The sequence below is a fragment of the Solimonas fluminis genome, assembly GCF_002930645.1.
Taxonomy (GTDB): Bacteria; Pseudomonadota; Gammaproteobacteria; order Nevskiales; family Nevskiaceae; genus Solimonas_A; species Solimonas_A fluminis.
Map to the genome: position 1 here is coordinate 1 of NZ_PSNW01000008.1, position 54,934 is coordinate 54,934.

Annotated in this window: 54 protein-coding genes, 5 tRNA genes and 1 pseudogene (1 of these 60 cut by a window edge); 44 read left to right on the forward strand and 16 right to left on the reverse strand. The window is 68.1% G+C overall.

Translation table 11 applies throughout. The features are described 5' to 3' along the window. Positions 1 to 450: pseudogene (locus tag C3942_RS14380) on the reverse strand (porin family protein); the annotation flags it as partial. A 226-nt stretch (positions 451 to 676) separates the two neighbouring features. On the opposite strand from C3942_RS14380, the gene C3942_RS14385 reads away from it, so the two are divergent. Further along, complete coding sequence (locus C3942_RS14385) at positions 677 to 1,990, forward strand: Ig-like domain-containing protein (protein ID WP_114409752.1); 1,314 nt, start codon at positions 677 to 679, stop codon at positions 1,988 to 1,990. A gap of 793 nt (positions 1,991 to 2,783) precedes the next feature. Here the strand turns inward: C3942_RS14385 and C3942_RS22865 are convergent. The 5 genes from C3942_RS22865 to C3942_RS14410 all read right to left on the reverse strand — a co-directional run bounded on the left by C3942_RS22865 (position 2,784) and on the right by C3942_RS14410 (position 7,834). Continuing rightward, on the reverse strand, positions 2,784 to 4,577 hold the full coding sequence (locus C3942_RS22865; protein ID WP_207766103.1) for a thrombospondin type 3 repeat-containing protein: 1,794 nt from the start codon (positions 4,575 to 4,577) through the stop codon (positions 2,784 to 2,786). Positions 4,578 to 4,749: 172 nt separating this feature from the next. Then, entirely contained in the window at positions 4,750 to 5,643 is an 894-nt protein-coding gene (locus tag C3942_RS14395; protein ID WP_104231060.1) for a carbon-nitrogen hydrolase family protein, read from the reverse strand. Beyond that, a complete protein-coding gene (locus C3942_RS14400; RefSeq protein WP_243393608.1) occupies positions 5,640 to 6,242 on the reverse strand; it encodes a GNAT family N-acetyltransferase in 603 nt (200 codons plus the stop codon). The genes C3942_RS14395 and C3942_RS14400 overlap by 4 nt, the downstream gene beginning before the upstream one ends. Beyond that, positions 6,239 to 6,643 carry a ketosteroid isomerase-related protein gene (locus tag C3942_RS14405; RefSeq protein ID WP_104231061.1) on the reverse strand — a complete coding sequence of 135 codons (405 nt, stop codon included), beginning with the start codon at positions 6,641 to 6,643 and terminating at the stop codon, positions 6,239 to 6,241. Before C3942_RS14405 ends, C3942_RS14400 begins: the two co-directional genes overlap by 4 nt. A gap of 54 nt (positions 6,644 to 6,697) precedes the next feature. Beyond that, positions 6,698 to 7,834, reverse strand: coding sequence for an acyl-CoA dehydrogenase family protein (locus C3942_RS14410; protein WP_104231062.1), 1,137 nt, complete (start codon positions 7,832 to 7,834; stop codon positions 6,698 to 6,700). Positions 7,835 to 7,954: 120 nt separating this feature from the next. Here C3942_RS14410 and C3942_RS14415 point away from each other — a divergent pair, with 120 nt between their 5' ends. Then, the gene (locus C3942_RS14415; protein ID WP_104231063.1) at positions 7,955 to 9,640 is read left to right on the forward strand and encodes an AMP-binding protein; all 1,686 of its coding nucleotides are present in this window, start codon (positions 7,955 to 7,957) and stop codon (positions 9,638 to 9,640) included. A 170-nt stretch (positions 9,641 to 9,810) separates the two neighbouring features. Here C3942_RS14415 and C3942_RS14420 read toward each other — a convergent pair whose 3' ends face one another. Both C3942_RS14420 and folD read right to left on the reverse strand, forming a co-directional pair. Further along, positions 9,811 to 10,908 (reverse strand): NADH:flavin oxidoreductase, encoded by a 1,098-nt coding sequence (locus tag C3942_RS14420; protein ID WP_104231064.1) that lies wholly within the window; start codon positions 10,906 to 10,908, stop codon positions 9,811 to 9,813. Positions 10,909 to 10,910: 2 nt separating this feature from the next. Then, on the reverse strand, positions 10,911 to 11,765 hold the full coding sequence (gene folD / locus C3942_RS14425; protein WP_104231065.1) for a bifunctional methylenetetrahydrofolate dehydrogenase/methenyltetrahydrofolate cyclohydrolase FolD: 855 nt from the start codon (positions 11,763 to 11,765) through the stop codon (positions 10,911 to 10,913). 340 nt (positions 11,766 to 12,105) lie between these two features. Here folD and ccmA point away from each other — a divergent pair, with 340 nt between their 5' ends. From ccmA to queC, 34 genes are all read left to right on the forward strand, one after another. Continuing rightward, the gene (gene ccmA / locus C3942_RS14430) at positions 12,106 to 12,708 is read left to right on the forward strand and encodes a heme ABC exporter ATP-binding protein CcmA (RefSeq protein ID WP_104231066.1); all 603 of its coding nucleotides are present in this window, start codon (positions 12,106 to 12,108) and stop codon (positions 12,706 to 12,708) included. After that, the gene (gene ccmB, locus C3942_RS14435) at positions 12,705 to 13,370 is read left to right on the forward strand and encodes a heme exporter protein CcmB (protein WP_104231067.1); all 666 of its coding nucleotides are present in this window, start codon (positions 12,705 to 12,707) and stop codon (positions 13,368 to 13,370) included. Before ccmA ends, ccmB begins: the two co-directional genes overlap by 4 nt. Continuing rightward, positions 13,367 to 14,116 carry a heme ABC transporter permease CcmC gene (gene ccmC, locus C3942_RS14440; protein ID WP_104231068.1) on the forward strand — a complete coding sequence of 250 codons (750 nt, stop codon included), beginning with the start codon at positions 13,367 to 13,369 and terminating at the stop codon, positions 14,114 to 14,116. Before ccmB ends, ccmC begins: the two co-directional genes overlap by 4 nt. Continuing rightward, complete coding sequence (ccmD, locus tag C3942_RS14445) at positions 14,109 to 14,252, forward strand: heme exporter protein CcmD (protein ID WP_243393609.1); 144 nt, start codon at positions 14,109 to 14,111, stop codon at positions 14,250 to 14,252. Before ccmC ends, ccmD begins: the two co-directional genes overlap by 8 nt. Further along, positions 14,249 to 14,710: a cytochrome c maturation protein CcmE gene (gene ccmE / locus C3942_RS14450; protein ID WP_104231070.1), complete on the forward strand. Its 462-nt coding sequence runs from the start codon at positions 14,249 to 14,251 to the stop codon at positions 14,708 to 14,710. Before ccmD ends, ccmE begins: the two co-directional genes overlap by 4 nt. Then, positions 14,707 to 16,680 carry a heme lyase CcmF/NrfE family subunit gene (locus C3942_RS14455; RefSeq protein ID WP_104231071.1) on the forward strand — a complete coding sequence of 658 codons (1,974 nt, stop codon included), beginning with the start codon at positions 14,707 to 14,709 and terminating at the stop codon, positions 16,678 to 16,680. The genes ccmE and C3942_RS14455 overlap by 4 nt, the downstream gene beginning before the upstream one ends. Beyond that, positions 16,680 to 17,195: a DsbE family thiol:disulfide interchange protein gene (locus tag C3942_RS14460; protein WP_104231072.1), complete on the forward strand. Its 516-nt coding sequence runs from the start codon at positions 16,680 to 16,682 to the stop codon at positions 17,193 to 17,195. Before C3942_RS14455 ends, C3942_RS14460 begins: the two co-directional genes overlap by 1 nt. Beyond that, positions 17,192 to 17,671, forward strand: coding sequence for a cytochrome c-type biogenesis protein (locus tag C3942_RS14465; protein ID WP_279331186.1), 480 nt, complete (start codon positions 17,192 to 17,194; stop codon positions 17,669 to 17,671). Before C3942_RS14460 ends, C3942_RS14465 begins: the two co-directional genes overlap by 4 nt. A 17-nt stretch (positions 17,672 to 17,688) precedes the next feature. Then, positions 17,689 to 18,918: a c-type cytochrome biogenesis protein CcmI gene (gene ccmI, locus C3942_RS14470; protein WP_104231073.1), complete on the forward strand. Its 1,230-nt coding sequence runs from the start codon at positions 17,689 to 17,691 to the stop codon at positions 18,916 to 18,918. Positions 18,919 to 18,945: 27 nt separating this feature from the next. Further along, positions 18,946 to 19,788 carry a MaoC family dehydratase gene (locus tag C3942_RS14475; protein WP_133164310.1) on the forward strand — a complete coding sequence of 281 codons (843 nt, stop codon included), beginning with the start codon at positions 18,946 to 18,948 and terminating at the stop codon, positions 19,786 to 19,788. A gap of 60 nt (positions 19,789 to 19,848) precedes the next feature. Continuing rightward, the gene (gene galU, locus C3942_RS14480; protein WP_104231075.1) at positions 19,849 to 20,757 is read left to right on the forward strand and encodes a UTP--glucose-1-phosphate uridylyltransferase GalU; all 909 of its coding nucleotides are present in this window, start codon (positions 19,849 to 19,851) and stop codon (positions 20,755 to 20,757) included. Between the two features lie 47 nt (positions 20,758 to 20,804). Continuing rightward, the gene (locus C3942_RS14485; RefSeq protein WP_104231076.1) at positions 20,805 to 23,654 is read left to right on the forward strand and encodes a 2-oxoglutarate dehydrogenase E1 component; all 2,850 of its coding nucleotides are present in this window, start codon (positions 20,805 to 20,807) and stop codon (positions 23,652 to 23,654) included. A gap of 54 nt (positions 23,655 to 23,708) precedes the next feature. Continuing rightward, on the forward strand, positions 23,709 to 24,920 hold the full coding sequence (gene odhB / locus C3942_RS14490; RefSeq protein WP_104231077.1) for a 2-oxoglutarate dehydrogenase complex dihydrolipoyllysine-residue succinyltransferase: 1,212 nt from the start codon (positions 23,709 to 23,711) through the stop codon (positions 24,918 to 24,920). 81 nt (positions 24,921 to 25,001) lie between these two features. Continuing rightward, complete coding sequence (locus C3942_RS14495; RefSeq protein ID WP_104231078.1) at positions 25,002 to 26,051, forward strand: AraC family transcriptional regulator; 1,050 nt, start codon at positions 25,002 to 25,004, stop codon at positions 26,049 to 26,051. Positions 26,052 to 26,284: 233 nt separating this feature from the next. Further along, complete coding sequence (locus tag C3942_RS14500; protein WP_165797460.1) at positions 26,285 to 27,142, forward strand: metal-dependent hydrolase; 858 nt, start codon at positions 26,285 to 26,287, stop codon at positions 27,140 to 27,142. A 202-nt stretch (positions 27,143 to 27,344) separates the two neighbouring features. After that, entirely contained in the window at positions 27,345 to 27,965 is a 621-nt protein-coding gene (locus C3942_RS14505; RefSeq protein ID WP_104231080.1) for a paraquat-inducible protein A, read from the forward strand. A 26-nt stretch (positions 27,966 to 27,991) separates the two neighbouring features. After that, positions 27,992 to 28,588 carry a paraquat-inducible protein A gene (locus C3942_RS14510; RefSeq protein WP_104231254.1) on the forward strand — a complete coding sequence of 199 codons (597 nt, stop codon included), beginning with the start codon at positions 27,992 to 27,994 and terminating at the stop codon, positions 28,586 to 28,588. Further along, a complete protein-coding gene (locus C3942_RS14515) occupies positions 28,585 to 30,240 on the forward strand; it encodes a PqiB family protein (RefSeq protein ID WP_104231081.1) in 1,656 nt (551 codons plus the stop codon). Before C3942_RS14510 ends, C3942_RS14515 begins: the two co-directional genes overlap by 4 nt. After that, positions 30,237 to 30,824, forward strand: a complete 588-nt coding sequence (locus tag C3942_RS14520; RefSeq protein ID WP_104231082.1) for a PqiC family protein — start codon at positions 30,237 to 30,239, stop codon at positions 30,822 to 30,824. The genes C3942_RS14515 and C3942_RS14520 overlap by 4 nt, the downstream gene beginning before the upstream one ends. Before the next feature lie 89 nt (positions 30,825 to 30,913). Next, entirely contained in the window at positions 30,914 to 32,356 is a 1,443-nt protein-coding gene (lpdA, locus tag C3942_RS14525) for a dihydrolipoyl dehydrogenase (protein WP_104231083.1), read from the forward strand. A gap of 35 nt (positions 32,357 to 32,391) precedes the next feature. Continuing rightward, entirely contained in the window at positions 32,392 to 32,967 is a 576-nt protein-coding gene (locus tag C3942_RS14530) for a YfaZ family outer membrane protein (RefSeq protein ID WP_165797461.1), read from the forward strand. Positions 32,968 to 32,984: 17 nt separating this feature from the next. Then, on the forward strand, positions 32,985 to 33,704 hold the full coding sequence (locus tag C3942_RS14535) for a YebC/PmpR family DNA-binding transcriptional regulator (RefSeq protein WP_104231085.1): 720 nt from the start codon (positions 32,985 to 32,987) through the stop codon (positions 33,702 to 33,704). Next, a complete protein-coding gene (ruvC, locus tag C3942_RS14540) occupies positions 33,701 to 34,216 on the forward strand; it encodes a crossover junction endodeoxyribonuclease RuvC (RefSeq protein WP_104231086.1) in 516 nt (171 codons plus the stop codon). Before C3942_RS14535 ends, ruvC begins: the two co-directional genes overlap by 4 nt. Before the next feature lie 9 nt (positions 34,217 to 34,225). After that, entirely contained in the window at positions 34,226 to 34,816 is a 591-nt protein-coding gene (ruvA, locus tag C3942_RS14545) for a Holliday junction branch migration protein RuvA (protein ID WP_104231087.1), read from the forward strand. After that, the gene (ruvB, locus tag C3942_RS14550) at positions 34,813 to 35,844 is read left to right on the forward strand and encodes a Holliday junction branch migration DNA helicase RuvB (RefSeq protein ID WP_104231088.1); all 1,032 of its coding nucleotides are present in this window, start codon (positions 34,813 to 34,815) and stop codon (positions 35,842 to 35,844) included. The genes ruvA and ruvB overlap by 4 nt, the downstream gene beginning before the upstream one ends. Then, entirely contained in the window at positions 35,841 to 36,233 is a 393-nt protein-coding gene (ybgC, locus tag C3942_RS14555) for a tol-pal system-associated acyl-CoA thioesterase (protein ID WP_104231089.1), read from the forward strand. Before ruvB ends, ybgC begins: the two co-directional genes overlap by 4 nt. Before the next feature lie 147 nt (positions 36,234 to 36,380). Then, a complete protein-coding gene (gene tolQ / locus C3942_RS14560) occupies positions 36,381 to 37,061 on the forward strand; it encodes a protein TolQ (protein ID WP_104231090.1) in 681 nt (226 codons plus the stop codon). A 10-nt stretch (positions 37,062 to 37,071) separates the two neighbouring features. Further along, positions 37,072 to 37,497: a protein TolR gene (gene tolR, locus C3942_RS14565; RefSeq protein ID WP_104231091.1), complete on the forward strand. Its 426-nt coding sequence runs from the start codon at positions 37,072 to 37,074 to the stop codon at positions 37,495 to 37,497. After that, positions 37,497 to 38,459, forward strand: a complete 963-nt coding sequence (gene tolA / locus C3942_RS14570) for a cell envelope integrity protein TolA (protein ID WP_104231092.1) — start codon at positions 37,497 to 37,499, stop codon at positions 38,457 to 38,459. The genes tolR and tolA overlap by 1 nt, the downstream gene beginning before the upstream one ends. 146 nt (positions 38,460 to 38,605) lie before the next feature. Continuing rightward, positions 38,606 to 39,889 (forward strand): Tol-Pal system beta propeller repeat protein TolB, encoded by a 1,284-nt coding sequence (tolB, locus tag C3942_RS14575; protein ID WP_104231093.1) that lies wholly within the window; start codon positions 38,606 to 38,608, stop codon positions 39,887 to 39,889. Positions 39,890 to 39,946: 57 nt separating this feature from the next. Continuing rightward, the gene (pal, locus tag C3942_RS14580) at positions 39,947 to 40,480 is read left to right on the forward strand and encodes a peptidoglycan-associated lipoprotein Pal (RefSeq protein WP_207766104.1); all 534 of its coding nucleotides are present in this window, start codon (positions 39,947 to 39,949) and stop codon (positions 40,478 to 40,480) included. Positions 40,481 to 40,516: 36 nt separating this feature from the next. Continuing rightward, positions 40,517 to 41,422: a tol-pal system protein YbgF gene (ybgF, locus tag C3942_RS14585; protein WP_104231094.1), complete on the forward strand. Its 906-nt coding sequence runs from the start codon at positions 40,517 to 40,519 to the stop codon at positions 41,420 to 41,422. Between the two features lie 13 nt (positions 41,423 to 41,435). Next, entirely contained in the window at positions 41,436 to 42,110 is a 675-nt protein-coding gene (queE, locus tag C3942_RS14590) for a 7-carboxy-7-deazaguanine synthase QueE (protein ID WP_104231095.1), read from the forward strand. A gap of 8 nt (positions 42,111 to 42,118) precedes the next feature. Then, complete coding sequence (queC, locus tag C3942_RS14595; protein ID WP_104231096.1) at positions 42,119 to 42,790, forward strand: 7-cyano-7-deazaguanine synthase QueC; 672 nt, start codon at positions 42,119 to 42,121, stop codon at positions 42,788 to 42,790. Positions 42,791 to 42,896: 106 nt separating this feature from the next. Here queC and C3942_RS14600 read toward each other — a convergent pair. The 7 genes from C3942_RS14600 to hemP form a co-directional block, all read right to left on the reverse strand. Further along, positions 42,897 to 42,973, reverse strand: a tRNA-Pro gene (locus tag C3942_RS14600). 22 nt (positions 42,974 to 42,995) lie between these two features. Continuing rightward, positions 42,996 to 43,071 (reverse strand) — tRNA-Lys (locus C3942_RS14605). An 87-nt stretch (positions 43,072 to 43,158) separates the two neighbouring features. Further along, positions 43,159 to 44,310, reverse strand: coding sequence for a CehA/McbA family metallohydrolase (locus C3942_RS14610; protein ID WP_104231097.1), 1,152 nt, complete (start codon positions 44,308 to 44,310; stop codon positions 43,159 to 43,161). A gap of 79 nt (positions 44,311 to 44,389) precedes the next feature. Further along, positions 44,390 to 46,126 (reverse strand): arylsulfatase, encoded by a 1,737-nt coding sequence (locus C3942_RS14615; RefSeq protein ID WP_104231098.1) that lies wholly within the window; start codon positions 46,124 to 46,126, stop codon positions 44,390 to 44,392. Positions 46,127 to 46,197: 71 nt separating this feature from the next. Then, positions 46,198 to 46,995 carry a heme ABC transporter ATP-binding protein gene (locus C3942_RS14620; protein WP_207766106.1) on the reverse strand — a complete coding sequence of 266 codons (798 nt, stop codon included), beginning with the start codon at positions 46,993 to 46,995 and terminating at the stop codon, positions 46,198 to 46,200. Then, positions 46,992 to 48,029 (reverse strand): FecCD family ABC transporter permease, encoded by a 1,038-nt coding sequence (locus C3942_RS14625; protein WP_243393612.1) that lies wholly within the window; start codon positions 48,027 to 48,029, stop codon positions 46,992 to 46,994. Before C3942_RS14625 ends, C3942_RS14620 begins: the two co-directional genes overlap by 4 nt. Positions 48,030 to 48,370: 341 nt before the next feature. Next, positions 48,371 to 48,562: a hemin uptake protein HemP gene (hemP, locus tag C3942_RS14630; protein WP_104231100.1), complete on the reverse strand. Its 192-nt coding sequence runs from the start codon at positions 48,560 to 48,562 to the stop codon at positions 48,371 to 48,373. Positions 48,563 to 48,727: 165 nt separating this feature from the next. Here hemP and C3942_RS14635 point away from each other — a divergent pair. From C3942_RS14635 to clpX, 4 genes are all read left to right on the forward strand, one after another. Further along, positions 48,728 to 48,812: transfer RNA gene (locus C3942_RS14635), tRNA-Leu, on the forward strand. Positions 48,813 to 48,851: 39 nt separating this feature from the next. Next, positions 48,852 to 50,177 carry a trigger factor gene (gene tig / locus C3942_RS14640; RefSeq protein ID WP_104231101.1) on the forward strand — a complete coding sequence of 442 codons (1,326 nt, stop codon included), beginning with the start codon at positions 48,852 to 48,854 and terminating at the stop codon, positions 50,175 to 50,177. A gap of 78 nt (positions 50,178 to 50,255) precedes the next feature. Then, on the forward strand, positions 50,256 to 50,870 hold the full coding sequence (gene clpP, locus C3942_RS14645; protein WP_104231102.1) for an ATP-dependent Clp endopeptidase proteolytic subunit ClpP: 615 nt from the start codon (positions 50,256 to 50,258) through the stop codon (positions 50,868 to 50,870). A 92-nt stretch (positions 50,871 to 50,962) separates the two neighbouring features. Then, complete coding sequence (gene clpX / locus C3942_RS14650; protein WP_104231103.1) at positions 50,963 to 52,228, forward strand: ATP-dependent Clp protease ATP-binding subunit ClpX; 1,266 nt, start codon at positions 50,963 to 50,965, stop codon at positions 52,226 to 52,228. 53 nt (positions 52,229 to 52,281) lie between these two features. Here the strand turns inward: clpX and C3942_RS14655 are convergent, their stop codons facing one another. After that, on the reverse strand, positions 52,282 to 52,839 hold the full coding sequence (locus C3942_RS14655; protein ID WP_165797462.1) for a C40 family peptidase: 558 nt from the start codon (positions 52,837 to 52,839) through the stop codon (positions 52,282 to 52,284). Positions 52,840 to 53,023: 184 nt separating this feature from the next. Here C3942_RS14655 and C3942_RS14660 point away from each other — a divergent pair. From C3942_RS14660 to C3942_RS22070, 4 genes are all read left to right on the forward strand, one after another. Continuing rightward, positions 53,024 to 53,099 (forward strand) — tRNA-Ala (locus tag C3942_RS14660). Between the two features lie 69 nt (positions 53,100 to 53,168). Further along, positions 53,169 to 53,244, forward strand: a tRNA-Glu gene (locus C3942_RS14665). A gap of 155 nt (positions 53,245 to 53,399) precedes the next feature. Beyond that, positions 53,400 to 54,662, forward strand: coding sequence for a tyrosine-type recombinase/integrase (locus tag C3942_RS14670; protein ID WP_104231105.1), 1,263 nt, complete (start codon positions 53,400 to 53,402; stop codon positions 54,660 to 54,662). Then, positions 54,652 to 54,934, forward strand: partial view of a hypothetical protein gene (locus C3942_RS22070; protein WP_133164311.1) — the 5' portion only. Its footprint extends 224 nt past the window's final position; the window shows 283 of its 507 coding nt (coding positions 1–283); its start codon is at positions 54,652 to 54,654; its stop codon lies beyond the right edge, outside the window. The genes C3942_RS14670 and C3942_RS22070 overlap by 11 nt, the downstream gene beginning before the upstream one ends.

Here is a 54,934-nt window from a genome sequence, read left to right on the forward strand (position 1 = left end):
CTGCAGGCGCAGGTCCCACCACGGCGACATCTGGAACATCGAGCCCAGGCCCAGGCCGACGCCGGCGCCGCTGAGTTCCTCGCCCAGGAAGTCGATCTGGTGCGCGTTGATGCTGCCGATCACGAACGGCCGGATCCCGGCCTTGTCGTTGGCGAAGTACTGCAGCAGGTTGGCGCCCAGCGTCAGCCGCTCGTAGTCGTTCTCCGCCGGCAGGTCCGACACCGTCAGGCTGCTGTAGCCGCCTTCCAGCTCGAAACCCGTGTACCGGCCCAGCGCGCGGCCCACGCTCACCGACCCGGCAACGCCGTTGTCCAGGTTCTCCTTGTCCGCGAACACGCCGCCGATCGACGGCGATACGTACCACCGCTGGTCGTATTTGCCCGCGTCCTGCGCGGACACCGTGGCGCCCCAGAGCAGGCCCGCCGCGGCCAACCATGCAAATTTAGACATTCTTAATCTCCCATCCCTGAAAGAGCTGCGGACGCGACTGTACCTTGCCGGGAGTCCCCGCGACGAATTTTTCCGGCGACGCTCGGGCTGCTGTTTGCTACCTGTCGTCAGAAAACCACTTGCGGACACTCAACCGTTCCGGTCAATGGCATACTATTTTCCATGAACCCGGGGCGCAAACGCCATACGCTTCCGGTGACCCCATCCGTACAGGGAGTGTTTCGAGATGAAAGGATTGCGTTGGTTGCTGGTGACGAGCGTGCTGGCGATGGCCGGCTGCAACGGCGGGCCCTCGAGCCCCGACTTCCAGCCGGAAACCACGGTTTCGGAGTTCCGCATCACCGGGCCGTCGCCGGCGACCACGGAGCTGGCCTCCCAGTCCCTGCCGGTGGGAACCACCCGGGACGTCCGTGCCCTGGCCACCATCACCACCACGGTGCCTCCCGGTTATGAAGGCAGTCCCGCTCCCCAGGAGATCGACGGCAAGCTGGTCGTCAAGCTGGAGAACCAGGATGTGACCACCGAGGCCAGCTGGGGCAGTTCGTCCGAAACGAACGCCACGGTGGACGGCAACGGGCGCATCACCGGTAAGGCCGTGGGCGGTACCACGGTGACGGCCAGCTACAAGGGCAAGTCCGACACCCTGCCGGTGACCGTGACCAGCGCCACCCTGGCCGGAGGCTCGGTGGAGTGCATCCGCCCGGTCACCACGGCGAATCCCGCATGCCCCGACAGCGATGTCTACAGCCGCACCCCGGGTATCGACGTCAGCTTCGAGGCCATCGGCCGCTTCTCCGACGGGCAGCTCTATCGCATCGCCACCCCTCCGCATACGCTCGAGTGGAGCAGCGACACGCCGACGGTGGCCGCGAATTCCGGGTCGACCAGCAGTAGCTTCCGGACCGACGACGTAGGCTCGGCGGTGATCACCGGCGAGGTCACCGCCGGCGTCACGCCGCTGCCCAATCCGGCGTCCGCCGATGCCACGCTGAACGTCACGGCGGCCAATGAGTTCTGCGCGACCGAGTTCCTGGCCGCCACGGCCGAGGTGACGGAATCGCTGTGCATCGGCTGCTCGGTCAACAACAAGGAGAACATCATCGACGGCAACCTGGAGACCTATGCGGACATGAATATCCCGCTGGGCCTGCTGCTGCTGTCCAACGTCTCGGTCACCGTCGCGAACAAGGCGGGCCAGCCGACGATTCCGGCCGGCAACCCGGTGGGCTTCCTGCTGAGCCGCACCACCAACAACATCCTGGCCGCCCAGCTGCTGGGCAGCCTGGAAGTGAGCACGGTGAGCCGCAACGCCAGCGGTGAGCTCGTGGACAACGACGATCCGGCTACCAGTTCCGAGCTGCTGCGCCTGACCCTGCTGGGCATCCGCCTGCCGGACGATCCGCAGTTCCTGCTGACCACCGGCGCGACGACCCAGGACTACGACGGCGTGAAGCTGACCTTCCGCGGCGGCCTGCTGTCGCTGCTGGCGGCGGTCAACGTCAACACCGCCTGCTCGCGTGCGCAGGTGACGGAAGAGTAGGTGCAGGACCGCTTCGAAGAAGGGCGCCTCCGGGCGCCCTTTTTTTGTCCATCTCCTCATGCGGGGAAATGCGGGAGAGGGGACCTGAGGTGACGACCCCAAGCGTTCGCCCCGAGCCTGCCGAAGGACGACGCGCTCGGGCAGCCATCCATGACGGGATCTTCGCCCATGCATCAACCCCCCGGGACGGCCCTCCACGGCCGCCAGGAATACGGAACTCCGTTATGAGTTCCGCGCGCCGGCGCGCAAACTATTCCCATCGAGCTGAGCACCACGTTGGAATCAACGACCGGGCTCCGGGCATACCGGGATCGATCTCATCCACCCGGCCCATGCCCTCGAGGCTTCCCCCGCTTTTCCGCAGCAGGACGATTGCCGGGCTAACCCAGTAGGGCTCTGCCATGCATCTGCGAACGAGTCCCCGGGTCGCAGCCTGCTGCCGGTGCTCTTTCCCGATACGGTATTGCTGCCCGCCAGCTCCTCTCCACCAGGGGAGCCCGCGCAGCGCTAGGGGTAAAGCCGCGAACAGCGTGGAGGGGCCCCCAGCGCAAGAGCGCTGGGGATCCTCAGCGTCGTGAGTCGGCGGTTGTAACCCCGGGAACTCCGCTAAAGCCGCGAACAGCGTGGAGGGGCCCCCAGCGCAAGAGCGCAGGGGATCTCCACGCAAGGCTTGGGCGCCGCGCAAAGAAAACCCCGCCGGGTTAGGGCGGGGTTCGGTCATCTGAACCGCAGACTCGCTGCGCTAGGATCCCTGGCGCTCTGGCGCCAGGGGCCCTCCACGCGGCTCGCTGCTTTACTCAATCACCTTCAGCTCCACGCGGCGGTTCTCCTCGCGGCCTTCTTCGGTGTCGTTGCTGTCGATCGGGCGGGACTCGCCGTAGCCCACCGGGTTCATGCGCGGGGCTTCGATGCCGCGGCCGGCCAGGTAGGTCTTCACCGAATTGGCGCGGCGCTCCGACAGGCCCAGGTTGTAGGCGTCGGTGCCGACGTTGTCGGTGTGGCCTTCCAGGTCGACCTTGATCGTCGGGTAGGCCTTCAGCGTCTCGGCCACCTCGTTGAGGATCAGCTTGGCCGGCTCGGTCAGGCGGTCGGAGTCGAACTCGAACTTCACGCCGCGCAGGATGAAGTTCTTGTCCAGCGCGCAGCCGTTGGCGTCCACGGCCTCGCCCGGGCGGGGCTTGCGGCAGTCGCCGGTCAGGGCGCACCCGTTGGGCAGGACCTTGGCGCCCGGCGGCGAGCGCGGGCACTCGTCGAGGTAGTCGGGAATGCCGTCACCGTCGGAATCCAGCGGGCAGCCGTCCGGGCCCACGGCCACGCCCTTCGGCGTCTCCGGGCACTTGTCCATGAAGTCGGGCACGCCGTCCCCATCGGCATCCGCCGCCGGGCAGCCATCCGGGCCGACGATCACGCCCTTGGGGGTGTTGGGGCACTTGTCGTAGGCGTCGGGGATGCCGTCGCCGTCGCTGTCGATCGGGCAGCCGTCCGGGCCCACCATCACGCCGCGCGGGGTGCCGGGGCACTTGTCGAGCGAGTCGGGCACGCCGTCGCCATCGGAGTCGGCCGGGCAACCCTTGGCGTCAACCGCGGTGCCCTTGGGGGTGCCGGGGCACTTGTCCAGGTAGTCGGGTACGCCGTCGCCGTCGGTATCCACCGGGCAGCCGTCGGAGTACACCGTCACGCCCTTGGGGGTGTTGGGGCACTTGTCCTTGCGGTCGGGGACGCCGTCGCCATCGCTGTCGGTCGGGGTGCCGCCGAAGCTGCGGCGCAGGCTCACGCCCACGGTCTGCGACTTGTATTCGCTCTCGAGCTTGGAGGAGGTGAACGATCCATCGGGGGCCGTAGGCGACTGGCCCGAGGCCTCCATGTCATCGCCCACGATGTAGCGGTAGTCGATGGACAGGGTGGTGGCATCGCCCAGCACGAAGCCGACACCGGCGCCGGCCTGATAGACCAGGCCGGAAGCCTTGCCCGAGAGCCCGGCGTCATCCAGGTCGAGGTCGGCCTGCTGGAAACCCGCGCCGACGCCCAGGTAGGGAACGATCGAGGAGCCGAAGTCGAAGTCGTACCAGGCATTGGCCAGCACGCGCAGCGTGCGCACCTTGCCATCGTCGCTGATCAGGCCCGAACCGGCCGTGGTCTCGACCGACGCCACGTCAATGTCGTTTTCCGAGATCGCGACCGACAGTTCCGGCCGGAAGCCGCCGTCGAAGAGGTATCCGAGGCTGCCGGCGATGCTGTAGCCGCCATCGAAAGTGACCCGCGCGGGCGCGGCGGGGAGCCGCTGCGTGGTCGAGCCGCCGGGCGTGCCGGGCGTCACGGTGCCGGGGCCGAGCAGGGTCAGAAGGCAGCCCTGCACGCCGAGGCCGCCGACGACGCCGTTCAGCAGGGGGCCCAGGACCGGAAGGCCGGCCAGCAGGCACTCCTCGATCTCCTCCTCGGTCGGCGGAGTCGTGGACGTGAGGCTGGTGTTCAGCTTGCCATCCGAATCCTCGATGGAGGAGTACGCGCCGCTGAGGCCGAAATACCAGCCCGGCTCGTAGGCATTGGCGGAGGTCGAAAGCAGCGCTGCCGCCATCGCTCCAGACATGGCAGCGCCCTTCAGCGCCGCTCCCAACCGCTTGTTAAACATGTGGCCCCCGGAATTGGATGTATACCGCTCGCGCGATCTTAGCCCGTTCGCGCATGAAGTATCAACGCTATCGCCGTGTCGGCAGTAGGAATTTTGTCACTACCCAATGTCAGGGACAGGGTTCCCGGCGTCAGGGCATGGAAATCCGGCTTACCAGGGTGTCCGCGGGCGGCTGGAGAGGCCAGTCCCGGTGGTTGAAGACCTGGCCGCTGCGGCGTACGGCATCCAGGCTGGCGGTGTCGATCCGGGCATAGACCCAACCGGGCTCGTCCAGCCGCCCGGAAGCCAGGACGCCGTCGTCGGGGTGGCCGCGGTCCACCGGGGTATAGATGCCGGCGGCACCGATGTTCACGTCCACCGCAGGGGACCAGGGGGCTTCCCCCACCAGCGGCGCCTGCACCACGTAGCACTGGTTTTCCAGTGCCCGTGCCTGCGCGCCGATCCGCACGCGGTGGTAGCCCGCCAGGGTGTCGGTGCAGCTGGGCGCCAGCAGCAGTTCGGCCCCGGCTTCGACCAGGGTGCGGGCGATCAGCGGGAACTCGATGTCGTAGCAGGTGCAGATGCCGATGCGGCCCAGCGCCGTATCGAAGAGCTTCAGGCCCTTGCCGGCGCCGATGCCCCATTGCTCGCGTTCGAAGCGGGTCATCATCTGCTTGTCCTGGAAATCGGCGCTGCCCTCCGGCCCGAACAGCCAGGCGCGGTTGCGGTAGCCGCCGTCCTCGCGCACGGGGAAGCTGCCGGCCAGGATGTAGGCCCCCAGTTCCCGGGCCAGGCGGGCATGCAGGGCGCGCCAGCGCGGGAGCAGGTCCTGCATCGCGGCGATCTGCCCGTGCAGGTCGGCGCGCAGCGCCGGTCCCAGCAGCGAGGCCAGCTCCATGCTGGCGTATTCGGGAAACACCAGCAGCTTGGCCTGCCGCGCCGCCGCCTCGCGGCACCAGCTGGACAGCTTGTCCTCGAAGGCGTCCCAGTCCGCCAGTTCGCCGACCGGATACTGCGCCGCCGCCAGGAGATAGCCTTTGCTCATGCCGGGTCCAGCCGACGCTGCCAGAAGCCCAGGGTCTTGTTGCTGGGCGCGTTGTCGCCGAGGTCCAGCCAGGACATCCGGCATTCCAGCCCCGGCTCGCGGACGTAGCCGCGCCGGCCCCAGAAGACGTCGTTGGGCACGTAGTCCGCCGGGCGCATCGGATGATCCGGGGGGCGTTCGACCGCACAGAACGTGGTCCAGGACTGGCCGAGGTGCCGCGCGTGCGCCTCGCGCTCCTCGAAGAAGCGCACGCCCAGGCCGCGTCCCCGGTAGGGGCGCAGCAGCAGCGATTCGCCGAAGTAATGGTATCGCTCCAGCGGCAGTCCCGCGGCCAGGAAGGGCTCGCGCATCTCCTGGTGGGCTTCGGCCAGCGGCAGGCTGGTGGAAGCGCCTACCGCCTCGGCGCCGTCGCGCACCAGCACGATCAGGCTGTGCGGGCTGTCGACGTAGGTCTGCAGGTAGTGCGCTTCGTACTCGGCGCTGCCGTCGTAGAGATAGGGGAACTCGCGGAATACGCGGATGCGCAGCCGTGCCAGCGCATCCACATGGCGCGCGATGTCGCCGCCGCGCAGCAGATCGACGGTCAGCGTGCCGCTCATTGCACCTGCGCCAGCCAGTCCTGCAGGTTGTAGTAGTTGGTCACGCGCGCCACCTTGCCGTCACGCAGCTCGAAGAAGGCGCCGGCGGGCAGGCGATAGGTCTGGCCGTTGGCTTCGGGCAAGCCGGCATCGGTGGCCAGGTATTCGCCGAGCACGGTGAACTCGGCCGCGGCGCGGCGCCCGGAGGGCTCCGCCAGCACCACCAGGTCGGCGATCTGCTCACGGTAGCTGCGGTTCATGCGCTGCATGAAGGCCGCGAAGGCCTCTCGGCCGTGCTCGCGCAGGCCCTGGTTGACGTCATGCACCACGTCCTCGGTCAGCATGCCGAGGAAGGCATCCATGTCGCCGGCGTTGAAGGCGGCGTAATAGCGTTCGATCAGCTTGCGGGTCTGTTCCGTCATCTCGGCTTCCTTGCTGGAAACGGAAAGTGTAACCGCTACGGCATGGCGCAGGCCCTAGTATCCCATCTGCTTGGCCGCCAGGTCCTTCATGATCTCCAGCGAACCGCCGCCGATGGTCAGCACCTTGGTCTCGCGGTAGATGCGCTCCACCTTGGCGCCGCGCAGGTAGCCCGCTCCGCCGAAGATCTGCATCGCCTCGTTGGCCACCCACTCCAGGGAGGTGGTGGCGAAGTTCTTCAGCATGCTCAGTTCCGCCACCGGGAACTGCTTCTGGCCGATGCGCCAGGCTGCCATGTCGAGATTGGCCTTCACGGCCTCGTTGCGCGTGCGCATGTCCACCAGCTTGTGGCGGATGACCTGGTTGCGGATCAGCGGCTTGCCGAAGGTCTGGCGCTCGCGGGCATAGGCCAGCGATTCCTCGTAGCAGACCTGCGCGAAGGCCCAGGCCTGGGCGGCCAGCATCAGGCGCTCGTTGTTGAAGTTCATCATGATGGCCATGAACCCGGCATTCTCCGGGCCGATGCGGTTGGCCACCGGCACCCGGCAGTTGTCGAAGTAGAGCGTCGCCGTGTCCGAGCACCACCAGCCCATCTTGTGCAGGGGCGAGCGCGTCAGTCCCGGGGTGTTTCCCTCGATCACCAGCAGGGAGACGCCGCCCATGCCGTCGCCGCCGGTGCGCACGGCCGTGGTGATGAAGTCGGCCCGCATGCCCGAGGTGATGAAGGTCTTGGAGCCGTTGACCACGTAGTGGTCGCCGTCGCGCACGGCCCGGGTGCGGATGTTGGCCACGTCGGAGCCGCCGCCCGGCTCGGTGATGGCCAGCGCCGCGATCTTCTCGCCGGCCAGCACCGGCCGCACGAAGCGCTCCTTCTGCTCGGCATTGCCGACATGGGCGACCGGCGGGGTGCCGATGCCGTGGCTCATCAGGCTGGCGATCAGGCCGCCGCTGCCGGCGCGCGCCAGCTCCTCGGTGACGACGATGCCGTAGAAGGGGTCCACCTCGGCCCCGCCGCAGGCCTCGGGAAAGCCGATCTGCAGCAGGCCGGCCTCCGCCGCCTTGCGATGCAGTTCTCGAGGCAGCTCCTCGGCGGCTTCCCATTTGTCGATGTTGGGAGCAATCTCCTTCTCGACGAAGCGACGCAGCTGCTGCCGGAAGGCTTCATGGTCTTCGGTGTAGAACGGATGCTTCATGGTTATTAATATTACCGCGGAGGCGGTTCCCTGGAGGACAAGGGCTGCACCATAATCTCCGCCCCGGACGGCGCGCAACCGCGAGACGTTCGGTAACAATAATTACCAAGAGGAGTCGACATGACCGTCATCGACGAATCCCTGCTGCCGCTGAACCGGGTCTACCACTGGGAAGCGACGCAACCCCAGGCCGTCTACCTGTCACAGCCGCTCGGCGGCGGCAGGATGCGCGACTACACCTGGGCCGAGGTGGCCGACGAGGCCCGGCGCATGGCGGCCTACCTGAAGTCCTTCGGCTGGGAGCCGGGTTCGCGCGTGGCGATCCTCTCCAAGAACTGCGCGTGGTGGATCATGTCGGATCTGGCCATCTGGATGGCCGGCTACGTCAGCGTGCCGATCTACCCGACGCTGACCTCCGACTCGGTGAAGCAGATCCTGCAGCACAGCGAGTCGCGCGCCTGCTTCGTCGGCAAGCTGGACGACTGGAACATGATGCGCGCCGGCGTGGTCGGCAGCGCGGTGAAGTGCATCCGCTACCCGCTGTCGCCCGAGGAGAATTTCCCGGAATGGGACGACATCGTGGCGAAGACGGCGCCGCTGCCGGGCAATCCGCTGCGCCGGGCCGACGAACTGGCCACCATCGTCTACACCTCCGGCACGACCGGCATGCCCAAGGGCGTGATGCACCTGTTCAGCAGCATCGGCTGGTCGGCGCAGTCGCTGCGCCAGCGCTTCGGCAGCAGCCCGGAGGACCGCATGCTGTCCTACCTGCCGCTGGCCCACGTCGCCGAGCGCTGGGTGGTGGAGTCCGGCTCGCTCAACGCCGGCAGCCGCGTGTTCTTCGCCGAATCGCTGGAGACCTTCCCGCAGGACCTGCGCCGCGCAAGGCCCACCGTGTTCATCTCGGTGCCGCGCCTGTGGGTGAAGTTCCAGCAGGGGGTCTACGCGAAGATGCCCAAGGAGAAGCTGGAGCGCCTGCTGAAGATTCCGCTGATCGGCTCCCTGGTGAAGCGCCGCATCCTCGCGGGCATGGGCCTGGACCGGGTCCGCTTTGCCGGCGGCGGCGCCGCGCCGATGCCGCCGGACCTGCTGAAGTGGTACCACGGCCTGGGCCTGGAACTGCTCGAGGGCTACGGCATGACCGAGAACTTCGGCTGCTCCCACAGCAACCTGCCGGGGCAGGGCAAGCCGGGCTATGTCGGCGTGACCTATCCCGGCGTGGAGTGCCGAATCGGCGAGGCGGGCGAGGTGCAGATGCGCTCGCCGGCGCTGATGACGGGCTACTTCAAGGAGCCGGAGAAGACCCGCGAGACCCTGACCGAGGATGGCTTCCTGCGCACCGGCGACAAGGGTGAGATCGACGCCGAGGGGCGCCTGCGCATCACCGGCCGGGTGAAGGACCTGTTCAAGACCTCCAAGGGCAAGTACGTGGCGCCGTCGCCGATCGAGGATCGCCTGGTGACGCACCCGACCATCGAGGCCTGCTGCGTGGTGGGCGCCAACTATCCGCAGCCGATGGGCATCGTGATGCTGTCGCAGGACGCGGTGAACCACGCCCGCAGCCCGGCGGAGCGCCAGGCGCTGGCGGCCTCGCTGGGCCAGCACCTGGAGAAGATCAATGCGGAGCTGGACCCGCACGAGCAGATGGACTGCCTGGCAGTGGTGACCGAGCAGTGGACGGTGGAGAACGGCTTCATCACGCCGACGCTGAAGGTGAAGCGGCCGGCGATCGAGTGCAACTACGCGAAGTACTTCGATGGCTGGCTGAGGCAGAAGAAGGCGGTGGTCTGGGCTACCAGTACATGAGTGGCCGGATGCCATCCATGTACTGGTGGCGGGCGGCCATGGATGGGCAGACCGCTTCCCCTGGCTATCCTGGCCGTTCGTGCTGAGCCTGTCGAAGCAGGAACGGTCCGCGCGCCGATCCGTTCACCCTTCGACAGGCTCAGGGCGAACGGATCGTTGAGGGGCAGGTTTTACTCGGCCACGAACTTCGGCCAGGTCCGCATGTACTCCACGAACTTTTCCCCGAGGCCCTCGCTGCGCAGGTAGTCGGCCGTCACCGGCGTCCGGACCGGCTGGAACTCGCTGTTGCCGTGCACGAGCTGGGGGAAGTCGTGGTGCAGGATCGCGGAGCGGCCGATGGCGACGAAGTCGGCGCCGGCCTGCAGGCAGGCCAGGGCTTCCCTGGCGCCGCGGATCTTGCCGGCGGCGCCGATGCGCACCTGGCGCCGGTCGAGGCGGGTGAACCAGGACAGCAGGCTGCTGCCGTGGTAGGCCTCCTCGTTCGGCTCCTTGAAGGCGTCCCAGAGCGACAGGTCGATGTAGTCGATGCGGCCTTCGCGGCACAGGCGCTCGCTGATCTCGAGGATCTCGGACAGCTTCTGGCCGAAGCGCTCGGGCGACAGGCGCACGCCGAGGTTGAACTCCGGGCCGCAGCGCTCGCGGATGCCGTCGAGGATGCGGAACAGCAGGCGGCTGCGGTTCTCCAGCGAGCCGCCGAACTCGTCCTCGCGCTGGTTGAACTCCTCGCTGATGAACTGCGCCACCACGTAGCCATGGGCGCCATGCACTTCCGCGCCGTCGAAGCCGGCCTTCTGCGCACGCACGGCGGCGGCGATGAAGTCCTCGATCAGCCGCTCGACCTCGGCGTGGCTCAGGGCGCGGGCGCCCGTCTCGGCGAAGTCCGAGGGGCCCACCGGCTGCAGGCCGTCGTTCAAGTCCTTGGGGGAGCGCACGCCGGCATGGTGCAGCTGCACCGTGGCCAGGCTGCCCTCCCGCCGGATGGCGGCGGCCAGCCGTGTCAGGCCGGGCAGCTGGCTGTCGTCGGAGATGCCGAGCTGGCCGGGAAAGCCGCGGCCCTGCATCTGCACGAAGGCGGCGCAGGTCATGGTCATGCCGAAGCCGCCCTGGGCGCGCTTGACCAACCAGTGGAACTCGTCGTCCGACAGGCTGCCGTCCGCGTGGCTCTGCAGGTTGGTCAGCGGCGACAGCATCAGGCGATTCTTCATCGCCGGGCCGTGCGCGAAGGAGATCGGGGCAAACAGGTCGGTCACCGGGGCTTTTCCGTCCATGCCTACTTCGCCCGCAGCGCGGCCGCTTCCAGGGTGTTCTGCATCAGCATCGCCACGGTCATCGGGCCGACGCCGCCGGGGACCGGGGTGATGAAGGCGGCGCGCTCGCGCGCCGCTTCGAACTCCACGTCGCCGCGGAGCTTGCCGTCCGGCATGCGATTGATGCCGATGTCGATCACGGTGGCGCCGGGCTTGATCCAGGAGCCCTTGACCATCTCGGGCTTGCCCACGGCCACCACCACGATGTCGGCGCGCGCCACCTCGGCGGCGACGTCGGCGGTGAAGCGGTGGCAGCAGGTGGCGGTGGCACCGGCCAGCATCAGTTCCAGCATCATCGGCCGGCCGACGTGGTTGCTGGCGCCGACGACCACGGCGGTGCGGCGCTTGAAGGGCTCGTTCACCGACTTCAGCAGCTCGATCACGCCGTAGGGCGTGCAGGGGCGCAGCACCGGCAGGCGCTGGGCCAGGCGGCCGAGGTTGTAGGGGTGGAAGCCGTCCACGTCCTTGTCCGGGCGGATACGCTCGATCACCGCGGTGGCGTCGATATGGCCGGGCAGGGGCATCTGCACCAGGATGCCGTCGACGCTGTCGTCCGCGTTGAGCCGGTCGACCTCGGCCAGCAGCTGTTCCTGGGTCACGGAAGGCTCGAAATGCACCGGTACCGAGCGGATGCCCAGGTCCTCGCAACTCTTGCGCTTGCTGCGCACGTAGACCTGGGAGGCGGGGTCCTCGCCGACCAGCACGGTGGCCAGGGCAGGGGGACGGTGGCCGGCGGCGAGGCGGGCGGCGACGGCGGCGCCCACGCGCTCGCGGACGGACTGGGCGACGGCTTTGCCGTCAATGAGCTGTGCGGGCAAGAGAATGTCCCTAATGGAGAGGGGTAATGATCGGCGCACATTCTAAGAGCCCGCCCGTGAATAAAGCACGCCAGCGTTGCAGCCAGAAATCGCGCCAAGCTCAGCCGGCCGATGCGCGGTTGGGTGGGCCCCAATAAGCAGCGGTCGGCGCCGCGTGGCGCGATTTCCGGCGCAACCCTTCGGGACGGGGCCATTTTCGCGCCCCGCGTTCCCTATCACCCCTCATGTACGTCGAGTACACCGCGGGTCGATAGGGTTAGCGGGACACGAAAATGGCACGCCGTCGCTGGCGCGCTTTATTCACGGGCGGGCTCTCAATGCGGCTAGAATTCCGCGCTTCATGCCGCCACCAAGCCTCCAGCTCGAAATCCGCGATCTCGCCGTCCGGCGCGGTCCGCGCCTGCTGTTCGAAGGCCTGGGCTTCGCGCTGTCCGGCGGCGAGATCCTGCACCTGCAGGGCGCCAACGGTGCCGGCAAGACCTCGCTGCTGGAGACCCTGGCCGGCCTGCGCCGGCCCGCGGCGGGGCAGGTGCGGGGCTTGCCGGAAGAGGGCGGGCTGCACTGGCTGGGCCACCGCAACGGCCTGAACCTGAACCTGTCGGTGCTGGAAAACCTCGAATTCTGGTGCGGCCTCAATGGCGCCGGAGCCGCGGCCTGCCAGCCGGCGCTGGAGCGCGTCGGCATCTGGAAGCTGCGCCACCGCCTGGTGCGCACGCTCTCGGCCGGCCAGAAGCGCCGCGCCGCGCTGGCGCGGCTGCTGGCGCAGCGCCGTCCCCTGTGGCTGCTCGACGAGCCCCTGGACGGCCTCGACCGGCAGGGGCTGGAGCTGTTCGCGCAGTTGCTGGCGGAGCATGCGGCCGGCGGCGGCGGTGCCCTGGTCACCAGCCACCAGCCGCTGCCGGCGGGCCTGGCCGGTGTGCGAATCCTGGTGTTGAACCCGTGAACGTGATCCTGGCCGTCCTGACCCGCGAGCTGCGGCTGGCCCTGCGTTCGCGCATGGACTGGCTGCTGCCGCTGCTGTTCTTCGTGATGGTGGTGATGCTGTTCGGCCTCGGTGCCCGCCCCAACGACCCGGTGCTGGCGGGCTTCGCCCCCTCGATCCTCTGGGTCGGCGCGCTGCTGTCGATGCTGCTGACCCTGGACCGCCTGTTCCGTGCGGACTACGAGGACGGCACGCTGGAGCAGCTGTGCCTGGCCGAGGCGCCGCTGACCCTGACCGTGGCCGCCAAGCTCACCGCCCACTGGCTGCTGACCGGCCTGCCGCTGGTGCTGCTGGCCGCGCCGCTGGCGGTGGCCCTGCAGCTTCCCGCCGCAGGCCTGCCGGCCCTGGTGCTGGGCCTGGCCCTGGGCACGCCCGTGCTGAGCTTCGTCGGCGGTTTCGCCGCCGCGCTGACGGTGGCGCTGCCGCGCGCCGGGCTGCTGCTGCCCCTGCTGGTGCTGCCGCTGCTGGCGCCGGTGCTGATCTTCGGCGCCGGCGCGGTCCGTGCCGCCCTCGGCGGCCTCGACGCGGCCGCTCCGCTATACTTCCTCGCGGCGGTGCTGGTGCTCTGCATCACCCTGGTTCCCTGGGCCGCCGCCGCAGCCCTGCGCAACGCCTTCGAATGAGCTCCTGGACCTGGTTTCACCGGCTGGCTTCGCCGCCGAGTTTCTTCCGCCTGGCGGACCGCCTGGCGCCCTGGCTGGGCTGGATCGCCCTGGCCCTGCTGGCCTATGGCTGGATCAATGGCCTGTTCTTTGCGCCAGAGGATTACCAGCAGAAGGATGCCTACCGCATCATCTACGTCCACGTGCCGGCCGCCGCCCTGTCACTGTCGCTCTACGTCGGCATGGCGGTGGCGGGTTTCGTGGCGCTGGTCTGGCGCATGAAGCTGGCCGAATCGGCACTCATCGCCATCGCGCCCGTCGGCGCCAGCTTCACCGCCCTGGCCCTGGTCACCGGCATGCTCTGGGGCAAGCCGATGTGGGGCGCCTACTGGGTCTGGGACGCGCGCCTGACCTCGGAGCTGGTGCTGCTGTTCCTCTACTTCGGCGTGATCGGCCTGTGGCAGGCCTTCGAGGACCCCCGCGCCGCCGCCCGTGCCTGTGCCCTGCTGGCCGTGGTGGGCGTGATCAACGTGCCGATCGTGAAGTACTCGGTGGACTGGTGGAACAGCCTGCACCAGGGTTCCACGATCCTGAAGATGGGCAAGCCCAGCATCACGGCCGCCATGGCCTGGCCGCTGTTCGCCTCGGTGATCGGCAGCTATCTGTTTGCCGGGTACGTGATCCTGCGCCGGCTGCAGAACGAACTGCTGCAGCGCGAGGCCGGCACCGCCTGGGTGCGTGAACTGATGGGAAAGTCCCGTGTCTGAGACCTTGGCCATGGGGGGGTACGGCCTGTACGTCTGGGGCAGCTTCGGCTGCGGCCTGGCCGTGCTGGCCTGGAATGCGCTGTCGCCCCGCCTGGCGCGACGTGCATTGATGCGCCAAATGACGGAATCCGAATGACCAAGCGTCAGAAACGAATGGCGGCAGTCGTCCTGCTGCTGGTGGGCCTGTCCGTGGCCGCCGTGCTGGGCTTCACCGCCTTCAGCAAGAACATGATGTACTTCCAGACGCCCAGCGACATCGCCGCCGGCAAGCTGCCGGAGGGCGCGCGGATCCGCCTGGGCGGCCTGGTGGAGAAGGGCAGCGTGCAGCGCGGCGACGGGTTGCTGGTGAACTTCAGCGTGGCCGACTGCGAGGCCAGGCTCCCGGTGCGCTACGAGGGCATCCTGCCGGACCTGTTCCGCGAGGGCCAGGGTATCGTCGCCACCGGCCACATGGACGGCAGGACCTTCGTCGCCGACGAGGTGCTGGCCAAGCATGACGAGAACTACATGCCGCCGGAGCTGGCCGAGAAGCTGGTGACGCCGGACGGCAAGCACTCCTGCGAGCAGTTCAAGTCGATGGGAGCCAAGGCATGATCCCGGAGATCGGCCACTTCCTGCTGATCCTGGCCCTGGGCGTCGCCGGCCTGCAGTTCCTGCTCCCGTCCTGGGGCGTATGGAAGCGCGATGCCCGCGCGATGGCCTTCGGCCAGTCCGCGGCGCAGGTGCAATTCGCGCTGGTGTTCCTGTCCTACCTCTGCCTGACCTGGGCCTTCGTGCAGAAGGACTTCTCGGTCACCTACGTCGCCGCCAACTCGCATTCCGAACTGCCGCTGATGTACCGCATCAGCGCGGTCTGGGGAGCGCACGAGGGCTCGCTGCTGCTGTGGATGCTGATGCTGTCGGGCTGGACCTGCGCGGTGTCGGTGTTCAACCGCCGCCTGCCAGCGGACATCACGGCGACCTGCCTGGCGGTGCTGGGCGCCATCGCCGTCGGCTTCCTGTCCTTCATGCTGCTGACCTCCAACCCGTTCGACCGCCATTTCCCGGTGCCGGCCGAGGGCAAGGATCTCAACCCGCTGCTGCAGGACCCCGGGCTGATCATCCACCCGCCGATGCTCTACATGGGCTACGTCGGCTTCTCGGTGGCCTTCGCCTTCGCCATCGCGGCCCTGGTCTCCGGCCGTCTTGACGGCGCCTGGGCGCGCTGGACGCGTCCCTGGACCACCACGGCCTGGCTGTTCCTGACCATGGGCATCACCCTGGGCTCCTGGTGGGCCTACCATGAACTGGGCTGGGGCGGCTGGTGGTTCTGGGACCCGGTCGAGAACGCTTCCTTCATGCCCTGGCTGGTCGGCACGGCGCTGATCCACTCGCTGGCGGTGACCGAGAAGCGCGGCCTGCTGAAGTCCTGGACCGTGCTGCTGGCGATCATCGCCTTCTCGCTGTCGCTGCTCGGCACCTTCCTGGTGCGCTCCGGCGTGCTGGTGTCGGTCCATGCCTTCGCCACCGATCCGGCGCGCGGCGTCTACATCCTCGGTTTCCTGGCGGTGGTGCTGGGCAGCGCCTTCTCGCTCTATGCCTGGCGCGCGCCGCAGCTCAAGAGCGACGGCGACCTGGTGTTCTTCTCGCGCGAGGGCCTGCTGCTGCTCAACAACGTCTTCCTGGTGGTGGCCGCCGCGGCGGTGCTGCTGGGTACGCTCTATCCGCTGTTCGTCGACGCCCTGGGCATGGGCAAGATCTCGGTGGGGCCGCCCTACTTCAATGCCGTGTTCATCCCGCTGACGGCGCCGCTGGCCGCGATCCTCGGCCTGGGCATGGCGGTGGGCTGGAAGCGTGCGAAGTTCGCCGAAGTGGTCCGCCAGCTGCGCTGGCCGGCTGCGCTGGCGCTGCTGTTGGCTGCCGGCCTGCCGTTCCTGTGGGTGGGCAGCAGCGGCTTCGCGGTGTTCGCCGGCGTGATGCTCGGCTCCTGGGTACTGCTGACCTCGGTGCACGACCTCTGGGGCCGCGTACGCGCCAAGCGCTCGCTGCTGGCGGGCCTTGCGGCCGTGCCGCGCTGCGTCTGGGGCATGACGGTGGCGCATCTCGGCCTGGGCCTGTGGGTGCTGGGCGTGGCCTTCGTCAGCCTGCACAGCGTGGAGCGCGACGTGCGCCTGGCGGCCGGCGAGTCGGCCGAGCTGCACGGCTACGAGTTCTTCCTGCGCGGCGTGGATCCGGTGCATGGCCCGAACTACGACGCCGACCGCGGCACGGTCGAGGTGACGCGCGAAGGCGCCAGCGTCACGACCCTGCATCCCGAGAAGCGTCTCTACCGCGCGCAGCAGAACGTCATGACCGAGGCGGCGGTGGACGAGTCGCCCTTCCGCGATCTCTACGTGGCCCTGGGCGAGCCCTTCGACAACGGCGACTGGAGCCTGCGCATGTACTACAAGCCGGCGATGCAGCTGGTCTGGTGGGGCGGCTTCGTCATGTTCTTCGGCGGCATCCTGGCCGCCTCGGACCGCCGCTACCGCCTGGCGAAGCTGGCGCAGGCGCCGGTCTCCGCCGACGGCAAGGTGACGGCCTGATGCGCTTCCTGATCCCGGCGGCCCTGCTGGTCGTCCTGCTGGTGTTCCTCGGCATCGGCCTCAAGCGTGATCCGCGCGAGGTGCCGTCGCCGCTGGTCGGCAAGCCGGCCCCGGCCTTCGACCTCGCGCTGCTCGGCGAGCCGCAGCGCTATACCCAGGATGATCTCAAGGGTCGTCCCGTGCTGGTCAACTTCTGGGCCAGCTGGTGCGCCGGCTGCCGCGTGGAGCACCCGCTGCTGGTGAAGCTGGCGGGCGAGGGCGTCGAGATCGTCGGCATGGATTACAAGGACACCGACGAGGCGGCCCGCCAGTGGCTGCAGCGGCATGGCAATCCCTACCGCCGCGTCGTCGCCGACGTCCAGGGCACCGCCGGGCTGGACTGGGGGGTCTACGGCGTGCCGGAGACCTTCGTGCTCGACGCCAACGGCACCATCGTCTACAAGCAGATCGGCCCGATGACCGAGCAGGCCTGGAACGAGAAGATCCGGCCCCTGCTGCAGGGGCCGAAGTCGTGAGGCTGGCGCACTGGGGGCTGGCGTTGCTGCTGGCGCTGCCGGTCCTGGCTCCCGCGCAGCCGCCCGATGCGCCGCCCCAGACCGTCCAGGCGACGCTGGATGCCGGGCAGCAGGAGCGCTATCGCCGCCTGGTCCATGAACTGCGCTGCCTGGTCTGCCAGAACCAGACCATCGCCGATTCCAATGCGCCCCTGGCTCAGGACCTGCGCTCGCAGGTGGAGCGCCAGATCGCCGAAGGCCGCAGCGACGACGAGATCCGTCACTACATGACCGCCCGCTACGGCGACTTCGTGCTGTACAAGCCGCCGGTCCAGCGCAACACGGTTTTCCTGTGGGCCGGCCCCTTCCTGCTGCTGCTGGGTGCGCTCGCGATCGCCCTGCGCCAGCTGCTGCGCCGCCGTGACGCGGCCGCCGCCCCCGCCGCCATGCCGGATCGGCAGGCCCTGCAGAAACTGCTCGACGAGGACCGTCCGTGATACCTGCGTACCTGGGCATGGCAGCCCTGCTGCTGCTGGCCTGCCTGTGGCTGACCCGTCCCTACTGGCGCGCCCCCGGTGCGGCGCTGCTGCGCCGCAAGGCCGCCAACGTCGCCGTCTACCGTTCGCGCCTGGCCGAGATCGACGCCGAGGCGGAGAGCGGCGTGATCGAAGCGGACGCCGCGGCGCAGCTCAAGGACGAACTGGCGGCGCGCCTGCTGCAGGACGCCGGGCTTCCGGCGGATGCGCCGGCCGAGAGCGACCGCCGCCGCTGGGGGGCGACCGCCGTGCTGGTCCTGCTGCTGGCGGCCTTCGCCGGCATCTTCTATTGGCAGCAGGGCAGCTGGCGTACCCAGGAACTGGTGGCGCTGGCGGCCGCCGACCCGGGGGCGGCGCAGCAGGGGGCCATCAACGAGATGGTGGAGCGGCTGGCCGCCAAGCTGGAGCAGAATCCGGACGATCTCGAGGGCTGGGCCATGCTCGGCCGCTCGTATTTCATGATGGAGCACTACGCCGACGCCGCCCGCGCCTACGGCGAGCTCAACAAGCGCCTGCCGCAGCCGGAGGCCGACCTGCTGGTGGCCGAGGGCGAGTCCCTGGGCCTGGCGCGGGACCGCGACCTGCAGGGGCGGCCGCGGGAACTGTTCCGGCAGGCCCTGAAGCTGGAGCCGGACAACGGCAAGGGCCTGTGGTATGCCGGCCTGGCGGCGGCGCAGGCCAACGAGCTGCCGGCCGCCCGCGACCATTGGCAGCGCCTGCTCAAGCAGGAACTGCCGCCGGAACTGCGGACGGTGCTGGAAGGGCAACTGGCCCAGCTGGCCCAGGCCCTGGGCGAGCCGGTCGCCGTGGCGGCGAAAGCCGCTCCCGAAGCGCCGGCGCCCGTGCCGGCAGCGGCCGAAGGCCCGCAGCTGCGCCTCAGGGTGGCCCTTTCCGCCGAACTGGCAGCCAAGGTGCCGCCGGGCAGCATGCTGTTCGTGTTCGCCAAGGCCGAGCAGGGGCCGCCGATGCCGCTGGCGGTGCAGCGCCTGCCGGGAGCGAAGCTGCCGCTGGACGTGGTGCTGGACGACAGCATGGCGATGATGCCGCAGCTGAAATTGTCGCAGTTCGACCGCTGGACCGTGACCGCCCGCATCACCGCCGGCGGCAGCGTGAAGGCCGAATCCGGCGATTGGGAGGGAAGCCGTGCGGTTTCGAGAGTAGAATCCGCACAGCCGATCGCACTGACCATCGACCGGGTCGTGCCCTGAAGAGATTTTCCCTTGCCGATCAATACCATGCTTGAACAGATCCCCTCCGCGCTGCCGCTGCTGCTGAAGGCCGCCGGCACCGGCCGGCGCAAGCCCGGCCGCGAACCCCAGATTCCCGCCCTGTCCACCGGCATCGCCAGCCTGCGCGCCGATGCCGCCAAGCTGGCGGCCTACTGCCAGGTCTGCGGCTTCGAGCCCGGCGAGACGCTGCCGATCACCTATCCGGCCGTGCTGGCCAATCCGCTGGCCATGCACCTGATGTCGCAGCCGGAGTTCCCGCTGCCGATGCTGGGCATCGTCCACGTCCGCAACCTCATCGAGCAGAAGCGTGCGCTGCGCATCGACGAGACCTACGCGGTCAGCGTGCGCACCGGCGGCAGCCGCCGGGTCAAGGCCGGCCTGGAGTTCGAGCTGGTGATCGAGTTCAGCCTGGAGGGCGAGGTGCTGTACACCTGCACCATGGGCGTCCTGCATCGCATGCCGGGTCCCAAGCAGGGTGGGGGCAGCCGCCCCGCCGCGCCGCCGGCGCAGCTGGCCGAGTACCTGGCGCTGGACATCCCGGAGAACCAGGGCCGCCGCTACGCCGCCGTGTCGGGCGACTACAACCCGATCCATCTCTACACCCCCACCGCCAAGCTGCTGGGCTTCAAGCGCCATATCGCCCATGGCATGTGGTCGCTGGCGCGCTGCGCCGCGCTGCTGCAGGCGGAGCTGGGCCGCGAGCCGACGGTGCTGGACGTGTCCTTCAAGCAGCCGGTGTTCCTGCCCGCCAAGGTGGCGGTGAAATACCAGCGCAACGCGGCGGGGCTCGACTTCGCCTTGCTGGCGCGCAGCTCCGACAAGGTCCACCTGGGCGGCTCATTGCGCTGAGACTTGCGTTAAAATCAACGTTCAAGCACCGAAAACACAAAGAGATTCCAGGAGTCCTCCATGCGGATCCGCAAAGCTGTCTTCCCTGTTGCCGGCCTCGGTACCCGATTCCTGCCCGCCACCAAGGCGATCGCCAAGGAAATGCTGCCGATCGTCGACAAGCCCCTGATCCAGTATGCCGTGCAGGAAGCGATCAGCGCCGGTGCCGAGGAGCTGATCTTCATCACCGGCCGCTCGAAGAATTCCATCATGGATCACTTCGACAAGGCCTACGAGCTGGAAACCGAGCTGGAGCAGCGCGGCAAGGAAAAGCTGCTGGAGATCGTCCGGGAAGTCTTACCACCGGGCGTGACCTGCATCTACATCCGGCAGGCTGAGGCGCTGGGCCTGGGCCACGCCGTACTCTGCGCCTGGCCCGCGGTGGGCGACGAGGACTTCTCGGTGATCCTGGCGGACGACCTGATCGACGGCAAGCTGCGTCCCTGCCTGGCGCAGATGCAGCGCGTCTACCAGGAATACGGCACCAGCGTGATCGCGGTGCAGAAGGTGCCCAAGGACGAAATCTCCAGCTATGGCGTCGTCGAGGTCCAGCCGGTGGCCCCGGGCATGGGCGAGGTGCGCCGCATCGTCGAGAAGCCGAAGAAGGAAGATGCCCCGAGCGATCTGGCGGTGGTCGGCCGCTACATCCTGACTCCGCGCATCTTCAAGCTGCTGGAGCGTACCCCGCGCGGCGCCGGCGGCGAGATCCAGCTGACCGATGCGATCAGCATGATGATCCAGGAACAGACGGTGCTGGCCTACGAGTTCGAAGGCACGCGCTACGACTGCGGCTCGAAGCTGGGCTACCTCAAGGCCAACGTCGAGTACGGCATGAAGCACGCCGACATCGGCGACGAGTTCACCGAGTACCTCAAAGAAATGTCCGGGGACCTGAATTCCCTGGCGCCCAAGGAAAAGAAGCAAGGCTGACCCCGCGACGCCCTTTGCGCGGAGGAAGGCACATCGAAGGACAGGATATGGCGACAAGCAAGTATCAGAGTTTCATCGAATCTTCCTCCATACAGGGTGCCAACGCGCCCTATATCGAGGCGTACTACGAGCAGTTCCTCGAGGATCCGGATTCGGTCGATCCGGGCTGGCGGGCCTACTTCCGCAACGTGCAGGACCAGAGCGCCCCGCGCGAGATCGCGCACAGCGAGGTGCTGGCGCGCTTCGAGCGCATGGCGCGTGAGCCGCGCCGCGTCGCCGCCGCCGAGGCGGGCTTCGATGCCCGCGCCGCCGAGAAGCAGGCCGGCGTCCTGCGCCTGATCAACTACTACCGCGTACGCGGCCACCAGGTGGCCAAGCTCGACCCGCTGGGCCTGGCCCCGGTCGAGGTGGTGCGCGACCTCGATCCGGCCTTCCACGGCCTGGGTCCCGAGGACTTCGACACGGTGTTCAACACCGGCTCTCTGGCCGGCCCCGACCGCCTGCCGCTGAAGGACATCATCAAGCTGCTGAAGGCGGTCTACACCGACACCATCGGCGCCGAGTACATGTACATCACGGAGACGGCGCAGAAGCGCTGGATCCAGCAGCGCCTCGAGACCACGGCGTTCCAGCCCAAGCTGACGCCGGATCGCAAGAAGGAAGTCTTCAAGCAGCTCGTCGCCGCCGAGGGCCTGGAGCGCTACCTGCACAACAAGTACGTCGGCCAGAAGCGCTTCTCGCTGGAAGGCGGCGACTCGCTGATCCCGGCGCTGGACGAGGTGCTGCACGGCTGTGCGGCGCGCGACGTCGAGGAAGTCGTGATCGGCATGGCCCACCGCGGCCGCCTCAACGTGCTGGTCAACCTGCTGGGCAAGTCGCCGGCGGACCTGTTCGCCGAGTTCGAGGGCAAGTACTCCGCCGAATCGCTGAGCCGCGCCGGCGACGTGAAGTACCACATGGGCTTCTCCACCGACGTCGAGGTGGCCGGCAAGCGCCTGCACCTGGTGCTGGCCTTCAATCCCTCGCACCTGGAAATCGTCAACCCGGTGGTGGAGGGCAGCGTCAAGGCGCGCCAGGTGGCGCGTGGCGACGAGATCGGCCAGCGCGTCGTGCCGATCCTGATCCACGGCGATGCCGCGTTCGCGGGCCAGGGCGTCGTGATGGAGACCCTGCAGCTGTCGCACTCCAAGGGCTACAGCACCGGCGGCACGCTGCACGTGATCGTCAACAACCAGATCGGCTTCACCACGCCGAACCCGATCGAGGCCGAGCCGGGCCGCGAGGCGCGCACCTCGCGCTACTGCACGGACCTGGCCAAGATGCTGGAAGCTCCCGTATTCCACGTGAACGGCGACGATCCGGAGGCCGTGGTCTTCGTGACCCGCCTGGCGATGGACTTCCGCAACGAGTTCCACAAGGACGTCATCGTCGACATCTGCTGCTACCGCCGCTGGGGCCACAACGAGGCCGACGAGCCTTCGGTGACCAGCCCGGTGATGTACGAGGCGGTCAAGAAGCACCCGACCACCATGGCCCTCTACGCCAAGAAGCTGGAGGAGGAGGGGGCCATCACCCGCGGCGATGCCGAGGACCTGACCAAGGCCTACCGCGCCGGCCTCGACAAGGGCGAGAACATCGCCCGCATCACGCTGGGCCTGGTGGGCAACAAGCACACGGTCAACTGGGCCAAGTATCGCGAGGGCGGCTGGGATACCCCCACCGACACCTCCGTGACCCGCGACCAGGTGCAGGCCCTCTCGGGCAAGCTGCTGACGCTGCCGGAAGGCTTCACGCTGCATCCGCGCGTGCAGAAGATCTACGAGGACCGCGCCCGCATGGCGGCCGGCGAGCTGCCGATGGACTGGGGCTTCGCCGAAACCATGGCCTACGCGGCGAACCTCAACGAAGGCTTCGACGTGCGCCTCTGCGGCCAGGACGTGCAGCGCGGCACCTTCTTCCACCGCCATGCCACGGTGCACGACTACAAGAACGGCGCGCGCTACACGCCGCTGAAGAACCTGGTTCCCGGCGAGCACCGCTTCTCAGTCAACGACACGCTGCTGTCGGAAGAAGGCGTGCTCGGCTTCGAATACGGCTATGCCACCACCGACCCGGAAACCCTGGTGGTCTGGGAAGCGCAGTTCGGCGACTTCGCCAACGGCGCGCAGGTGCTGTTCGACCAGTTCATCGCCTCGGGCTTCTCCAAGTGGGGCCGTCTCTGCGGCCTGAGCGTATTCCTGCCGCATGGCTACGAGGGCCAGGGCCCGGAGCATTCCTCCGGCCGCCTCGAACGCTGGCTGCAGCTCTGCGCCGAGAACAACCAGCAGGTCTGCGTGCCCTCGACGCCGGCGCAGATGTTCCACATGCTGCGTCGCCAGGTGAAGCGCAACTACCGCCTGCCGCTGATCGTGATGACGCCCAAGAGCCTGCTGCGCCATCCGCTGTCGGTGTCGACGCTGGACGACCTGACCAAGGGCCGTTTCCAGACCGTGATCCAGGAGACCGAGAAGCTCGACGCCGCCAAGGTGACGCGCATCGTGTTCTGCTCGGGCAAGGTCTACTTCGACCTGTTCCAGGCGCGCGAGAAGGACAAGGCCTACAACATCGCCCTGGTGCGCATCGAACAGCTGTATCCGTTCCCGCGCGACGGCTTCGAGGAGGCGCTGGCGAAGTATCCCAACGCCAAGGACGTGGTGTGGTGCCAGGAGGAGCCCGAGAACCAGGGCGCCTGGTACCAGATCAAGCACCGCCTCGCGGCGCACGTGCAGCCGCAGCACCGCCTGCTCTACGTCACCCGCCAGGGCTCGTCGAGCACCGCGGTGGGTTATCTCAAGGTGCACCAGAAGGAGCAGGAGGAGCTGGTCCGCGCCGCCCTCACTGCCGGCAAGCCCAACTAGTCGGCTGCCAACCCCAGAACAGAACGAAACAGACATCGCTCCAGGAAAAGAACAATGGCCATCGAAATCAAAGTCCCCAACCTGCCTGAATCGGTCTCCTCCGCTACCGTCGCCACCTGGCACCTGAAGGCTGGTGACGCGGTCAAGCGCGAGCAGAACCTCGTCGACCTGGAAACGGACAAGGTCGTGCTGGAAGTGCCGGCCACCGCCGACGGCGTGCTCACCGAGATCCGCGTGCAGCCGGGTGCCACCGTGCAGGCCGGTGACGTGCTCGGACTGCTGGAAGAGGGCGCCGCGGCAGCGGCGGCCCCGGCCGCCAAGGCGGAGGCGGCCAAGCCGGCGACGGCCTCCGCTCCGGCGGCCCCGGCCGGCGGCAACGAGGACCAGTCGCCCGCGGTGCGCAAGCTGCTGTCGGAGCTGGGCCTGTCGGCCTCGCAGATCAGCGGCACGGGCAAGGGCGGCCGCCTGACCGTGGAAGACGTGAAGGCCCATGCCGCCAAGCCGCAGGCTCCGGCACCCAAGGCCGCGGCACCCGCCGCCGCCCCGGCACCGCGCGTGGCCGGTGCCCGCGAGGAGCAGCGCGTGCCGATGACGCGCATCCGCCAGCGCATCGCCGAGCGCCTGCTGGAGGCCAAGAACAACACCGCCATGCTGACCACCTTCAACGAGGTGGACCTGAAGGCCGTGTCCGAGCTGCGCGCCCGGTACAAGGACCAGTTCGAGAAATCCCATGGCGTGAAGCTCGGCTTCATGAGCTTCTTCATCAAGGCGGCGATCGAGGCGCTGAAGAAGTACCCGGTGCTGAACGCCTCCGTCGACGGCCAGGACATCATCTACCACGGCTACTACGACATCGGCGTGGCCGTGTCGTCCGAGCGCGGCCTGGTGGTGCCGATCCTGCGCGATGCCGACCAGCATTCCATGGCCGAGATCGAGAAGGCCATCGGCGACTTCGGCAGCCGCGCCAAGGCCAACAAGCTGACGATGGAGGACCTCACCGGCGGTACGTTCTCCATCACCAACGGCGGCGTGTTCGGCTCGATGATGTCGACGCCGATCCTGAATCCTCCGCAGTCCGCCATCCTCGGCATGCACGGCATCACCGAGCGTCCGATGGTGGTCAACGGCGAGATCGTGATCCGCCCGATGATGTACCTGGCGCTGTCCTACGATCACCGCATCATCGACGGCAAGGAAGCCGTGCTGGGCCTGCGCACGATCAAGGAATGCCTCGAGGATCCGGCCAAGATCCTGCTCTCGCTCTAAGGCGAGGGTTGGCTGCAACGACACCGGCCCCCTCCTGGGGGCCGGTTTGTTTTTGCCGGGGCTGCGGCATACTCGGGGGGCATGAGCGCCCCGCTGCACAACGACCCGCTGCCCTTCATCACGCTGCCCAACTGGGTCAATGCGGCGGCGCACTGCGGCTTCAACATCCGCCCGATCTTCGATGAACTGGGCATCCAGACCAACCTGGTGAACCTGGAGGAAGCCACCATCAGCCTGCCGCTGATGGGGCAGGTGATGGAGGCCTGCGTCGAACGCTCGCGCGAGCAGCACTTTCCCTTCGTGCTGGGCGAGACCTTCGCCTTCGACTACCTGCCGGACCTGGCCACGTTCGTGGCCACCAGCCCGACGCTGCGGCAGGCCGTGCGCGTGTTCGATTGGGTGCGCACCTTGATCAATCCGATGATCGATGTGCGCCTGGAAGAGGAGGGCGAGCTCGCGCGCCTGGTGCTGGTGCGCGAGCAGGACCCCGCGGAGCCGGAGGGGCGCATCGGCGCCTACTTCGTGGAGTCGCTGTTTGCCGCCATCATCAAGTTCGGTCGCAGCATCGCCGCCGACCTGGAAGCCGACGCCGTGCTGCGGCTGCGCTTCGCCGAGCCGCCCTATGCCGCGGTCTATGCGCGCTCCTTCCGCCTGCCGGTACGCTTCTCGCAGCCGCTCAATGCCCTGGAGTTCCCGCGCAACCGCCTCGACCAGCCGCTGGCGGGAGGCTTCCCTTCGCTGCACGGCCAGGCCGAGCAGCGCGTCAGTCAGCGCCTGGCCAAGATGCCGCGCCGCAGCGGCCTGATTGCGGCCGTGGAGGCCGTGTTCGACCAGGAGCCGCGGCTGCTGGGGCAGGGCATCGAGCGCGTCGCGCAGCGGCTGGACCTGCACCCCCGCACCCTGCAGCGGCGCCTGCACGAAGAGGGCGAGGCCTTCGCCGAGTTGCAGGGGCGGGTGCGCTACCGGCGGGCCCTGCAGGACCTGGAAGACCCGAAGCTGGACCTGGAGACGATCAGCGAGCGGCTGGGCTTCTCGGACCGGCGCAGCTTCACACGGGCGTTCACGCGCTGGGCGGGGGCCTCGCCGAGCGAGTTCCGCAGGCGAGGGGGCGGGAAGCCGCCGTTGGGCTGAAGCGGGCGCAAAAGCGGGGTGGCCATCCATGGCGGGACCTCCGTTCCCTGATTGACCCACCATTCCATGGCCGGGCGTCCGGAGAGCTCGGACCGCCCTATGGCCGTCCATGGCCGTCCGAGGAACTCCCCTCCGCATCTGTCGCGAAATGTTCCCTTCCGGTCGTTCAAGGTCATAGTCAACCCCTTGTCCGGACTCCTAAAGTCGGCTCGACGACTCTTCAGGAGATGAACATGGACGGATCGGCCAAGGCCATCGTGCCGCGCAAGGGACCCGACTTCGGGCTGGAAGGGGATATCCCCCGGTACTGGTTCGGCGGCGATGCCTTCAAGACACGCTTCTTCGACGCGATGTCCCTGCTGTTTCCCGAAGGCGAGAAGTTCTTCATCGCCTGCGTGCGCGACTACCGCGACCAGGTGACGGATCCCGAGCTCAAGGCCCAGGTCAAGGACTTCATGTACCAGGAAGGCCAGCACGGCATCGTCCATACCCAGTTCAACAACCGCCTGAAGGCCCAGGGCATCGAGGTGGACCATATCCTCGACGAGCAGAAGCGCATCATGTTCGGCGTCTTCCGCAAGTGGCTGCCCAAGGTCTACACCCTGGGCCAGACCGCCGCGGCCGAGCACATGACCGCGCTGATGGCGCACGGCTTCTTCTCCGCCGGCCTGATGAAGGATGCCGATCCCCGCATCCGCGCGATGTACGCCTGGCATGCGGTCGAGGAGATCGAGCACAAGGCGGTGGCCTACGACGTCTTCAAGAAGGTGGCCAAGGGCAGCTGGCTGGTGCGCGTGCTGTCGATGCTGCAGGTGGCGCTGACCTTCCCGCTGCACGTCTTCATGATCATGAACCACATGTTCAAGGTGGACGGCGTGCAGAACCGCGGGCGCGTCTGGCTGCGGGGCCTGTGGTGGCTCTATGGGCCGCGCGGCATCTACCCGCGCCTGCTGCCGCACTTCATGCTGTACTTCATCCCCGGCTTCCATCCCTGGAAGCACGGCGACATGGATATCTACCGGCGCTGGACCGCGGCCTACGACCAGAGCGGCGATCCCATCAGGGCGGGCGATGTCGTAGCCGCCGGGTGAGCGCCGCGCTGCGGCGATGCCTGAATGGCATCGCCCGCGTCGCCGAGCTCCCACGCCGGCGCCGCGCCGGGGTGGCATTGACCGCATTCCGTGAAGCCCCGCCGGGGATTTTTCCTCCGGTTCCCGGCGGGCGCTCCAATCCGGGCAGGAATGTCGGCTAGACTTGCGGCCTGGAAAAACCGCAAGGAACTCAGCCCCGTAGATGAGCCTGGACCGGTGGGTGGTATGCGAGCAATGCGATTCGGTCTACACCCGGCGCCCGCTGCGGCCGGGTGAGGTCGCCGACTGTGCCCGCTGCGGCCACCACCTCTACCGCCATCATCGCTTCGACCTCGAGAGGCTGCTGGCGCTGACCCTGGCCACGGCGATCGTGTTCGTGATGGCCAACGTTTACCCGGTGGTCGCCCTCAATGCGCAGGGGGCCTACAACGCCGCCACCATCTGGGGGGCGGTGATCGCCACCTGGGAGTCGGGGGTGGCGCCGGTGGCCTTCATCTCGGCCCTGCTGGTCTTCTTCTTCCCCCTGTCGCAGATCTGCCTGTTCGCCTACGTGCTGCTGGGCTTGCGCCGCGGCCGGCGGCCGGCGGAGTTCCGCCAGGCCATGCATGCGCTGTCCCTGATGCAGCCCTGGAGCATGGCCGAGGTGTTCATGCTCGGCATCCTGGTCGCCATCGTGAAGCTGCACGGCGTGATGACGGTGATCCCGGGCATCGGCCTGTGGAGCTTCGCGATCCTGACGCTGCTGCTGGCGGCGCTGACGTCCTACGACCTGCAGGACCTGTGGGATATCGCCGAGGATGTCGAGGCGGGGAGGCCGGCGTGAGCGGACGCGTCGTCACCGCCGCGGAGATGGGCCTGATCGGCTGCCGGCGCTGCGGCCATGTGATGCAGCGCCCGCAGGCGGTCGAAGGCAATTCCTGCGCGCGCTGCGGCGCCGGCCTGCGCTGGCGCAAGCCGCAGAGCCTGGAACGCTGCTGGGCCTTCCTGATCGCCGCGATGATCCTGTACGTCCCGGCGAACACGATGACCATGATGAAGACCATCAATCCGTTCAACTCGACGGATGACACCATCATGAGCGGCGTGATCTACCTCTGGGCCGCCGGTACGCCGGAACTGGCGGTGATCGTGTTCGTGGCCAGCGTGATGGTGCCCATCGGCAAGTTCATCGCCCTGTTGACCCTGCTGGTCAGCGTGCACCGCGGCAGTTCGCGCGACCGCGTCGGCCGTACCCGCCTGTACCGCATCATCGAGAAGATCGGCCACTGGTCGATGCTGGACGTGTTCGTGGTGGCCCTGCTGGTGGCGCTGGTGCGCTTCGACCTGTTCGGCCGTGTCGAGGCCGGCGGCGGGGCCATCTGCTTCGGCGGAGTGGTGCTGCTGACGATGATGGCCTCGCTGAGCTTCGACCCCCGCCTGATCTGGGATACTCCCGAGAAGACATGACCGACGACGACGACGGAGTTCCCGAGCCTGTGGTGCACCGGCCGCCGCGCTGGCGGTTCTCGCTGGTCTGGCTGGTGCCCCTGGTGGCGGCCCTGGTCGGCCTGGGGCTTCTGGTCCGCACCTGGATGCTGGCCGGGCCGACGATCACCATCGAGTTCAAGACCGCCGAGGGCCTGGAGGAGGGCAAGACCCAGCTGCGCTTCAAGGAGGTGGTGATCGGCAAGGTGCGCAGCATCGAACTGGCCGAGGACTTCACGCGCGTCAAGGTGACGGTGGACCTGAACAAGGATGCCTCGAGGGCCGCCGTGGCCGATTCGCGCTTCTGGATCGTGCGCCCCCGGGCGGACCTCGGCGGCGTGTCGGGCCTCAATACGCTGCTGTCCGGCGCCTACATCGGCGTGGACATCGGCAAGTCGGCGGAAAGCCAGCGCGCCTTCCAGGGGCTGGAAGTGCCGCCGGCCGTCACCAACGACAGCCAGGGCCGCGGCTTCCGCCTGGCCGCCGCGGACCTGGGTTCGCTCAACCTGGGCTCGCCGGTCTACTACCGCCGCATCCCGGTCGGGCGCGTGGTGGGCTACGAGCTGGATCCGGACGGCCGGGGCGTCAGCCTGCAGGTCTTCGTCGATGCGCCCTACGACCGCTTCGTGACGCCCTCCAGCCGCTTCTGGAACGCCAGCGGCGTCGACGTCAATGTCGGGCCGCAGGGCTTCAAGCTCAACACCCAGTCCCTGGTCAGCGTCATCGCCGGCGGCGTCGCCTTCCAGGCGCCGGACAACGGCGAGCCGCCGGCGGCCGAAGGCCTGCGCTTCCGCCTCTACAACGACATGGCCGCGGCGATGGCGCCCCAGGACAAGGTCCTGCTGGCCCTGCGCCTGCGCTTCTACCAGTCGGTGCGCGGCCTGGCGGTCGGTGCTCCGGTGGACTTCCACGGCCTGCAGCTGGGCGAGGTCACGCGGATCGACTTCGAGTACGACGCGGCGCGCCAGCGCTTCGCGGCGGACGTGGGGGCAGTGATCTATCCGGAGCGGCTGGGCAATGCCTACCTGGCCCTGCGCAGCAAGCTGAGGCAGGCCGACGGCGAGGCGCCGCGGCGGGTGTTCGAGCGGCTGATCGCACAGAGCCTGCGCGCGCAACTGCGCAGCGGCAACCTGCTCACCGGCCAGCAGTACGTGGCCATGGACTTCCTGCCCAAGGGCGAGCCCACGCTGGCGCCGCCGCAGGCCGGCGCCCTGGTGGTGCCGACCGTGCCGGGCAGCTTCGACCAGCTGCAGTCGCAGATCGCCAACATCGTCGACAAGATCGAGAAGGTGCCCTTCGACGAGATCGGCCTGCAGCTGCGCGACAGCCTGGCCGAGGCCAACCAGCTGCTGAAGACGCTCGACGGCCAGGTGGCGCCGGAGATGCGGCAGACCCTGGAGCAGGCGCGCCAGACGCTGCGCAGCGCCGAGGAGGCGCTGGGGGCCGACGGGCCGATGCAGCAGGACCTGCGCGGCACGCTGGAGTCGGTGGATCGCGCGGCGCGCTCGCTGCGCGCGCTGACCGAGGGCCTGCAGCGCCATCCTCAGTCGCTGCTGCGCGGCAAGCCGGACGATCCGGTGCTGCTGCGCCTGTCGCCCCTGCCTCAACAAGGACTGGAGCAGACCCCGCCGTGAAGCACGCCCTCCCGCTGACCCTGCTCGCCCTGTGGCTGTCCGGCTGCGCCGCCATGTCGGCGCCGAACTACTTCACCCTGTCGGCGCCGCCGGCCGCCGCGCCGGCGGGCGCGGCGCGCTGGATCGACGTGCAGGCCGTCTCGGTGCCGCTGCAGGTCGACACGCCGCAGCTGGTGGTCCGCCAGGGCGACGCCAGCCTGGCCCTGCTGGAACGCCAGCAGTGGGCTTCGCCCCTGGACGCCGAGATCCGCGGCGCCCTGGTGGCGGCCCTGGCCGCGCAAGGGCTGCGCGACATCCATGCGCTGCCGCCGCCGCCCGACACGCCGCTGTACCGGCTCAAGCTGGAGCTGCAGGCCTTCGAGACCATGCCGGGCCGGGCCGTGCGCTGGGAAGGCGTCTGGAGCCTGCGCGGCGCCGGCGGCGCCAAGGCGGCGCTGACCTGCGCCTTCGCGGCCCAGGAGGCGGTCGGCACGGACACCGCCGGCCTGGTGGCAGGCCATCAGCGCCTGCTGCGCCGCCTGGCCGGGCAGATCGCCATGGCGCTGTCGCCGGGGGCGGCATCGGCCTGCCCGGCCGGACTATGAGATTCCACCTGCATCCGGACGAAAGCCGCGGTATGGCGCGCAGCGCCGCGCGAACGTTCTAAAATAGCCGCGCCCTCAAGGAAAAGAACATGAGCGAACAATACGACGTCGTTGTCATCGGCGGCGGTCCCGCCGGCTACCCCTGCGCGATCCGTGCCTCCCAGCTGGGCTTCAAGACGGCCTGCATCGATGCCTGGATCAACAAGGACAGCACCCCGGCCTTCGGCGGCACCTGCCTCAATGCCGGCTGCATCCCCTCCAAGGCCCTGCTGGAATCCTCCGAGCTGGTGCACCGTGCCCAGCACGAGTTCGCCAAGCATGGCATCGGCGTGGGCGACGTCAGCGTCGACCTGGCGAAGATGCAGGCGCGCAAGACCGAGGTGTCCAAGGCACTCACCGGCGGCATCAAGCAGCTGTTCACCGCCAGCAAGGTCACCGGCCTGTTCGGCACCGGCAAGCTGCTGGGCAACGGCCAGGTCGAATACAAGTCGCATGACGGCCAGACCCAGGTGCTGAGCGCCAAGCACATCGTCATCGCCACCGGCTCGGAGCCGGTGAACCTGAGCAAGATCGCTCCCTTCGACGGCGACCGCATCGTCGATTCCTGGGGCGCGCTGGACTTCACCGAGGTGCCCAAGCGCCTGGGCGTGATCGGCGCCGGCGTGATCGGCGTGGAGCTGGGCAGCGTCTGGTCGCGCCTGGGTGCCAAGGTCACCATCCTGGAGGCGCTGCCGGGCTTCCTGCCGATGGTCGACGCCGCGATCTCCAAGGAGGCCCTGCGCCACCTGACCAAGCAGGGGCTGGACATCCGCTTCGGCGCCAAGGTGTCGGGCGCCAAGGCCGGCAAGAAGGCCGTGACCGTCGAGTTCGAGCAGGACGGCAAGGCCCAGACCGAGGAATTCGACAAGCTGATCGTCGCCGTCGGGCGCCGTCCCAACACCAACGGCCTCAATGCCGAGGCCGTGGGCGTGAAGCTGACCGAGCGCGGCTTCGTGCAGGTGGATGCGCACTACAAGACCAGCGTGCCGGGCATCTACGCCGTGGGTGACGTCATCGGCGGCGCCATGCTGGCGCACAAGGGCATCGAGGAGGGCGTGGCCCTGGCCGAGCAGCTCGCCGGCCACCATACCCAGGTCAACTACAACGCCGTGCCGAGCGTGGTCTACACCGCGCCGGAAATCGCCTGGGTCGGCCTGTCCGAAGAGCAGGCCAAGGCCGCCGGCCACGAGGTCAAGACCGGCAGCGGCTCCTTCATGGCCAGCGGCCGCGCCAAGGCCATGGAGCAGGCCGCGGGCACGATCAAGGTGATCTCCGACGCCAAGACCGACCGCATCCTCGGCGTGCATGCCGTGGGCCCGTTCGTGTCCGAACTCATCGCCGAAGCCGTGGTCGCACTGGAGTTCGCCGCCACCACCGAGGACATCGCGCTGATCATGCATGCGCATCCCTCGCTGTCGGAGACCTTCCACGACGCGATCCTGCTCGTCGACGGCCGCGCGGTGCACGCGATCAACAAGCCCAAGCGCGCCTGAGCGGCGCCCCACGATACGAACGAGGAGCGAGAAGAGTGAAAGCAAAGGCAATCATCGGTGCGACCCTGGCCCTGGCGACGCTGCCGGCCGCCGCGGCGACCTTCGACGCCAGCATCGGCGAGGAAGCCGTGCGCGTGGGCCTGGAAGGCGAGCTGTCGTCGGTCTTCTCCGGCGCCAAGGGCCAGTACGACCTCGGCGCCCTGTGGCGCTCCGAGAACGGCGCCGATGCCTTCGTGCCGCATGTCGGCGTGCTGCTGACCGGAGACACTGGCGCCCGTGATGCCAAGGTCACGGCCGGCCTGGGCGTGCGCCTGGCCTACATCGACGGCGAGAACAACGAGGGCGGCGCCGTCGCCCTCGGCGGCCAGGTGGACGTGCGCCTGCCGGGCTTCGAGCGCGTCGCGCTCGGCGCCTATGCCTATGGCGCCCCCGACGTCACCACCTTCGGTGACACCGACAAGTACTTCGATGTCGGCCTCAGCCTGGGCTACGAGGTGATCAAGGACGCGTCGGTCTATGTGGGCTGGCGCAAGGTGCAGGCCGACATCGACGGCGGCGGCGAGATCGAGGCCGACGACGGCTTCAATGTCGGGCTGCGGCTCAATTTCTAAAGAGGACCGGGGACCATATGGGGCGGGGCCCAAGCATCGAAGCGCGCAAGAACGCCACCGACGCGGCGCGCGGCAAGCTGTTCACCAAGTTCATCCGTGAGATCACCGTCGCCGCGCGCACCGGCGGCGGCGATCCCAAGGCCAATTCGCGCCTGCGCATCGCCATCGACAAGGCGCTGACCGCGAACATGACCAAGGACACCATCGAGCGCGCCATCAAGCGCGGCTCCGGCGAGGGCAATGCCGACGCGTTCGAGGAAATCCGCTACGAGGGCTACGGCCCGGGCGGCGTCGCCATCATGGTCGATTGCATGACCGACAACCCCACCCGCACCGTGGCGGAAGTCCGGCATGCCTTCAGCAAGTGCGGCGGCAGCATGGGCACCAGCGGTTCGGTGGCCTTCCAGTTCAGCCGCACCGGCCAGATCCTGTTCGAAACCGGCGGCGACGCGGCGCTGGAGGAGAAGATCCTGGAGCAGGCCCTGGAGGCCGGCGCCGACGACGTGGTCAACCACGACGAGGTCACCGAGGTGCTGGTGGCGCCGGACGCCTTCGAGGCGGTCAAGGCGGCGCTGGATGCCAAGGGACTCAAGCCGGTGCAGGCCGACATCACCATGCGTCCGGGCAACACCAGCGCGGTGTCGGGCGAGCAAGCGGCCGCGCTGCAGAAGCTGATCGACATGCTGGAAGATCTGGACGACGTGCAGAAGGTCTACTCGAACGCCGAGTTCGCGTGACCGCCACCCGCATCCTCGGCATCGACCCCGGCTCGCGCTACACCGGGTACGGCGTGATCGAGGTGACGGGCGGCAGGAGCCGCCATCTGGCCTGCGGGCGCATCAACGCCACCGTGGGCGAGATGCCGGAGCGGCTGCTGAAGATCCTGCGGGGCCTCGGCGAGGTCATCGCCGAGTTCCGCCCCGCGGAAGTCGCGCTGGAAGAGGTCTTCGTCAACAAGAGCGTCTCCAGCGCGCTGGTGCTGGGCCAGGCCCGTGGCGTGGCCATTGTCGCCGCCGCCCAGGCCGGGCTGCCGCTGGCGGAGTACGCCGCCACCCAGGTCAAGCTGGCCCTGGTCGGCAACGGCCGCGCCGAGAAGCTGCAGGTGCAGCACATGGTCAAGGTGCTGCTGAACCTGCGCGAGGCCATGGCCGCCGATGCCTCCGACGCCCTGGCGGTGGCGCTGACCCATGCGCATGTGCGTTCCACTAAGATGCGCAGCGGACTCACCCTGAACAAAGCCTGGGGATAGCAGGACAACATGATCGGCCGGATCACCGGAAAGCTGGTGCTGAAGCAGCCGCCGCTGCTGCTGGTGGACGTCGGGGGCGTCGGCTACGAGTTGGAGGCGCCGATGTCCACCTTCTACAAGCTGCCGTCGGTGGGCGAGGGCGTCAGCCTGCATACGCACCTGACGGTACGCGAGGACGCGCACCTGCTGTTCGCCTTCGCCAGCGCCACCGAGAAGGGCCTGTTCCGCGAACTGATCAAGATCTCCGGCGTCGGCCCCAAGCTGGGACTGGCGATCCTGTCCGGCGTCAGCGTCGAGGACTTCTGGGAAACCGTGCGCGCCGGCGACGTCGTGCGCCTGACCAAGATCCCCGGCGTCGGCCGCAAGACCGCCGAGCGCCTGGTGGTGGAGATGCGCGACAAGGCCGGCGGCGTGTCCGAGGCGGCAGGCCTGTCGGCCGCTCCCGTGGTGGGCACCGCGCCGCTGCAGGAGGCCCGCGCCGCGCTGGCCGCGCTGGGCTACAAGCCGGCCGAGATCCAGCGCTTCACCGAAGCCGTGCACAAGGAAGGCATGACCACCGAGCAGATCATCCAGGAGGCGCTCAAGCGCGCCGTGCGATGAGCGAAAGCCCGCGCCTGATCTCCGCCGGTGCGTCCTCGGATGAGGAGCGCATCGAGCGCGCCATCCGCCCGCACCGGCTGCAGGACTACGTCGGCCAGCCGGCGGTCAAGGAGCAACTGGGTATCGCCATCGAGGCGGCGCGCCGCCGCGGCGATGCCCTGGACCACGTGCTGATCTTCGGCCCGCCCGGCCTGGGCAAGACCACGCTGGCGCATATCCTGGCCGAGGAGATGGGCGTGAACCTGCGCCAGACTTCCGGCCCCGTGCTGGAGCGCGCCGGCGACCTGGCGGCGCTGCTGACCAACCTGGAGCCCCGCGACCTGCTGTTCGTCGACGAGATCCATCGCCTGTCGCCGGTGGTGGAGGAGGTGCTCTACCCGGCGATGGAGGACTACCAGCTCGACATCATGATCGGCGAGGGGCCGGCGGCGCGTTCGATCCGCCTGGACCTGCCGCCGTTCACGCTGGTGGGCGCCACGACACGCGCCGGCGCCCTGACCAGCCCGCTGCGCGACCGCTTCGGCATCGTGCAGCGCCTGGAGTTCTACGGCATCGAGGACCTGACCCGCATCGTCATGCGCAGCGCCGCGATCCTGAAGGCCGGCATCGAACCCGGCGGGGCGCTGGAGATCGCGCGGCGCTCGCGCGGCACCCCGCGCATCGCCAACCGCCTGCTGCGCCGCGTGCGCGACTATGCCGAGGTGCGCGGCGACGGCACCATCACCGAGCCCACCGCGGCGGCGGCGATGAAGCTGCTGGACGTCGATTCCAACGGCTTCGACCTGATGGACCGCAAGCTGCTGCTGACGCTGATCGAGCGCTTCGACGGCGGCCCGGCGGGCCTGGACAACCTCGCCGCCGCCATCGGCGAGGCGCGCGACACCATCGAGGACGTGATCGAGCCCTACCTGATCCAACAGGGCTACCTGATGCGCACGCCGCGCGGCCGCGTGGCCTGCAGGCTGGCCTACCAGCACTACGGCCTGAAGATGCCGGACCGCCTCGGCACGCCGGACCTGTTTTCGTGAACGAAACCGTCGCCGGCTTCCCGGTTCGCGTCTACTACGAGGATACCGACGCCTCGGGGGTGGCCTACCACGCCAATTACCTGCGCTGGTTCGAGCGGGCCCGCACCGAGTGGCTGCGGGCCAGGGGCTACGGGCAGGAGCGGCTGCGGCTCGAGGAGGGGGTGGCGTTCACCGTCTCGACCATCGAGATCGAGTACCGCAAGCCGGCCCGGCTGGACGACGAGCTGCAGGTGCAGACCCGCGTCGCGGAACTTCGGCGCGCCAGCCTGATCTTTGAACAGTCGCTGCTGCGTGCCGACGGCCAGCTGCTCAGCACCGCCCGGGTGCGCATCGCCTGTGTGGACGCAGCGACCTTTCGTCCGAAAGCGCTGCCGCCCGGAATCATCTGACGGCATCTTCCGCTGCTAGAATTTCCTACGGATCGCGGATTTCTTTGTTATTATTCTGCGATCAACCAGAACATTTGTTGACATTTACTAACAAGGCCCCGGCCGCCAGGCCCCGGGGCTGTCCGGACCAAGGACAAGGATAATTCCATGAACGATTTGTCGATGCTCGACCTGATCCTGAAGGCGAGCCTGCTTGCCAAGGTCGTCCTGCTGCTGCTGGTGGCGGCCTCGGGAGTGTCCTGGTACGTGATCTTCTCCAAGCGCGGGCTGTTCTCGCGCATGGCCTCGTCGGCCGAGAAGTTCGAGGACCGCTTCTGGAGCGGCGGCAACCTGGCCGACCTCTACGAGTCGGTGCGCAAGAACCAGGAGACCGAAGGCCTGGCGGCGATCTTCACCGCCGGCTACGAGGAGTACACCCGCCAGCAGACCTCCGGGCGCGCCGCCCCCGAGGACCAGCTGGCCGCCGTGTCGCGCCAGATGCGCGTGGCCCAGGTGCGCGAGGTCGAGCGCCTGGAGGGCGGCCTGGCGATGCTGGCCACCATCGGCTCCACCAGCCCCTACGTCGGCCTGTTCGGCACGGTCTGGGGCATCATGGCGGCCTTCATCAGCATCGGCGCCCAGAAGCAGGCCTCGCTGGCCACCGTGGCTCCCGGCATCGCCGAGGCCCTGATCGCCACCGCCATGGGCCTGTTCGCCGCCATCCCGGCGGTGATCGCCTACAACTTCTTCACCCGCTCCGTGGAGAGCATGGAGAACCGCTACCACACCTTCGCCGAAGAGATGCTGGGCATCATCGACCGCGGGCTGCGTCACGCCCGCCAGGCCTGAGGAGCCCGCCATGGCGCGCCGCAAGCTTTCCTCCGACATGAACGTCGTGCCGTACATCGACGTCATGCTGGTGCTGCTGGTGATCTTCATGGTGACTGCGCCGATGATGACGCAGGGCATCGAGGTGGACCTGCCCGACGTCAAGGCCCAGTCGATGAGCCAGCAGGACGAGGACCACACCCTGTCCGTGGATCCCAAGGGCGGCTACCACATCAGCTGGGCCGGCAACCCGGAGGCCACGGTCGATGACGACGAGGTCGTGGCGCAGACCCAGGAACTGCTGGCCAAGAAGCCGGAGCAGATGATCCTGGTCTACGGCGACAAGAAGACCCCGTACGAGTTCGTCGCCAAGGCCATGGGCCTGCTCAGCGACGCCGGGGCCAAGAAGATCGGCTTCGTCACGGATGAGCCGACGGACGAAAAACCACGCCGTTGATGAACAAGCCCCAAACCCGCTACGCGGTTGCGTCGCTCGCCCTGCACGTGTTCGTGTTCGGGGCGCTGATCCTCGGCGCGCTGTTCCACCGCAAGCCGGAGCCGATGCGCATCATCGAGGCCGCCCTGGTGCAGGGCGGCGGGAAGCAGCAGCCCAATCCCCAGCCGGTGGAGCCCAAGCCGCTGCCGCCGGCTCCCAAGCCCGAGCCGGAGCCGCCAGCGCCCGAACCCCCGAAGCCCCAGCCGGAGCCGCCCAAGGAGGATCCGGTGAAGAAGGCCGAGGAAAAGGCCAAGGAAGAAGAGAAGCGCAAGCTCGCCGAGGAGCGCAAGGAAAAGCAGCGCATCCAGGACGAGGAGCGCAAGCTGGAGCAGGCCCGCATCAAGGAAGAGGCCGAGCGCAAGCGCCAGGAAGAGATCAAGAAGAAGCAGGAAGAGGCGCAGAAGAAGGCCGAGGAAGAGCGCATCCGCAAGGAAGAGGAAAAGCGCAAGCAGGAAGAGGAAAAGCGCCAGAAGCAGGCCATCGCCGACGATCTCGCGCGCCAGGAGGCGGAGGAGCGCAAGGCGATCGAGGAGGCCCGTGCCCGGCGCGCTGCCGAGGACAAGGCGCGCCGTGACGCCCTGGCCGCCGCCGCCGCCGCCGAGCAGGCGGCCCGCGATGCCGCCATCATCGGTGCCGCCCAGGCGCAATGGGGCGACCTGATCGCCGCCCGCGTGCGCAAGTTCTGGCAGCGCCCGCCGGCCAGCGCCGATACCTTCACCTGCGTGGTGGAAGTGAAGATGAATCCGGACGCCTCGGTGGTGAGCGCCCATGTCGTGCGCAGCTGCGGCACCGCCGCCCTGGACCGCTCGGTGGAGCAGGCGGTGGTCAAGGCCAGCCCGCTGCCGCCGCCGCCGGATCCGCGCGCCATGCCGCCGGATCGCACCCTCAAGATCAGGTTCTGCCCCACGGCGGGCGGCTGCTAGCCGCCCCGCCGCAAGGGTCTTGGCCCCGGCGCCAGAACTTTTTCCCCACGGACAGAGTCACTTGGGGAAGAACTTTGGCGTAAAGGCCGGTTTTTGAATCACAATATGGTCCGCGGCCCGGTCGGCGCCGCCATTCAAGGTTGCCCATGACGTTCAAGAAACTGCTTGCCGTACTGCTGGTCCTGGTTGCCGTGCCGGCCCAGGCCGCCCTGGAAATCACCGTCAGCGGCGGCGACGTGGCGCCCCTGCCGATCGCCCTGGTGCAGTTCCAGCCGACGCCGGAGGTTCCGCTGGACGTGGCCCAGGTGGTGGAGAACGACCTGGTGCGCAGCGGCCGCTTCAAGGCCCTGCCGCGCGGCGCGATGCCGCAGACCCCGGTCGCGCCGCAGCAGGTGGTCACCGACGGCTGGAAGGCGGCCGGCATCGACAACCTGGTCATCGGCCAGCTCGGCAAGTCCGCCGACGGCTACTACGCCCGCTTCTTCCTGATCGACACCGTCAGCGGCCAGCAGCTGCTGAGCCACCAGTTCTCGGTCAAGTCGGTGGCGCAGATGCGCACCGTGGCGCACATGATCGCCGACATGATCTACGAGAAGCTGCTCGGCATTCCGGGCTACTTCAACACCAAGATTGCCTACGTGGCCGCCAGCGGCTACGGCCCGGCGCGCAACTTCCAGCTGATCGTGTCGGATTCCGACGGCGAGGCGCCGCGCGTGCTGGCCACCTCGCGCGAGCCGATCCTGTCGCCGGCCTGGGCGCCGGACCGCAAGCAGCTCGCCTTCGTGGGCTACAACCGCGGCCGCTCGGCGGTGATGGTCTACACCCTGGCCACCGGGCAGGTGCGCACGCTGGTGTCGGAGCCGGGCCTCAACAGCTCGCCGGCCTGGTCGCCGGACGGCAGCAAGATCGCCGTCAGCCTGTCGTTCGAGAACAACCCGGACATCTACGTCATCGACGTGGCCAGCAACAAGCGCCGCCGCCTGACCGACCACTACGGCATCGACACCGAGCCGGCCTGGTCGCCGGACGGCAGCAAGCTGGTCTTCACCTCCGACCGCGGCGGCCGTCCGCAGATCTACGAGATGGGCGCCGAGGGCGGCGATCCGCGCCGCGTCACCTTCGAGGGCAGCCAGAACGCGCGCGCCAGCTACTCGCCGGACGGCAAGTCGCTGGCCCTGGTCAACACCGACGGCGGCCGCTGGCGCATCGCGCTGCTGGATCTCGCCAGCGGCGGCCTGAAGATTCTCAGCGACGGCCCCCAGGACGAGGGTCCGCAGTTCGCGCCGGGCGGCGCCGTGATCATCTACGCAACGCAGGGACGCGCTGGCGGCGCGGAACTTGCGACCGTATCCGTCGACGGGCGCATCCGCACGCGCCTGCGCCAGGCGGCCGACATCAAGGAGCCCGCCTGGTCTCCGGTGGTCCGTTAAATTCCGCCATTCCCTGCTGATAAGCTTCCGCACCTCAAGAACATAGGAGTCACCCCAATGACCAAGAACTTCATCATCGCCGGCGCCCTGGTTGCCGCCCTGGCCGTGGCCGGCTGCTCCGGCAAGAAGAACGTCAAGCCCGCGGCCCCGGCCGCCGAGCCCTACGGCCAGAGCACCACGCCCTACGGCAGCGAAGGCTACGGCAGCGGCGCGCCCGCGCAGATCGGCGGCCCCAGCGCCCAGGAAACCGCCGAGCGCGCCCTGAGCAACAACATCGTGTACTTCGAGTACGACAGCACCGTGATCAACTCGGAAGGCGAGTCGGTCATCGACCGCTATGCCAGCTACCTGCAGGGCAATCCGGCCGCCCGCGTGCGCCTGGAAGGCCACGCCGACGAGCGCGGCACCCCGGAGTACAACCTGGGCCTGGGCGAGCGCCGCGCCAAGGCCGTGGAGGCCTCCCTGCTGGCCAAGGGCGTGAACGCCAACCAGCTGTCGCTGCTGTCCTACGGTGAAGAGCGTCCGGCCGTGCCGGGCCACGACGAGGCGAGCTGGGCCCAGAACCGCCGCGTCCAGATCATCCGCCAGTAACGCCGCAACCTAAGAAATCCCCGGGGGAACAGGTCCATGTCCACACGTCGTCTGATTGCTGCTTTCGTCGCTCCCGCCGCGCTGCTGGCCGGCTGTGCCAGCTCCGATTTCGGCGGCAACATCAGCGGCAGCGGAGATGCCCTGTCCCCCGAGGAACGTCGCCTGCAGCGCACGGAGACCAAGGTCGCCGAGCTGTCGCGCCGCCTCGACGCGGTGAACCTGGCCGGCATGGACCAGGAGAACCAGCGCCTGCGCGACGACATCCGCCAGTTGCGCGGCGAGATGGAGCGCATGCGCTACGACGCCGACCAGCAGCAGCGCCGCAGCGCCGCCACGGTGGCCGACCTGGACCGCCGCCTGCAGCGCTTCGAGGCCCCCCAGGGCATCATCAACACCGGCAGCGCCCCGACCACGGTGCCTTCGGCCACGCCGGGGACCTTCACGGCGCCGCCGCCCCCGGTGGTTCCGTCGTCGCCGGCCCTGCCTCCGACCGCCGCTGCGCCCAGCACCAGCGTGCCGGCCGCCGCCGGCGCCCCGGTGGTGATCTCCTCCGGCAACGGCGCCACGGTGGAAGAGGAGACCGCGTACCTGGCGGCCTTCGACGAATTCAAGAACGGCAAGTACGACAACGCCATCCGCGGCTTCAAGTCCATGGTGGCGACGTACCCGCAGGGTACCTATGCGCCCAACGCCTATTTCTGGATGGGCGAGATGTACACCATCAAGCGCGACTACAAGGCTGCGCTGACCAATTTCCAGACCATCCTGCAGCGCTTCCCGGCCAGCCCCAAGGTGCCGGACGCGATGCTGAAGGTGGGCCTGACCCAGCTGGAGCTGAAGTCGGATGCCGAGGGTCGCGCGACGCTGCAGCGCGTGATCTCGACCTATCCCAACTCCAATGCCGCCAAGCTCGCGGCGCAGCGGCTGAACCCGCCGAAGTAAGGGGCACCACGCTGTGAGCAACACCGCTCCAGGGTCATCACCGGAAGCGGTGCGGCTCAAGATCACGGAGATTTTCCACTCGCTGCAGGGGGAGTCCTCCCTGGCCGGCTGGCCGACGGTGTTCGTGCGCCTGACCGGCTGCCCGCTACGCTGCCAGTACTGCGACACCACGTATTCGTTCTACGGCGGCCAGTACCGCAGCCTGGAGCAGGTCCTGGAGGAAGTGGCCGGCCATGGCGCGCGCCACGTCTGCGTGACCGGCGGCGAGCCCCTGGCGCAGAAGAGCTGCCTGCCGCTGCTGGAAGCGCTCTGCGATGCCGGCTATGTCGTGTCGCTGGAGACCAGCGGCGCGCTGGATATCGGCGGCGTCGATCCGCGGGTGATCCGGGTGGTGGACCTGAAGACCCCGGATTCCGGCGAGCAGGGCAGGAACCGCCTGGCCAACATCGAGCTGCTGACGCCCCGGGACGAACTCAAGTTCGTGCTCTGCTCCCGGGCGGACTACGACTGGGCCCGCGGCATGCTGGCCGAGCACCGCCTGGCCGAGCGCTGCGGCGTGCTGTTCTCGCATGCGCACGGCCAGCTGGGGGCGCGCGAGCTGGCGGACTGGATCGTGGCGGACCGCCTGCCGGTGCGCTTCCAGACCCAGTTGCACAAGGCCCTCTGGGGCAGCGAGCCGGGACGATAGGGCCGCAGATGAAGAAGAGAGCCGTCGTACTGCTGTCCGGGGGGCTGGATTCCGCCACCGTGCTGGCGATCGCCCGCGAGCAAGGCTACGAGAGCTACGCGCTGTCGGTGTCCTACGGGCAGCGCCACGTGGCGGAGCTGCGGGCCGCCGAGCGCGTGGTGAAGGCCCTGGGGGCCGCGGGCCACCAGACGCTGCATGTGAACCTGGACGCGGTCGGCGGCTCGTCCCTGACCGACACGAGCATGGCGGTGCCGGAGACGCCCACCACGGGCATTCCCAGCACCTACGTGCCGGCACGCAACACCTTGTTCCTGTCGATGGCGCTGGGCTGGGCCGAGGTACTGGAGGCGCAGGACCTGTTCATCGGCGTCAATGCCGTGGACTACTCCGGCTACCCGGACTGCCGCCCGGCCTTCATCGAGGCCTTCGAGAAGCTGGCCGGCGTGGCGACCAAGGCCGGCGTGGAGGGCAGGCCCTTCAGGGTCCACGCGCCCCTGCTGACGCTGAGCAAGGCCGACATCATCCGCGAGGGCCTGAGGCTGGGCGTGGACTACGGCCTGACCGTGTCCTGCTACCAGGCCGACGAGGCCGGCCGGGCCTGCGGGCGCTGCGATTCCTGCCGGCTGCGCCGGGAGGGGTTTGCCGCGGCGGGCGTGCCCGATCCGACGCCGTATCGCTAGCCGTCATGCCGGCTTTCGCCGGCATGACGGATTCCTGTTTTCGGTTTGAATCGAAAAACCACCCGGGAAAGCAAAAAAGCCCCGCAAGGGGCTTTGTTCCATGGTTTGGTCGGAGCGACAGGATTCGAACCTGCGACCCCCTGCGCCCAAGGCAGGTGCGCTACCAGGCTGCGCCACACTCCGATACGACTATTGTGCAGCAAGATGGTGGGTCGTGATGGATTCGAACCATCGACCAACTGGTTAAAAGCCAGCTGCTCTACCGGCTGAGCTAACGACCCCCGGCATGCCTCGCCGCGGCGGGGCCGCTGCGAGGGCGCGGAATGATACAGCAATCGCTCCGCCGGTTGAACCTCGGGGCACGCGGTTTATTCGAAGCCGAAGTAGATCGGGTTGGTCAGGCCGACGAAGCCGCCGTAGAAACCCACCAGCACGGCGGCGGCGGGCGCCTCCGGGGTGCTGCCGCGCACTTCCACGCGGTACCAGCTGCGCTGGCCCGCGGCCGGCCTGTCCTCGAAGTCCAGCGCCTGCTCGCCGAACAGCCGCCGCTCCAGGAAGGGCTGGCCGTTCTTCAGCACCGTGACGTTGTAGACCGCCAGCGGCCGGGCACCGTCGATCTCCAGGCGGAAAGCCACCGGCCGGCCGGCCGCCGGCAGGCTGTCGCCCATCAGGGCTTCGTAGCCGCCGTCGTGGTCGGCATCGGCGGTCAGGCGCAGGCGTTCCGCCGTGGGGGCGTAACCCACGGCGACGTGGCCGGCCTTCAGGGCCGCGAGCACCGCGGCGGCGGTCGGCGCCTCGGCATAGACCCAGGTGGTCGGGTTGCCCACGTTCAGTCCCAGCGATTCGATGCCGGTCTGGTGGTGGCAATCGCTGCCGCCGCGGCCGGTGATGCGGCGGCCGCCGCCGATCAGCTCGTCCCACAGCCGGATCGCACCGCTGTTGTCGGTGGGGAAGGCGTAGAGCGCGTTCCAGACTTCCATGCTGTCGAAGGGCATGTCGAAGCCGAATTCCCAGGGGTCGCCATTGACCGGATGGTTCACCGACAGGTGCAGGCCCTGGGCATGCGCCTCCGCGGCGATGGCGCGGCCGGCCCCGACGTCGCTGCGGTCGCGCAGGGCATAGAGGCGCGGATGGTCGAAGGGTTTCGTCCCGAAGATGTTGGCGTGGCCGCGGGCCGTGGTGTACTCGACGCCGTAGAGCAGCACCATCTTGCCGGACCGGAAGGCGGGATCGTCCCAGGTGGTGAGCCGGCCTTCGACATGGTTGTCGTGGTCGGTGACGGTGAAGAAGCCCATGCCTCGCTCCTCGGCCACATTCACCAGCTCCGCCATCGGGTTGTCGGCGGCATCGTCGCTGTGGTCCGAGTGCAGGTGCAGGTCGCCGCTGAGCCAGGTGCCGGGGCGCGGCCCGGCGGGGGGGTCGGCGGGCGCCTCGTCGCGGCTGTCCGAACAGGCCGAAAGCAGCGACAGCAGGGCTGCCGCGGTGAGTGCTGCGAAGGACCGGCGCATATCCGCTTCCATCCAAAGAATCCAGGATGGCGGCATCTTGTTTCAGGAAGTCGCGATCCGGCATCCCCGGGCCGGCCGAGGGCCGATTTTCCTAGCGCTGCAGCGGCGGCAGGGCCACGCCCACGCGTTCGACGTAGGCGTCCCAGTCCGCCAGCAGGCCGTCGAAGATCTCGCTGTACCCGTCGGCGGGCGCAGGCATGGCGATGCTGCCGACGCCGCGCCGCGCCAGCACGGTGGTCTCGCCGCGATCCTGCTCGACGTTGAACAGCAGCCAGTCCTGGTCGGCCAGCAGGCCGCCGGCAAAGGGCAGGGCATCGGTGCGCGTGATCTTCCAGGGGCCGCGGCGGACATAGCGGTGGTTGTAGACCTCGCCGACGAAGGCCGTGTCGGCCGCATGGGCCGCGGCCGCCTCGCCGCGGAGCAGCGGCAGCAGCGAGCGTCCTTCCAGCGGCGCGACCTCGCGTCCGGCGTACTGCGTACCGGGATCGCCGATGCCGGCCAGTTCAAGGATGGTCGGCGCCAGGTCCAGCGCCGAGGCCAGGGCATGCACCTGGCGGTTGCCGTTGCGCTCGCGCGGCAGCTTCAGCAGCGTGGGCGAGGAGATGCCGCCCTCGGCGGTGAAGCCCTTGAACTGGCGGAACGGTGCCGAGCCGACCTCTCCCCAGCCGACGCTGTGATACAGGAAGGAGCCCTGCTTGCCGTAGTTCTCCAGCGAGTTGTCGAGGAAGCCATCGGGAGGCGTGGGATAGCCGTTGCCGTCGGCGCCGTTGTCCGACAGGAATACCACCAGGGTGTTGTCGTAACGGCCGATGCGCTGGAGGTAGGCGAGCAGGCGGCCGACGTTGTGGTCCAGGTTTTCCACCATGCCGGCGAACACTTCCATGTTGCGGGCCTCCTGCTGGCGTTCCTGCGGCAGCAGCAACTCCCAGGGCCGATGGATGATCGGCCCGGGAATGCCGTAGCTCAGGGTTCCGGCGGGACTGCCCGGATGTGCCTGGAAGTCCTGCGGGATCAGCCCCAGCGCCTTCTGCCGGGCGATGCGGGCATCGCGGACCGCGGCATAGCCGGCGTCGTAGGCGCCGCGGTAGCGCTCCAGGTAGTCGTCGGGCGCCTGCACCGGCCAGTGCGGTGCCTGTACCGGCAGGTAGAGCAGGAAGGGCTTGCCGTCGCGCCGTTGCGCATCGACGTACTCGATCAGCTTGTCGACATAGTGATCGGTGCTGAACTTGCCCGGCGGAATGGCGGCCGGCTGGCCATCCTCGAACACCACCGGATCGGCGGAGTTCTCCTTGCCGGCGACCGGGCCGAAGTTGTTGGCGTAGCCCAGCAGGCCGTCGAGGGCGAAGGAGCGCTCGAAGCCCCAATGCTCGGGACCCTGCGTGCCCAGGTGCCACTTGCCGGCCATGTAGGTGTGGTAGCCGGCGTCACGCAGCAGTTGCGCGAAGGTCCGGGCCTTGTCGTTGAAGCCGCCTTCGTAGCCGGGCTTGCCGTTCTGGTAGGGCAGCTTCAGGTCGACCAGGCTGCCCACGCCGACGAGGTGGTGATCGGCGCCGGTGAGCAGGTTGGCGCGCGTGGTGGAGCAGAGCTGCGTGACATGGAAGTTGCCGAGCACCTGGCCCTCGCGTGCCAGCGCATCCAGGCTGGGCGTGCGGATCTCGCTGCCGAACGCGCCGATGTCGGAGTAGCCGAGGTCGTCGGCAAGGATCACGACGATGTCCGGGCGCCCCGCGGCCGGGTCGGGCGTGCTGGAGGAGCCGCAGGCCGCGAGCAGGAGGCCGCCGCAGGCCGGCGCCAGGAACCGAACGATTGGGAGAAAACGCAGCGTCATGCCCGCCCCTGTGAGAGGCGCGGAGCTTAGGCGGCTGCATTAATGCTTCAAAGGAATATCGCGTAATTTCCTTATGCCCTGGTCTGCTGTCCGCGCGTGGCGATGACCGGATGCTGCCAGCCCGGCGGCTGCAGCAGCGCGGCGTCGATGCCGAAGACCCGATGCAGGGTTTGCGGCTGCAGGACATCCGCCGGCCGGCCCGAGGCGGCGACTTCGCCGTCGTGGAGCAGGGTGACGCGGTCGGCGTGCGCCAGGGCCAGGTTGGGGTCGTGCAGTACCACGGCCACGCCATTGCCCTGGCCGGCGAAGCGCCGGGCGGCGTCCAGGCAGGCATGCTGGTGCGCCAGGTCCAGGTTCGCGGTGGGTTCGTCCAGCAGCAGGTAGCGCGGCCCTTCGGCCTGCGGCTCCCAGACCTGGGCAAGCACGCGCGCCAGCTGTACGCGCCGGCGTTCGCCGCCGGACAGGCCGGTGTAGCGCCGCCCCCAGAGCGCGGCTACGCCGGCGGCCGCCAGGGCCTCGCGCAGCAGTTCCTGCTCGCGTGGCGGCGCATGGCGCGGGCAGGGCAGGCGGCCCAGGGCCACCACCTCCTCCACCAGGAAGCCGAAGCCGAGCTGCTCATCCTGCGGCAGCACCGCGCGGCGGCGCGCCAGGGCGGCGGGCGTCCATTGCGGCAGCGGCCTGCCGTCGAGCGACAGCTCGCCGCGCGTGCCGCGCAGTTCGCCGGCGAGCAGCTTCAGCAGCGTGGATTTGCCGGCGCCGTTGGGCCCCAGGATCGCATGCACTTCACCGGGCTCGATCCGGATCGAGGCCCGGCGCAGCAGGGCGCGGCCGGCGCTGTCGTAGCCCGCATCGGTCGCGAGCAGGCTCACAACAACTCCGCCCGCCGCCGCAGGCCCAGCAGCAGGAGCAGGAAGAAGGGGCCGCCGATCAGCGTGGTGATGACGCCGATGGCCAGTTCCGCCGGTGCCAGCAGCGTGCGCGCCAGCACGTCGGCCAGCGTCAGCAACAGGGCGCCGAGCAGGGCCGATGCGGGCAGCAGGAAGCGATGGCCGGGGCCGGCCCAGAGGCGGATCAGGTGCGGTGTCACCAGGCCGATGAAGCCGATGATGCCGCTCACGGCGACGGCCACGGACACCGACAGCACCACCAGCAGCAGCAGCCGGCGCTTCAGGGCTTCCACGTCCACGCCCAGGTGGCTGGCCTCGGCCTCGCCCAGCAGCAGCGCATCGAGCGCGCGAGCATCGCGGATCATCAGCGCGACCGAGACGACCAGCAGCGGCGCGGCGACGGCAATCTCGTCCCAGCCGGCCTTACCCAGTGATCCGAACATCCAGAACATCGCCGTGCGCAGCGCCAGGTCATCCGCCAGCTGCGCCAGGAAGCCGATGCCGGCGCCGGTCACGGCGTTCACCGCCAGGCCGCCGAGCAGCAGGGTGCCGATGCGGGTATGGCCGTCGACGCGGGCCAGCCCGGCCACCAGCAGGGCCGCCAGGCTGCCGCCGAGGAACGCTGCCAGGGGCAGCGCGGCCAGGCTCGCGCGTTCCGCCAGCAGCGGCAGGCTCGCGCCCAGCACGATCACGCCGACGGCGCCCAGCGCCGCGCCGCCGGAGATGCCCGCCAGGCCGGGTTCGGCCAGGGGATTGCGGAACAGCCCCTGCATCGTCGCCCCCGCGCAGGCCAGCGCGCTGCCCACCAGCAGGGCCAGCACCAGCCGCGGCAGGCGCAACTGCAGCACCGTGGCGGCCTCGTAGTCCTGAAGATCCGCGTCCAGGGGCAGGCCCAGGGCCGCCAGGATCTTGGAGGCCGGCAGCGGCAAGGGGCCGTTGGCCAGCGCCATCCAGGCCGCCAGCAGCAAGGCCAGGCCCAGGGCCAGCAGGAGGGGAAGGTGGGGGAGCCGTTTCACGGCGGGAGAGACGATGGCATCCCGCAAGAATATCGGATGAGGGCTGGCGGCGGCGCTCTGCCGGCCCGTCTGCTGCGGGAGAGGCGATCCGCCGTGCCGTGGCGATGGATCGATGTCGTCGCCTGCGGCGCATCACCGGTCGCCCCGCGGGGGCGCCGAGGTCGCGCCATCGACGGCGCGGCGAACCTTCCGGCGTCACCAAGCGGTGCTTGGAAAAAGGTTCGCCGCTCACGACGCCTGCGTTTAGCTCCGGGAGAGGGGTGGGCGGGGCGCAGGCGCCGTGAGGGCGAGAGGGAGACGCGGGCGCCGGGGCTTCCTTGGCCCGGACCCGCTGCGGGTCGTTATTTGTTGAGGATCAGCTTGTCGTTGCGGGTCAGGCGCAGGCGATACTCCTGGCCCTGGTGCTCGATCACCAGCTCGTGCGTGCCGCGGAACAGGTCTTCGCTCTTCAGGCGGGGCACGACGTTGCGCACGACCGTGGTGGTCTGCGCGCGGCGGGGAAGGGGAAGGCTCAGCGTGTTCAGGCTCTGCATGGCGAAAACCTCGTGGCGTTGGTCAGCGGTGATTCGAATGATAATGATTCGCATTAACGTGTCAAGCCCCGGCCCAGAAGTTTTTGGCATGAGCTTCTGCACAGGCGCTTGGCCGTTTTTCCGGCACCGGATTTTTCCAGGCCACTGCTATACTTATGGGCTTGGGCGAGAGTGGCGGAATTGGTAGACGCAACAGGTTTAGGTCTTGTCGCCGTCAGGCGTGCGAGTTCGAGTCTCGCCTTTCGCACCATCAAATCAATAAACAGTATTTCCAATCAGAGCGATATCCATGGAAGTTAAAGTTGAGGCATCGAGCGGTCTGCGTCGTGAAATGCGTGTGGTCGTTCCGGCCGAGCGCGTCTCGAAGGCCGTCGACGAGCGCCTGAAGCGCTTCGCCAGCCGCGCCAAGCTGCCGGGCTTCCGCCCTGGCAAGGCGCCGTTCAAGGTCATCCAGCAGCAGTACGGCGAGTCGGCGCGCCTCGATGCGATCTCCGACATCGTCAACCAGACCTACCCGGAAGCCGTGAACCAGGCCGGCGTCAACCCGGCCGGCGCGCCCAAGATCGACATCACCGCCGAGAAGTCCGGCGAGGCGCTGGAGTACGTGGCGCACTTCGAGGTCTATCCGGAAATCAGCCTCAACCCGCTGTCGCAGCTGAAGATCGAGCGCCCGGTGGTGGAAGTGGGCGAGGCCGACGTGGAGCGCCTGGTGCAGAACCTGCGCAAGGCGCGCCGCACGCTGGAAACCAAGACCGGCCCGGCCGCCAAGGGTGACGTCGCGACGCTGGATTTCCTCGGCACGCTCGAGGGCGAAGCCTTCCAGGGCGGCGAGGGCAAGGACGTGACGATCGAGCTGGGTTCCTCGCAGTTCCTGCCGGACCTGGAGAACGGCATCGTCGGGCATGCCGCCGGCGAGCAGTTCTCGGTCGACGTAGCCTTCCCGGAGGACTACCGCGCCGAGAACCTCAAGGGCAAGACCGCGCAGTTCGCGGTGACGCTCAAGGAAGTGAAGGAGCCGGTGCTGCCGGCGATCGACGAGGCCTTCCTCAAGCTGCACTCGGTGGAAGAGGGTGCGGGCGAGGCCGGCCTGCGCGCCAAGTGCCGCACGGCGCTGGAGAAGGAGCGCGACAAGGGTGTGCGCAACCAGCTCAAGGGCCAGGTCCTGGAGCAGCTGCTCGCCGCCAACCCGGTGGAGATTCCGCAGGCCCTGATCGCGCAGGAGATCCCTCGCCTGCGCGAGGAAGCGGTGTCGCGCATGAACATGGCCAACGTGCCGAAGGACAAGCACGCCGAGCTGCTGCCGGACGCGCTGTTCGAACAGCAGGCGCAGAAGCGCGTGGCGCTGGGCCTGCTGATCGGCGAGGTGATCAAGACCCAGAAGGTGCAGCTCGACACGTCCCGCGTCGACCAGGCGCTGGAGGAGATGGCCGCCGACTACGAGCAGCCGGAGCAGGTCAAGGCCTATTACCGCAGCCGTCCGGAGATGCTCCAGGGCCTGCGCGCCATGGTGCTGGAAGACCAGGTGGTGGATACCCTGATTTCCGGCGTCACCCCTACGGACAAGACGCTTTCTCTCGACGAGCTCTTGAATCCGCAGCGTCCGGCCCAAGGCTAAGGAAAGCAGCATCCAGGCCGCCGGGGCTTTCGCGCCCCGGCGGCGCCCTCGATAATCAAAACGATTCAGGAAGGTTCAATGGATAACCAGACCCTCGCCCAGCTTGTCCCGATGGTGGTGGAGCAGACCGCCCGGGGTGAGCGTGCCTTCGACATCTACTCGCGCCTGCTGAAGGAGCGCATCGTGTTCGTCGTGGGCCCGATCGAGGACCACATGGCGAACCTGATCGTGGCGCAGCTGCTGTTCCTGGAGTCCGAGAACCCGGACAAGGACATCCACCTGTACATCAACTCGCCGGGCGGCGTGGTCACCGCCGGCCTGTCGATCTACGACACCATGCGCTTCATCAAGCCGGACGTGGCCACCATGTGCATCGGCCAGGCGGCCAGCATGGGGGCCTTCCTGTTGTCGGCCGGCGCCAAGGGCAAGCGTTTCGCATTGCCGAATGCACGGGTCATGATCCACCAGCCCTCGGGCGGCGCCCAGGGCCAGGCCACGGATATCGAGATCCAGGCCCGCGAGATCCTGTATCTGCGCGAAAAACTGAACAAATTGATGGCTGAACACACCGGCCAGCCGCTGGAGAAGATCGCCCGCGATGTCGAGCGCGACTACTTCCTGAACGCCGAGCAGGCGAAGGACTACGGCCTGATCGACCAGATCTTCACCCAGCGGGGCGAAATCGGCCGCTAAGCGGTTCAGCGTCTGTCACGGGTTTTGCAGCTAAAAGGCACTGTGCTATACAGGTGTCACCGGGCCGTCACGAGCCCGGCAGAGGAAGTGAGATGACGAACGAGACACGGAGCGGCGCACACAACGGACGGGTCCTTTATTGCTCTTTCTGCGGCAAGAGCGAGCACGAGGTCCGTAAGCTGATTGCCGGCCCGTCGGTGTACATCTGCGACGAATGCGTCGACCTGTGCAACGACATCATCCGTGAGGAAGTGCACGCCAAGCCCAGCACCAAGGGCCTGCCCAAGCCGCAGGAAATCCGGGCGGTGCTGGACGAGTACGTGATCGGCCAGGAAACGGCCAAGAAGATCCTCTCGGTTGCCGTCTACAACCACTACAAGCGCCTGTCGGTGAAGGGCTCGCAGGACGGCGTGGAAATCGCCAAGTCCAACATCCTGCTGATCGGCCCCACCGGCTCGGGCAAGACCCTGCTGGCCGAGACCCTGGCACGCCTGCTGGACGTGCCCTTCGCGATCGCCGATGCCACCACGCTGACCGAAGCCGGCTATGTCGGCGAGGACGTGGAGAACATCATCGCGCGCCTGCTGCAGAAGTGCGACTACGACGTCGAGAAGGCCCAGCGCGGCATCGTCTACATCGACGAGATCGACAAGATTTCGCGCAAGTCGGAAAACCCGTCGATCACCCGCGACGTCTCGGGCGAGGGCGTGCAGCAGGCCCTGCTCAAGCTGGTGGAAGGAACCATCGCCAGCGTGCCGCCGCAGGGCGGCCGCAAGCATCCGCAGCAGGAGTTCCTGCAGGTCAACACGGCCAGCATCCTGTTCATCTGCGGCGGCGCCTTCGCCGGCCTGGACAAGGTGATCCAGAACCGCACCGTCAAGGCGGGCATCGGCTTCCAGGCCGAGGTCAAGAGCCAGGACGATTCCAAGGCGATCAACGAGCTCTACTCCAAGGTGGAGCCGGACGACCTGATCCGCTTCGGCCTGATCCCGGAGTTCGTCGGCCGCCTGCCGGTCCTGGCGGTGCTCGAGGAGCTGGACGAGAAGGCCCTGATGTCGATCCTCAAGGAGCCGAAGAACGCCCTGGTCAAGCAGTACTCCAAGCTGTTCCAGATGGAAGGCGTGACCCTGGAGTTCCGCGAGGACGCCCTGCGGGCGATCTCCCGGCGCGCCAAGGAGCGCAAGACCGGTGCCCGCGGCCTGCGCACGATCATGGAGAACATCCTCCTCGACGTGATGTACGACCTGCCGTCGATGACCAACGTCAGCAAGGTGGTGGTCGACGACGCGGTGGTGCGTGGCGAGGCCAAGCCCTTCATCGTCTACGAGAACAGCGAAGCAAAGAATTCGGCGGCTTGACCGTTGCCGATGCAGCAGGAAAAAGGCCCCGCTTGCGGGGCCTTTTTTTGTGCTCAGAGAATGCGCCGCGCGGCGACCAGGCGTCGGCTCCAGCTCGGATTGAGCGGCGTCATCACAACCTTGCCCTCCCGGGGCGAGGCATGAAGGATGTGGCCGTTGTCCATGTAGATGGCCACGTGCAGGGTGCGGCCCTGCCAGCGGTAGAACAGCAGGTCGCCCTTGCGCAGCTCGGAGAGTGCGACCGGCTCGCCGAGCAGGATCTGCTCCCGGGTGGTCCGCGGCAGGTCCATGCCGACGGCGCCGTAGATGCGTTGCACCAGCAGCGAGCAGTCCACGGCGGAGCTCTTGCGGCTGCCCAGCTTGTAGCGGGTGCCGAGCATCGACATCGCTCCCAGCATCACGCGCTGCGCTTCCAGTTGGTCGAGCAGTGGGGCAGGGCTGCCGGGAGGCAGGGGGTACTGCACGGCATGCTCGAGCCGGCCGCCATGAGGGCGCTTGCCCGGCCCATGGTGCTTGGCGGAGGCCAGCACCGCGGCCGGATGGCTGGCCATCGCCGCGCCCAGCGAGAGCATCAGGGCCGCGGCGCGTCCGCGAAGCAGCAGATGTCGCATGCGAGAGTCCTTTTTCAGGAAGGTTTGGCTCGACTGCATCCGTCTCAAGGCTAGTCCCGTGGGCATGAAATGACCAGTTATGCGGCGGATTTTCCTCCTGCATCAAAAAGCTGCAAAAAACTCTTCCCAAACCCTTAACGGTCTGTATAATGCGCGCCTCACCGAATGCGGTTGTTCGTGATTCGGGGCTATAGCTCAGCTGGGAGAGCGCTTGCATGGCATGCAAGAGGTCGTCGGTTCGATCCCGACTAGCTCCACCAAATTTACTGTCGGGGCGTTGTTTTTGACGAACCGGCGAATGTCCTGGCGACATTCAAGTTTTCTGCCTCGTCCCCATCGTCTAGAGGCCTAGGACACCACCCTTTCACGGTGATTACCGGGGTTCGAATCCCCGTGGGGACGCCACATTTAGTTCCACGGCATGCCGTGATGACTCCTAAGCCCGCGTAATTGCGGGCTTTTTGTTTGCGCTAACGTCCACGATGTTCCTAGCCATACCGTTGACTGCTGGCCCCTATTCGGGGTCAAGATAGGGGTCAGCGGAGGTTTTAGGGGTCAGCATGCGACGGATTAGGGAGTTAACAGACCGGGAGTGCCGCGAAGCGCGCCCCCGGGAGAAGCTGTACAAGATGTTCGACGGGCGCGGCCTCTACCTAGAGGTGGGGCCGTCCGGGCGCAAGGCCTGGTGGCTCAAGTTCCTGGTGGGGAAGAAAGACTCCAGAGTTTCCCTCGGCGAATACCCCTCAACCAGCTTGGCGAGGGCTCGCATACTTCGCGAAGAACATCGCCGGCGCTTACGCGAAGAGGGTGTAACCCCCAGCCAGCACAAGCGGCGCGAGGCGCTGGCGCGCCAGGTTGCAGCCGCCAACACCTTCGAAGCTGTAGCCAGGGAGTGGATTGAGGTCCGCACCGTCGACTGGGCGCCCAAGACGGCTTCGACGGTTACAACCCGCCTGGAGCAGAACCTGTTCGGTGACCTTGGCGCGCGGCCGATCGCTCAAATTTCGGTGGCCGAGCTACGCGCCGCACTCCTGAAAGTTGAGGCTCGCGGCACCTTGGTGCTGGTGAAAAAGCTGAGGCAATACGCCGATGCTGTGTTCGAGTTCGGCAGGGGGACGGATCGCTGCGTCGACAACCCGGCCCAGCGACTAAAACGGACGCTGAAAACCCCTCAGGAGCGCCACCACCCCGCCATATTGGACCCCATCAGGCTCGGCGAACTTCTGCGCGACATCGACGGTTACCGCGGCACAGCGGTGGTTCGCTCCGCTTTCCGCTTGGCGCCGCTCGTTTTCGTTCGGCCCGGGGAATTACGCCAAGCCGAGTGGAAGCACATTGATTTACAGGAAGCCGTTTGGCGAATCCCGCCTGGCGAAATGAAGAAAAGGAATGGCTACGTCATTCCGCTGTCGCTCCAAGCGCTGGCAATTCTGCGCGAAATTCAGCCATTTTCGGGGCGCGGGCGTTATGTCTTCCCATCGATTCGGGGCCAGGATCGCCCTATGTCCGAAAACACCATCAACGCGGCGCTGCGGTCGTTGGGGTATACCAAGGACGAGATGACCGGGCACGGGTTTAGAACCATCGCCTGCACCTTTCTCAACGAGGAGGGCACTTGGAATCGGGACGCCATCGAGCGGCAACTTTCTCATACGGAAAGGGACACTGTTCGGGACGCCTATAACCGCGCGGAATACATCAACGAGCGCCGGCGCATGATGCAAGCTTGGGCAGACTGCGTAGATCAACTCGCTCAACGAAGGCCTAAGCCGGACGCCGCGAATGAGGTGCCGCCGGTCCAGGAGACTGCGGATGCTGCCTGACTGGCGGCGCTCTGGATTCCCACCAGAGGATGAGGCTCTCATAGACCAGATAGAAGCAGAGCTCGGCGCGGCTAGAACCGAGTGGTCAGCAGAAGTCTGGGGGCGGGTTGTCGAGTTCCTGCTGTCTGCGAGGGAAGGGCGGGCGCTCCAGGCGAAGCGGGCCGCTCTGCGGCGTAAACGCGGTCGCCCGAAGAAGCCGCCGGGGTTGCTTGAGCCCCTTCAACAAGACCGTCTCACTCCGCAGGAGTGGCTGGATTGGTTTGATGGTTGGC

What these genes read in the sequence shown, in the direction of transcription:
- C3942_RS14655 (WP_165797462.1), bottom strand. Translation starts at nt 52,839, where the DNA reads ATGCGACATCTGCTGCTTCGCGGACGCGCCGCGGCCCTGATGCTCTCG.
- C3942_RS14510 (WP_104231254.1), top strand. Translation starts at nt 27,992, where the DNA reads ATGGGCCTGATCGGCTGCCGGCGCTGCGGCCATGTGATGCAGCGCCCG.
- tig (WP_104231101.1), top strand. Translation starts at nt 48,852, where the DNA reads ATGGAAGTTAAAGTTGAGGCATCGAGCGGTCTGCGTCGTGAAATGCGT.
- hemP (WP_104231100.1), bottom strand. Translation starts at nt 48,562, where the DNA reads ATGCAGAGCCTGAACACGCTGAGCCTTCCCCTTCCCCGCCGCGCGCAG.
- ccmI (WP_104231073.1), top strand. Translation starts at nt 17,689, where the DNA reads ATGGCAGCCCTGCTGCTGCTGGCCTGCCTGTGGCTGACCCGTCCCTAC.
- C3942_RS14415 (WP_104231063.1), top strand. Translation starts at nt 7,955, where the DNA reads ATGACCGTCATCGACGAATCCCTGCTGCCGCTGAACCGGGTCTACCAC.
- clpX (WP_104231103.1), top strand. Translation starts at nt 50,963, where the DNA reads ATGACGAACGAGACACGGAGCGGCGCACACAACGGACGGGTCCTTTAT.
- tolB (WP_104231093.1), top strand. Translation starts at nt 38,606, where the DNA reads ATGACGTTCAAGAAACTGCTTGCCGTACTGCTGGTCCTGGTTGCCGTG.
- C3942_RS14385 (WP_114409752.1), top strand. Translation starts at nt 677, where the DNA reads ATGAAAGGATTGCGTTGGTTGCTGGTGACGAGCGTGCTGGCGATGGCC.
- C3942_RS14515 (WP_104231081.1), top strand. Translation starts at nt 28,585, where the DNA reads ATGACCGACGACGACGACGGAGTTCCCGAGCCTGTGGTGCACCGGCCG.
- C3942_RS14615 (WP_104231098.1), bottom strand. Translation starts at nt 46,126, where the DNA reads ATGACGCTGCGTTTTCTCCCAATCGTTCGGTTCCTGGCGCCGGCCTGC.
- C3942_RS14670 (WP_104231105.1), top strand. Translation starts at nt 53,400, where the DNA reads ATGCGACGGATTAGGGAGTTAACAGACCGGGAGTGCCGCGAAGCGCGC.
- C3942_RS14485 (WP_104231076.1), top strand. Translation starts at nt 20,805, where the DNA reads ATGGCGACAAGCAAGTATCAGAGTTTCATCGAATCTTCCTCCATACAG.
- tolR (WP_104231091.1), top strand. Translation starts at nt 37,072, where the DNA reads ATGGCGCGCCGCAAGCTTTCCTCCGACATGAACGTCGTGCCGTACATC.
- C3942_RS14535 (WP_104231085.1), top strand. Translation starts at nt 32,985, where the DNA reads ATGGGGCGGGGCCCAAGCATCGAAGCGCGCAAGAACGCCACCGACGCG.
- ybgF (WP_104231094.1), top strand. Translation starts at nt 40,517, where the DNA reads ATGTCCACACGTCGTCTGATTGCTGCTTTCGTCGCTCCCGCCGCGCTG.
- C3942_RS14410 (WP_104231062.1), bottom strand. Translation starts at nt 7,834, where the DNA reads ATGAAGCATCCGTTCTACACCGAAGACCATGAAGCCTTCCGGCAGCAG.
- ruvB (WP_104231088.1), top strand. Translation starts at nt 34,813, where the DNA reads ATGAGCGAAAGCCCGCGCCTGATCTCCGCCGGTGCGTCCTCGGATGAG.
- tolQ (WP_104231090.1), top strand. Translation starts at nt 36,381, where the DNA reads ATGAACGATTTGTCGATGCTCGACCTGATCCTGAAGGCGAGCCTGCTT.
- lpdA (WP_104231083.1), top strand. Translation starts at nt 30,914, where the DNA reads ATGAGCGAACAATACGACGTCGTTGTCATCGGCGGCGGTCCCGCCGGC.
- ccmE (WP_104231070.1), top strand. Translation starts at nt 14,249, where the DNA reads ATGACCAAGCGTCAGAAACGAATGGCGGCAGTCGTCCTGCTGCTGGTG.
- C3942_RS14405 (WP_104231061.1), bottom strand. Translation starts at nt 6,643, where the DNA reads ATGACGGAACAGACCCGCAAGCTGATCGAACGCTATTACGCCGCCTTC.
- odhB (WP_104231077.1), top strand. Translation starts at nt 23,709, where the DNA reads ATGGCCATCGAAATCAAAGTCCCCAACCTGCCTGAATCGGTCTCCTCC.
- C3942_RS14505 (WP_104231080.1), top strand. Translation starts at nt 27,345, where the DNA reads ATGAGCCTGGACCGGTGGGTGGTATGCGAGCAATGCGATTCGGTCTAC.
- C3942_RS14495 (WP_104231078.1), top strand. Translation starts at nt 25,002, where the DNA reads ATGAGCGCCCCGCTGCACAACGACCCGCTGCCCTTCATCACGCTGCCC.
- ccmA (WP_104231066.1), top strand. Translation starts at nt 12,106, where the DNA reads ATGCCGCCACCAAGCCTCCAGCTCGAAATCCGCGATCTCGCCGTCCGG.
- queC (WP_104231096.1), top strand. Translation starts at nt 42,119, where the DNA reads ATGAAGAAGAGAGCCGTCGTACTGCTGTCCGGGGGGCTGGATTCCGCC.
- C3942_RS14400 (WP_243393608.1), bottom strand. Translation starts at nt 6,242, where the DNA reads ATGAGCGGCACGCTGACCGTCGATCTGCTGCGCGGCGGCGACATCGCG.
- C3942_RS14395 (WP_104231060.1), bottom strand. Translation starts at nt 5,643, where the DNA reads ATGAGCAAAGGCTATCTCCTGGCGGCGGCGCAGTATCCGGTCGGCGAA.
- C3942_RS14420 (WP_104231064.1), bottom strand. Translation starts at nt 10,908, where the DNA reads ATGGACGGAAAAGCCCCGGTGACCGACCTGTTTGCCCCGATCTCCTTC.
- pal (WP_207766104.1), top strand. Translation starts at nt 39,947, where the DNA reads ATGACCAAGAACTTCATCATCGCCGGCGCCCTGGTTGCCGCCCTGGCC.
- galU (WP_104231075.1), top strand. Translation starts at nt 19,849, where the DNA reads ATGCGGATCCGCAAAGCTGTCTTCCCTGTTGCCGGCCTCGGTACCCGA.
- C3942_RS14460 (WP_104231072.1), top strand. Translation starts at nt 16,680, where the DNA reads ATGCGCTTCCTGATCCCGGCGGCCCTGCTGGTCGTCCTGCTGGTGTTC.
- C3942_RS14455 (WP_104231071.1), top strand. Translation starts at nt 14,707, where the DNA reads ATGATCCCGGAGATCGGCCACTTCCTGCTGATCCTGGCCCTGGGCGTC.
- ccmC (WP_104231068.1), top strand. Translation starts at nt 13,367, where the DNA reads ATGAGCTCCTGGACCTGGTTTCACCGGCTGGCTTCGCCGCCGAGTTTC.
- C3942_RS14500 (WP_165797460.1), top strand. Translation starts at nt 26,285, where the DNA reads ATGGACGGATCGGCCAAGGCCATCGTGCCGCGCAAGGGACCCGACTTC.
- ruvA (WP_104231087.1), top strand. Translation starts at nt 34,226, where the DNA reads ATGATCGGCCGGATCACCGGAAAGCTGGTGCTGAAGCAGCCGCCGCTG.
- C3942_RS14475 (WP_133164310.1), top strand. Translation starts at nt 18,946, where the DNA reads ATGCTTGAACAGATCCCCTCCGCGCTGCCGCTGCTGCTGAAGGCCGCC.
- C3942_RS22865 (WP_207766103.1), bottom strand. Translation starts at nt 4,577, where the DNA reads ATGTCTGGAGCGATGGCGGCAGCGCTGCTTTCGACCTCCGCCAATGCC.
- clpP (WP_104231102.1), top strand. Translation starts at nt 50,256, where the DNA reads ATGGATAACCAGACCCTCGCCCAGCTTGTCCCGATGGTGGTGGAGCAG.
- tolA (WP_104231092.1), top strand. Translation starts at nt 37,497, where the DNA reads ATGAACAAGCCCCAAACCCGCTACGCGGTTGCGTCGCTCGCCCTGCAC.
- C3942_RS14610 (WP_104231097.1), bottom strand. Translation starts at nt 44,310, where the DNA reads ATGGAAGCGGATATGCGCCGGTCCTTCGCAGCACTCACCGCGGCAGCC.